We start from the raw sequence: 57,671 nt of genomic DNA, 5'->3' as shown, positions 1-57,671 counted from the left end.
AAAATATCAAAAACTTGAAACATTTTGCAAAATAAAACGTATGTATTAGTAAGCGAGTAAATAATAGCAGAAAAATATAACAAAAAGTTATAAAACATAACCAAAAGTTATATTTTATGTTATAATAAGCAAGCGGATAAAATAATAGAATTACAGTTGAGGGCCATTAGCGGGGAAAACCTGCAGGCGTGCGCTCTCTGCTGAAGGAGAAAAAATTGGCAGCAAAAGCAAAGAAAGATTTGAGCGAAATTTCAAAAAAATTCGGTGACGATAGAGAAAAAGCGCTGAATAAAGCACTTGAGACAATTGAAAAAGACTTCGGCAAGGGCGCATTGATGCGTCTGGGCGAGTCGGCGAATCAGAAAGTTCAGGTTATGAGCTCGGGCTCGCTCGCTTTGGACATTGCGCTAGGCGCAGGCGGTTACCCTAAGGGGCGTATCATTGAGATTTTCGGCCCTGAAAGTTCTGGTAAAACGACAGTTGCACTGCACGCTGTGGCACAGGCGCAGAAAGAGGGCGGAATCGCTGCTTTCATTGACGCAGAGCATGCGCTGGACCCAGTCTATGCGCAGGCGCTGGGCGTGGATATCGACCAGCTGCTCTTGTCACAGCCCGATTCAGGCGAGCAGGGTCTTCAAATCGCTGAGAAGCTGATTGAATCCGGTGCGATAGACCTTGTGGTCATTGACTCGGTTGCGGCTCTGGTTCCGCGTGCGGAAATTGACGGCGAAATCGGCGATTCAACAGTCGGACTGCAGGCCCGCATGATGAGCCAGGCTATGCGTAAGCTGGCCTCTGTCATCAACAAAACAAAGACAATTGCCATTTTTATTAACCAGCTGCGTGAAAAAGTCGGCGTCATGTTCGGCTCACCGGAAACTACGCCTGGCGGACGCGCTTTGAAGTTCTATGCATCCGTTCGTCTGGATGTTCGCGGCTCGAAACGCGTAGAGGTCGGAACCGGCGACAACAAAGAGGCAATCGGTAAAGAGACAAAGATTAAAGTCGTGAAAAATAAGGTCGCACCGCCTTTCAAGGTTGCGAATGTAGAAATCATGTACGGCGAAGGAATTTCCCGTGAAGGTGAACTGCTGACGATTGCGACAGATTTGGATATTATCCACAAGTCAGGCGCCTGGTTTGCCTACAAGGATGAGAAAATTGCGCAGGGTGCTGAGAAGGCAAGAAAATATCTGAAGGAAAATCCGGAAGTCTTTGCAGAAATTGACAAAGCCGTGCGTGAGCATTACGACCTGCCGACTGCCGAAGCAGCAGCTGAGCAGAGAGCCGCGGCCGAGACAGCTGCAGCGGCAGCTTCGGCTTCAGGAAAGAAAACTGGCAAAAAAGCAGCCAAAAAACCTGCTAAGAAGACAGAAAAAGATGAGGAAGCAGAAGAGCCTGAAGAAATAGAACTTGTCGAAGAACAGGAAGAAATAGAGCTTGAACCATTGGAGATTGAAGACTAAAGAGTATCTTAAAAATCAGATTTTGTAATTTTTGCAAAATTTCTTAAACCAGTTGTCGGTTCTTTTCGTCTTGCTTATTCACAAGCTGAAGAAGTCAGACGTATGCGTCTTTATAAATGCAAAAAATAAGTATTACAAAACTCATTTTTTGCATTTTCTGCAAACAGGAGTAAAATACGCTTCATATAGCCTGTACGTAGCTCTCTGTACCTGTCATGACCTCTAGTTGTCTTTTGCTTACCTTTTTGAGAGTGAAATAGTAGCCTCAGAGTTTTCATCATTCATCAGGACACATAGCGGTTTATGGACGTTGCGTCTAATTATTAGATTCTAATATCTGACCCAACGAAGAGATTTAGGACACAAGACCTGAGTTTTTGATTCTCAAAAATTTATTAGAGCTAAAAAACAGTTTTTACTGCCGCAAAGAATAACTTGTTGGAATCATCTTTACAATTCGAGCTGAGCATTAGCAGAAACACGTTCAAAGGAAACGTTTTCTTTCAAAAAAGTATAAAAATTTTCTGGAAAACTCGTTATTTCGCAAAAAAATGTGTTACAATAACAACATAAAATCTCAGGAAGTGGTCAATGATTGAAATTTACACAGCACCAAGTTGTACATCTTGTAAAAAAGCGAAAAGCTGGTTAGCCAGGCATCATATTGCATTTGAAGAGCGGAATATTATCGCCGAGCCTCTGTCAAGAGAAGAGGTGAAACGTATTCTGATGAGATGCGATGACGGCTTGGAGGGACTGATTTCCACCCGCAGCCGCGTTGTAAAAACTTTGGGCGTAGAACTTGAAGACATTCCTTTGTCACGGGCAATTAAAATTATTTCAGAGAATCCGCAAGTTTTGCGTCGTCCCATTATCATGGACGAGAAACGATTGCATGTGGGCTATAACGAGGAAGAAATTCGAACTTTTCTGCCGCGTGCTGTGCGGGTCTTGGAAAATGCAAGCGTTCGGATGCAGAATGTGATTTAAAGCGCCAACAGCGCTTTTTTGGTACAATGAACACATGTTAGAAATATTTGATAGCCACACACACTTGAACTCGGACGAATTCCTCGGCCGTGAAGCCGAAGTCATCGAAGCGGCGTTCGAATTAGGCGTGACCAAGATGAACATTGTCGGCTGTGATATGAAGACCAGCAAGTGGGCACTAGATTTGGCAGAAGGCTACGAACAGTGCTATGCGACAATCGGCTGGCATCCGGATGAATGCGCAGAATTTGACAGCGAGACAGAAGAGTTCCTTTTGTCCGAATTGCAGCGGCCGAAGGTTTTGGCAGTCGGCGAAATCGGCCTGGACTATCACTGGATGGTGTCGCCGAAATGGCTGCAGGAAGACGTTTTCCGCAAGCAGATTCGTCTGGCCAAGCACATGGACAAGCCTTTCATGGTGCACACACGCGACGCGCTGGAAGACACCTATGACATCATTCGCGAGGAGGGCGTCAGCAAGGCTGGCGCCATCATGCACAGCTTCTCAGGTAGCTACGAAGACGCTGCGCGTTTTGCCGAGCTGGGCATGATGATTTCCTTCAGCGGCGTGGTTACCTTCAAAAAAGCGACTGACGTGCAGGAAGCCGCCGCAAAACTCCCGCTGGACAGAATCTTGGTTGAGACAGACGCACCCTATCTGGCGCCGGTTCCGTTTCGGGGGAAGGAAAATCAACCCGGATATACCCGCTACACACTCGAAAAAATAGCAGAACTGCGCGGTATCACTGCTGAAGCTGCAGCTGACGCGACATATCAGAATGCCATGAGGATTTTTAAACTTGACTGACAGAATAAGAATAGACAGAATCGTCGTTGTCGAAGGTCGTGACGACACGGCGAATCTCAAGCGTTTTTTTGACCTGGAGACCTATGAAACAGGCGGCTCCGCCATTGATACGGAGGATATCGAGCGACTGAAGCTCCTGCAAGCCTCGCGCGGCCTGATTGTCTTCACAGACCCGGATTTTCAGGGCGAGCGCATCCGCAAAATTATCATGACCGCTATTCCAGAGGCCTCCCACGCTTTCCTCAAGCGTGACGAAGCAGCCCCCAGAGGAAAAGGCTCGCTGGGCATTGAACATGCGAGTTTTGAAAGCCTGCAGACCGCACTGTCAGACCTGATGGGCGGCGGCAAAGCAAGCAGGAGCGACGTGACACAATCAGACCTGATGAAACTCGGCCTAATCATGGGCACAGAAAGCCGCAGACGCCGCGAATACCTGGGGGAACAGCTTAGAATCGGCTATGCCAACGGAAAACAATTGCTCGCGCGCCTGCATATGTTTTCAATCAAACGTGATCAAGTTGCCGCAATTATGAAAGATTACCAAAAGAAAAAATGACTACAGAAATAGACCGCATTGCCAATATTATCCGCACCCAGGACATCCTGCGCCGCCATGACTTTTTCATCAAGAAAAAGTTCGGACAAAATTTCCTGACAGACGGCAACATCTTGTCCAAAATTGTCCAGACAGCCGAAATCAATAAAGAGACGAACGTCATCGAAATCGGCCCCGGCATTGGCGCGCTCACCCAGTATCTGCTGGAAGACGCGGCCGAGGTGATGGCCTTCGAAATTGACGATTCCCTGATTCCCATTCTGCAGGAGACGCTGGCTAGCTACGACAATCTGCAGCTGGTCAACGCCGACGTACTCAAAATCGACATGAACGACTATACGGCCAAATTTTCCAATCCTGACCTGCCGGTTAAAGTCGTGGCCAACCTGCCCTATTACATCACCACACCGATTCTCATGCACCTCATCAAGTCGAAAATCCCCTTCGAGCGCTTTGTCGTGATGATGCAGAAAGAAGTCGCCGACCGAATTGCCGCGCAGCCCGGCACCAAAGCCTATGGCTCCCTGTCAATTGCCGTCCAGCTCTACATGGAAGCCCAGCTTGCCTTTGACGTTTCCCGCAATGTCTTTGTTCCCGCGCCGAATGTAGATTCAGCGATTCTAAAGATGATTCGCCGTCCGCAGCCGCTGATTGAACTCAAAGACGAAGGTTTCTTCTTCAAAGTGGTAAAAATCGCCTTTGCCCATCGCCGCAAAACCCTGATGAATAACCTGATGCAAGGCTTCGGCAAGGACAAAAAAGAGCAGATTGAAAAACTGCTGAATCAAACTGAAATTTCGCCGACTGTGAGAGCTGAAGCCCTGTCAATCGCTGATTTCGGCGTGCTGTCAGACGCACTTTTACCGCTGAAATAATTATGAGCAAACTTGAAAAAATTCCAGTCATTCAAAAATGACCCGCAGAATGAGACTTTCACCCTCGCCGAGAAATAACATCTAGCTGGCCGAAAACCAGTGGCTTGAACAAGATATCCTGCCCGATTTACAGGAAATCGTGAAGAACATACTCAACCGATGATTCAGTCAGGAAATTTTCAGAAAATTGCGTTATAATATAAGCATTACAAAGTTAAGGAGAAGAATAGACAAACTCAGATTAATTGTCCAATATCTATTCGAATAAAAAAATGGCAAAACTATCCGACGATTTTACACAACAGCTCTATAGCGACTTTGCGGCCAATCCAAAATACCGTGCCGTCGAGAATGCTGCGACCAAAAACGGCCTGCTCAATGCGCTCGAGCGCCGTTCATCGCACGCGGCCAACATTCCAGAATTTTCCATTGACCTGACCAAGGACCCAGTCACCAACCAGAAACAATCCGGCCGCTGCTGGATGTTCGCGGCGCTCAACACCATGCGCCACAAAATGATTGCCAACTACAAACTGGAAGATTTCGAGCTTTCACAAGCTTACACATTCTTCTGGGACAAGTACGAGAAGTCCAACTGGTTCTTCGAAATGCTGATTTCAAATCCGGACATGGACGACCGCAAGCTCAAGTTCCTTTTGGCCACGCCGCAAGGCGACGGCGGACAATGGGACATGATTGTCGCCCTCTTTCAGAAATACGGTGCCGTGCCGAAAGCTGCCTATCCTGAATCTGCGGCTTCTTCAAACTCACGCGAACTCGACCAGTACTTAGACAAACTTCTTCGTCAGGGTGCTGAAAAGCTTCGCCTAGCCATGAAAAAATCCGAGGACGTCGAAACGCTGCGTAAAAAACTGCTTCAAGAAATTTTCAACTTCCTTGCAGCAACACTCGGCTTACCACCGCAGCAATTTGAATTTGCCTTCCGCGACAAAAAAGGTGAAAATTTCACGACATTCAGCGGCAGCCCTAAAGAGTTCTACGAGCAGTTCGTAAACGTAGACCTGGACCAGTACGTTTCAATTATCAACGCGCCTACGGCGGACAAACCATACAACAAGTCCTACACTGTCGAATTTCTCGGCAACGTAGTAGGTGCCCGTCCCGTCAAACATCTGAACCTGGAAATGTCCCGCTTCAAAGAACTCGCCATCGCACAGATGCAGCAGGGCGAAACCGTCTGGTTCGGCTGTGACGTAGGCCAAGTATCAAACCGCAAAGACGGTCTCTTGACAATGGACGCCTACGATTTCGATTCCGCGCTTGACATCAAGTTCACTCAGGACAAAGCTGCGCGTCTTGACTATGCAGAATCACTCATGACGCACGCCATGGTCCTGACAGGCGTAGACATTGATGAAGCTTCCGGCAAGTCCAAAAAATGGAAAGTCGAGAATTCCTGGGGCGATGACGTGGGCAAAAAGGGCTACTTCGTGGCTTCAGACGCCTGGATGGACGAATTCACCTACCAGATTGTCGTGCGCAAAGAATTCCTGAGTGCAGAAGAGCTGGCCGCTTATGAGGCTGAGCCGAAAGTTCTGCTGCCTTGGGACCCGATGGGTGCTTTGGCATAAAAACAGATTACTAATAAAAAATGAAAAACTTAGCAGAGTAACTAAACTCTCTGTTAAGTTTTTTTGTACATTCGTGAAGAAATATAAGATATAAAATAAAAAATCAGCTAAACAAAATATGAGAAAATTAGCTATAAAAAGACAGCGTGTCTAAAAAAATAATTCGAAAATAATTACCTTGATTTGGAGAATACGATATTTTGCTGTGCTAAATTATATAAACATTTAATCTTCTTGCAATTTCATCTGGAATATATTACAATAATTTGTGTAAATGTGTTATTAAAAAGCATATGAAAAGGAATTATACCAATGAAAACAAAACAAACAAATTTTAGAGCTTGGAAATCAGGCAGGTCCTGGCTTTACTCAGCCTCTGTGTTAACCGTCCTTGCCGGGGGAGGGGCAGTAGTGTCAACATTAGCCGTGCCTTCAATTGTTGCTCAAGCAGATGTCGCCTCAGATGCAGTATCTGCGGCCTCTTCGGCCAATTCAGATGCAAGCGCCGCAAACGAAACAGCGAGTCAGATTTCTGGAGAGTCAAATGTAGCTTCGCAGTCGTCGCTCGTTTCGCAGCTTTCCAGTCAGGCATCAGATTTTGTATCAAGTGCTTCATCGTCCATCCCGACGATAAGTTCAGCCATTGCATCCGGCAGCGCCACAGCTTCAGGTACAGTGGACTCCTACAGCAGCGCTGTTGACTCATATAGCTCAGCAATGAGCTCCTATCTGAGCTCAGCAAGCGATACAGTTGCCGAAAACACAAAAAACAGTGGAATCCTTATTGCCTCACAAGCTGCTTCAGAAGCCTATAACTCATATTCAAATGCTGTTGCAAGCATGAATTCAGCTGAGGAGAACCTCTCCAGCGCAGTTTCAAACGCTCAAAGTTTAGTAGACAAGATGAACAGCGGCGTCCTGACAGCAGCCGAAACAGCTTCTTTAAGTGCAATTTCTCAGTCTTATGCGCAATACGTCTCTGATTTACAGTCATCAATGGCAGCAGTTTCAGCGTCTGAGAGCTCTTACTTTGAGGCAGTCTCAAGCTTGCAGGCGCTTGATTCAAGTGCTTCAATCACGGGAGAGTATTTAGTTGTTGACTCTGCAACAGGAAGCTCTCTCGCCAGTGCTTCCGATGAAGCTTCAGCTTATTTAGATTCATTAGATGTAATGTCAACAGGTTCTCTGATTGCACTAGCGGCAGATTACGCAGCCGCCTCCTCTGCTCAATCGTCCACGGCCAGCTTAGCTGCATCTTTTGGCTCCGTAGCGAATTCAACCGCCTTAAGTATGAATGACCAGCAGAATGGCGCGCTTTCCATGGCTTCATCATACTACACAGCTGGAAACTATGGAAGTGCTGCTGAGTTGATGAATTCGTATTATTCAATGGCTCAAGCTGCTCCATCTGTTTTTGACTCTCTCGCGACATCTTTTGCTTCGTTACAGAACTCACTCTCGGTCGCGATTGAAAGTTATAATACTTTGGGTAGTACTTTTAATGCAGCCGCAAGTCAGGCAGCTTCAGATGGTTTTATTAGTTCTTATACACCGATGATTTTGATTGCTTCGACTGCTGCTGGACAACTGAATGAAGCTCTTGCCACTGATAATCCTAATTATCAAATTCTTTTAATTGATGTCCAGCTTGCTCGGTGGACGGGATTTTATATGGATGGTACATCGGAAGTAGAAGGAATTGTTAATAGCATTTTTCAAGAGTTTTTCACTGAAAACAACACTAAAAATACTAAGCAATGGTCAGAAACGTTGAAAGGGACTGCAGGCCAATGGGATGCATCTAGTTTTAACCCCTTTAATATGCCGGACTTTACACAGGCGCAAGTGGTCACTGGAAATGAAGTGGTAACGCTTTCTACATGGGGAGGGCAGGTCACTGTGACTGCTGACTTCCCAACAGGTGAATACGTCAAGGTAAACCCAATCCTATCAAGCGTAAGCATGGTATCGCTTGACACACCGCCAACAGCACCGACAATTGCCGTGACCCCTGTTGCAGCAGTCGCCAATGAGCCGTCAATTGATATAGAAAAATCCTCGAAACCTATTGGAGAACCGGGCGATGGAAATCACGGCGATACTGATAATAATATCGGTACAGGCGATGCGGATACAACAAGCACGTCTGAAGACCTTTCTGCCGGCAAAACAATTTATTTCCGGGTGACAAATAATGGCTCGCAAGCATTAGCCAATATTAAAGTTTCTGACAGCCAACTCATGGGCTCTAAAATGGTCACAGGAATCACTTGGACCTTTAATGGCGCGGCTTTAACAATTGGCGAAGACGGCTTCTTCTATCTGGATGGTGTACTGCTGGTATTACAGCCGGGTGAAGCTGTATACGGCCAAGGCCAGATTGATGCAGCTCCAGCCGGAGAAACTGAAGGAGACGAGGCTGCTGTCACAGCAAATCCTGTTAATCCTGATGGCACTATTGATACTTCAAAAACTGTTGGTGATGAAGATAAGTGGTACGGCAAGACAAACTCAGAGTCGCCGGCAAATGGCCCTGTCGCGCCAGATTCTCCAAGCGCACCAAATACACCAGCTCAAACGCCTGTCTCATATTCTCCAGCAGTGAAAACAGCTCCAGAAAATCCAGTATCTGGTCATTCAGAAAAGCAGCTCCCTGAAACAGGAGAAGGCACAAATAAGACAATGTTGCTTGCCGGATTTATAACTCTAGGTACAGCAATGGTTCTGGCCTATGGCGGTTCAGAGCGCAAGAAACATCTGATGAAGCTTGTATTGAATGCGAAACATCATCAGCTCTAATTCAGCTCGAAAAAATCTCAGATAGACTTATCTGGGATTTTTTAAGCCGAAAAAGAGAGTAAATCGTGAAGTCTGGGGCAAACTTTGCTATAATAAGTTATGTCAAAAAATGAAAATTCTGATGTGATTTATGGCCTGCACGCCGTTGTTGAAGCCCTTGAGGCTGGAAAAGTAAATAAACTCTTTGTCCAGGAGGATTTGCGCGGCAAAAATGTAGATAAAATCAAAGCCTTGGCTCGCAGCAAGTCTGTCAAAATTGACTGGCTCGCAAAAAACCAACTGTCAAAAATGACGGAAAATGGAGTTCACCAAGGATTTGCGGCCTTTGTGTCAGAATTTGTTTATGCAGAACTTGCAGAAATTCTGGCAGATTTATCAGACAGAAAATCGGCCGTAATCCTGATTTTAGACGAGTTGACTGACCCGCATAACCTAGGCTCAATTGCCCGAACTGCGGATGCCTCTGGAGTAGACGCAATCATTATTCCTAAACATCGTTCGGTCGGAATTACACCAACGGCAGTTAAAGCTTCAACGGGCGCTCTGCAGCATGTGCCGGTTGTTCGTGTGACAAATCTGTCACAGACTTTGGAGAAGCTTAAAGAAGCAGGTTTCTGGATATTTGGAACGGATGTGAATGGCACAGATTACCGCTCCTGGAACACTTCTGGGAAAATTGCCTTAATCATTGGCTCAGAGGGCTCAGGAATTTCTGCCGGATTGAAAAAACAGGCAGACGAGATGATAACCATTCCCATGACGGGGCATGTGCAAAGTCTTAATGCTAGTGTGGCGGCAGCCATTCTGATGTATGAAATCTACAGAAAAACTGCAAATTGATTTAGAAATTGGGGGTGAAATTATGAATTTTCAGTTAATGACGGATGCAACGGCGGATTTACCAGTTGAAATCATCCAAAAAGACCAGCTTGTCGAGTTTGATATGAGTATTGTCATCGGCGAGAAAACTTTCACAACTGTGGGAGAAAGCCGGATTACTTCTGACCAGCTGCTGGCCGAAATGGTGAAGGGAGCGCGTGCCGTTACCACTGCAGTCGGGATAGGTGAGGCCGAAGAGAAGTTCCTGGAGTACGCCAAAAAAGGTATTGAAGTACTTTATTTGACCTTCTCATCTGGCCTTTCTGGCACTTTTCAATCAGCAACCATCGCACGCGAGTCGGTACTGGAATCATTTCCAGAAGCCAAAATCACTGTGATTGACAGTTTGGCGGCCGCTTCAGGCGAGGGCTATCTGCTGGAGGAAGTAGTGAAATGGCGTGATGAAGGAAAAACTGTGGAAGAAATTGTGGAACTGTTGAAAACTCTTATTCCACGTGTCAGAAGCTGGTTCATGGTTGACGACCTTCATTTCCTCGCGCGCGGCGGACGAATTCCTAAGGCGGCGGCCGTGTTCGGTACGATGGCAAACATTAAGCCGGTGCTGGACGTTGACCCTACGGGTCACCTGCGCTCTGTCTCAAAAGCCCGCGGAACGAAGAAGGCGCTGAGCACATTGATTGAAAACACACTTGACGGTATTGACAACGAAAATTATCCGCGCATCATTGTTTCTTACTCTGGTTCATCAGATTTGGCTGAAACAGCTAAAGAAGAATTTCTCAAGGCGCTGCCGGAGATAACGGTTGACATCAGACCGCTCGGACCCGTCATCAGTGCACATACAGGTCCTGGGACGATTGCAATCTTCTCAGTTTCTAAGACAGAGCGTCAATAATTTCCACAAAATCCACAATTAAGTTTTCCACATGTTGAAAAAATAGAGTGAAAAATTAGCACAAAAACTTGCTTTTTGCATTTTTTCTGGTAAAATACATTATGAGTATATTTTATTTTGGAACTTTGTGCAGAGTTTTAAAGTTTCAAAACAAGGGAAGGAGCCATTTTTATGGCAAAAAATGGTCTTTATACAGGAATAGACATAGGTACCAACACAATCAAAGTATTGGTGGCCGAGTATGTTTCGGGCGAAATGAATATCATTGGAAATGGTAATGCCAAATCAGATGGCCTAAGTAAAGGGATCATTGTTGACATTGAAAAGACAGCCATGTCAATCCGTAAAGCAGTGAATGCCGCTCAGGAAAAGGCAGGAATCGTCATTGATACTGTCAACGTAGCGATTCCTGCTAATCAGCTGCAGATTGAGCCTTGCCAGGGAATGTTTCAAATTTCCGGCGGCAGCAAAGAAATCATGGATAATGATGTGGTTGAAGTGGTGCAGAATGCGCTGGTGCGCGGACTTGTGCCGGAACGTGAAATCATTGCGGTTGAGCCGAAAGAGTTTGTCGTTGACGGCTTTTCAGAGATTTCTGACCCTCGCGGCATGCTGGGCGTGCGTCTTGAAATGAAAGGACTGCTATACACAGGCCCTAAAACGCTGATTCATAACATTATTTCCTCTGTTGAGCGTGCCGGTTTTTCAGTCGGCAATATTGTGGTTTCGCCATTGGCATTGTCCAAGCGCGTGCTGACGGACCAGGAGCGTGAATTTGGTACGGTCATGATTGACCTTGGCGCTGGCCAGACAACCGTGGCAGCAGTCAGAGACAATACACTGAGTTATGTCAACTGGCGGCCGGAAGGCGGCGATTACGTCACAAAAGATATTTCCGATGTTCTGAATACATCTGTTAAATCTGCCGAAGATATAAAATTGAATTACGGCGAGGCTTCAACTGAACGTGCCAGCCAAGACGAATTCTTTCTGGTAGATATGGTCGGCCGTCCAGAGCCTGAACAGGTCAGTGAATATTACTTGTCACAAATCATTGAGGCTCGCGTGGCGCAGATTTTCGAAAAAATCCGTCAGGATTTGGAAATGAACCGTGTGGATGATTTTCCTGGTGGTGTAGTTTTATTTGGCGGTGCAGCAGCAATGCCGGGCATTATGGATGTGGCGCAACGTGTTTTTGAACAACCTGTCCGACTTTATGTGCCGACAGAAGTAGGACTTCGTAATCCTGCCTATGCGCAAGTGATTTCAATTGTAAGTTATGTGAGCGGCCGAAGTGACATTGAGATTTTAGTCACTCGTGCGGTGATGGGAGATGTGCCTGCGCCAGCTCCGGTTTATGAGACGCCGATTGTGCAGCCTCAGATTCCTGTAGCGCCGGTTGCCCCTGCCCCTGCTCAAACAGACTATTACGAAGAGCCGGAGCCGGTTATTCCGAGTCCAAGACAGACTCAGGAACCAGAAGAAGATAAGGAAGGACTTGTTGATCGCGTACGTGGGTTCCTCACGAATATGTTTGACTAACAGGAAATAAGCTTAGATTCATTTCTAAGCTATTGTGGATTATTTGATGCTGTTCATTACTAAAGTGAATGCTCAAAAGTGATTTACATGATTTAAAGCAAATGTTCTGCAGTTAGTCAACTTGCAGTAAACGCTATTCATTAAGGAGAAGAAATGGAATTTTCATTTGACACAGAAAGTACAACCGGCGCGGTTATAAAAGTTATCGGTGTCGGCGGCGGCGGCGGAAATGCCATCAACCGGATGGTTGAAGAAGGCGTCTCCGGCGTAGAATTTATTGCGGCCAACACAGATGTTCAAGCGCTTCGCTTGTCTAAGGCTGACCGAGTGATTCAGATTGGTCCGAAGCTTACCCGCGGATTGGGTGCTGGTGCCAAGCCCGAAGTCGGCCGTAAGGCGGCTGAAGAGTCTGTCGAGCAGATTACAGAAGCACTTCGCGGTGCAGATATGGTCTTCGTGACTTGCGGTATGGGCGGCGGTACTGGTACAGGTGCTGCACCGGTGATTGCAGGTGTGGCTCAGGAGCTTGGCGCTCTGACCGTCGCAGTTGTGACGCGTCCATTCGGATTTGAAGGCTCAAAACGTTCATATTTCGCCACTCAGGGAATTGAAGATTTGCGTGAAAACGTGGACACACTCCTGATTATTTCCAACAATAACCTGCTGGAAATCGTGGACAAGAAGACGCCTCTGGCAGAAGCTTTGCGCGAGGCAGATAATGTCCTTCGTCAAGGTGTACAAGGTATTTCAGACCTGATTACAAATCCGGGTATGATTAACCTTGACTTTGCAGATGTGAAGACTGTCATGGAAAAACGCGGCGATGCGCTGATGGGAATCGGCACGGCTGCCGGTGAAGATCGTGTGCTTGAAGCCACTCGTAAGGCAATTTATTCACCATTGCTTGAGACGACCATTGAAGGCGCTGAAAATGTGCTCTTGAACGTGACCGGCGGCATGGACATGACCTTGACAGAAGCACAAGATGCTTCAGAAATCGTGATTTCAGCAGCCGGCAACGATGTGAACATCCTGCTTGGTACATCAATTGATGAAACGCTGAAGGACGAAATCCGTGTTACTGTTGTGGCAACAGGCGTTTCGCGCGATGAAGTAGCACGCGTCTCCGGCATCAACAACACGGCCCGCAATAATCAGTTCGATTCCACAGTGCCTAATCGTCAGAGAACGACCGGCGGAAATGACTTCTCACAGCAAATCAATCAGCCAAGTGCATTCGGCGACTGGGACATGCGTCGTGAAACACCGCAAACACCATCGCGGCCAAATGTTACTTCAGTGCCTAATACTTCAATCAACACATTCGGCGGTTTCCCTAACTCCAATGATGATGATTTGGATACGCCGCCATTCCTGCGTAACCGCTAATGTCTCTGGAAAGTTCAATTGCGCGGGTTTTGGATTCTGTCCGTCAGGCGGGATCTGATGCAGGGCGTGCTGAAAACTCAGTGAAAGTGATTGCTGTGACTAAATACAGTGATTCAGCCGTGACGCGTGAATTTGCAGAGTCTGGTCTTCTGGATTTGGCGGAAAACCGGGCAGAATTATTGCTGCAGAAGCAAGCGGATTTATCAGATTTGACAAATATTCGCTGGCATTTGATTGGTAATCTGCAGCGGCGTAAGGTCAAAACGATTATTAATTCTATCGACACTTTTCATGCATTAGATTCTATCGCTCTCGCGCAGGAAATATCTAAGCGGGCTGTGCATCCAGTCAAGTGCCTGATTGAAGTCAATGTTTCCGGTGAGGAATCAAAGCATGGCTTTAAACCAGCTCAGCTTGAGGAAACTGCTCGTCAGCTGAATGAACTGCCGAATCTGATTATCATTGGTTTAATGACCATGGCGCCGATTGATGCAGATGATGAAGAGTTGTCCAGAATTTTCAGCAGTACTCGTGAGTTGAGAGATAGAATCAGCAGTCTGGCATTGCCGAATTGTCCGTGTACTGAGTTAAGTATGGGAATGTCGCGTGATTATAAGATTGCAGTCAAAGAGGGTGCCACGATGGTTCGCATCGGACACGATTTCTTAAAATAATCACAATGTTGAGAAAATCTGCTGATTTATGATATTATTATTTCTAGAACTAAAACCTGTCACATGATTATTTTTCTGCTAACGCAGCGGACGTGATGGTGAAGGAATAAAAGTTGAGCTTGTAAAAGCACTTACTTAAAAGAATTAGGTTTGCAGCGTAATTTTAAAACTGACGCACAAACATTATTTATCAAAGCCGAGCGCTTGTCGCGAACGCTATACAAAGGAGCAACAATGGGTTTACGAGATCAGTTTGATAAACTACGTAACTATTTTGTAGAAGACGAAGATGATTATGACTATGATGACGATGAAGCCGTCGTTGAGCAGCCGGTTCGCCCTGAACCAGAGCCTCAGCCGCAGTTCCAGTCTCGTCCTCAGCCGGTTCAGCAGCGTCCAGTGGCGCAGCAGCCGGTTCATTCGCAGGCTACCCAGCCGCGTCCGCGTCCTGTACAAAGTCAGCCGCAAACAACCGTGACTCCATCTGTATCGGCCGTGAGGCGAACTGTAGGAGGTAATTCTGGTATGGGAACTTCGGCTTATGTGAGCTCACCCTCGCAGTCAAATGTTTTAACGCGTGCAAATGCGGCTGTTGCAAACAGCACTTCACGCATCACCATGACATCGCCGCATGTTTATGCAGACATCATGGAAATGGGCAACCAGCTCAAGTCCGGTGTGACTCTGATTGTCAATTTCAAGAACATGGCTGACCAGCAGGCGCGCCGTTCGATTGACTTCCTGACAGGCGTGGCATACATCCTTGACGGCGATATTCAAAATATTGGCGGTCAGGCTTTTCTGGTAACGCCGACCGGTGTGAGCGTTGATGGTGCAAGAGAAAGCCTCTTAGCTTCCGGCGGTCAAGGTTTTGAGAACTTTGATTTAACTTCGAACTAATGATGATTTTATATTATATTATTTACGGTCTTTATCAGCTGATTAGCATCTACATGTGGATTTTGGTAATCTACGCAGTCATGTCATGGCTGCCTGGACTCTCACAAAGTCGCTTTGGATATTGGATAAATCGGATAGTGCGGCCTTATTTGAGCCTGTTTGATAAGATTCCGACACGTTTCGGAGTTTTTGATTTTCAGGTTCTTTTGGGACTTATTGTTCTTATGCTTGTACAGCGTTTATTAGTGCTGATTTTCTGACATGGCTGAGGAAATTTATCAGCATTATCAGCCGTCTGAGCGGGATTTTATTGATAAAGGGCTCGACTGGATTCGACAGGTTGCTGATAGGCAGACTTTCCGCTGCACTTATTTTTTGAATCCGCGCGAACGCGATATTTTAGCAGCTTTGGCCAATGCTGAAGAGTTACAGTTTTTCTCCCAGCCTACGGCAGCAGAGTCTCAGAAAGTGATTTTGGCACCGGATTATTATCAATTGGAGCAGAAAGATTTTGATTTAGCCTTAATTGAGATTCAATTTCCAAACAAGTTCGGTCAGATTTCCCATCGCCAGATTTTAGGCACACTGCTGGGCGAAACGGGTCTTAACCGCCGTGAAATCGGTGATATACTGGTTAGTAACGGCCGAGCTCAGTTTTATGCCAGCAGACATTTGACTGAGCATTTCATCGGCAGCATTCAAAAAATCGGCAATCTTGCAGTCAAGCTGAAAATAGTTCCATTGAGTGAAGCACTGACAGTTGAGAGCGGGTCTACAAACTCTGTTATCCTTGTCTCCAGTTTACGACTTGATAAAATAATCGCCGCGAGCCTTAATATTTCTCGCAATTTGGCCGCAAATATGGTACAATCAGGTCAGGTAAAGGTGAATTACAGCGAAATTATCAAGTCAGATTATTTACTGAGCGAAGACGACATGATTTCTATTCGCGGATATGGACGTGTCAAGCTCCTTCGCTTGCTTGGCGTTACCAAAAAAGATAAAATGAAGATTGAGATTTCAAGCATCCTCAGTCGGAAAGGCAGGTAAGTATGGCGCTGAATAGTTTAGACATTCAAAACAAAACTTTCACCACTAAGTTTCGTGGTTACGATAGGCTGGAAGTTGATGAATTTCTGGAAATTGTTATCCGCGATTACGATGAGATGACACAGAAAATCAAAGACAATGACCGTGAAATTAAGAGCATGAAGGAGCGTTTAAAAGACTTTGATAATATGAAAGAGTCTCTTAACCGTTCGATTTTGGTGGCGCAAGAAACGGCTGACAATGTTAAAGCCCAAGCTGAATCTGAGGCTGAGCGCATTAGTCGTAATGCTTCGCAGCGTGGCGACCAGATTCTTGAAGCAACGCATCGTGAGGCACGTCAAATCCTGCAGTCTACGTATGATGAGGCACGCCGCCTGGTCAATGAATCAGATGAGCTGAAGCGCGGTATGCGCAGCTATTATCAGCGTGTGACCATGCTGATTGAAGGTCAATTGGCAAATATCAAGTCAACTGACTGGGAAGAAACACTGAAGCCGTCGCCGATTTACGTTGGCGATACTGAGGAAAAGCTTCGCGATATCATTGAGCACACGAACCAGAACTTTTTTCCGATTAACGAAAAAGGTGAGGAAATCGTACGTGAGGGTGAAAAAGCTCCAGAAACATTGGAAAGCTTTGCCCAAGCTTTGAGTGCGCAGCCCGAGCAAACGATACAATCTGTACAACCTGCTCAACCTGCACAACCCATTCAATCGGTGCAACCTGCACAGCCCATACAGCCTGAGGTAAAATCAGGGAATCAGAAAGAAGAGTCTGATACTTCCATGAACCTCGGCAGTAATATCAACTTCAGTTACGACAAACACGATAATTAATCAGAACAAAGAATTCATCAACACTTAAAGAGAGCGGAGGCTGCTGTGAACTCCGCAGTCACTTGTAAAATTCTATCCTCTGATATGAACTCAGGCTGAAATCAGTAAGTCTGAGCGCTTGGCAGACGTTACCTGCTGTGAGATTTGGCAGTTTCTGCCAAGATAAAGGTGGTACCGCGGTCTTTCGCCCTTTTTAGGCGAAAGACTTTTTTATATTAAGATGTGAAGCACGCCCGTTTTGAAGCGTAGAAATTTAGGGAAATTGGGTTCTGGCGCAAGCCAGGTTCCAATTTCATCTAATTTCATAGCTTCAGGCGTGCTGAACTCAGTTAATAAAAAGGAAATAGAAAATGAAAATCAAAGATACACTACATCTCGGCCAGACTGCATTCCCTATGCGTGCAGGCCTTCCAGCGAAAGAACCTGTTATGCAAGCAGACTGGGACGAGAAGCATCTCTATGAGCTGCGCCAAGGCTTAAACGAAGGAAAACCCGCATATACACTGCACGACGGCCCTCCCTATGCCAACGGGAATATTCATGTGGGACACAGTCTGAATAAGATTTCTAAGGACATCATTGTGCGCTACAAGTCAATGGCTGGCTTCAGTGCGCCTTATGTGCCGGGCTGGGACACGCACGGTCTGCCGATTGAGCAGCAGCTGGCTAAAAAGGGTGTGAAGCGCAAGGAAATGCCGCGCGGCGAGTATCTGGAGCTCTGCCGTCAATATGCGATGGAGCAGGTTGATTTACAGCGTAAAGATTTCAAGTCGCTGGGCGTATTAGGCGATTTTGAGCATCCTTATATTACGCTGCAGCTGGAGTTTGAGGCGGCGGAAATCCGCGTCTTTGGCGCAATGGCGGAGAAAGGTTATATCTACCGCGGGGCGAAGCCGATTTACTGGTCGCCGTCTTCGGAGAGTTCGCTGGCTGAGGCGGAAATCGAGTATGCGGATGTGGAATCGCCCTCGCTCTTTATTGCTTTCAAGGCAAAAGACACTCAGGGTAAGCTGCCTGAGGACACGGAGTTTGTGATTTGGACGACGACGGCCTGGACGCTGCCGTCAAACCGCGGAATTTTTGTGCACCCTGACTATGATTATGCGCTGGTGGCTGTCAATGGCCGCAAGTTCCTGGTGGCTAAGGATTTGGTGGAGACGACTGCTCAAAAGCTGGGCTGGGAGAATTTTGAGATTCTGCAGACCATCAAAGGTTCTGAGCTTGAAAATATGACGGCGATGCACCCATTCTACGATAGGGAGTCTCTGGTGATGCTGGGCGATTATGTGACGCTGGAGTCTGGGACGGGCCTGGTGCACAGTTCACCAAGTCATGGCGAGGATGATTATTTCTACTCACGTAAGTACAAGCTGCCGGTGGTTGAAGATATCAACGATCAGGGTTATTTCACAGAGGAAGCTCCTGGGTTTGCTGGACAATTTTACGCCAAAGTACAGGACGAGGTCTTGGAGATGCTGCGAAACAACGGCGCTTTGCTCTATTTTGAGACTTTTGTCCATAGTTATCCGCATGACTGGCGCACGAAGAAGCCTGTGATTTACCGGGCGCTGCCGCAATGGTTTGCGTCGATTGATAAGTTCCGCCAGCAGATTTTGGATGAGGTTGAGCGTGTGAATTGGGTGATTCCGTGGGGCAAGACGCGTCTGTACAATATGGTGCGCGACCGCGGCGACTGGGTCATCAGCCGTCAGCGTGCCTGGGGTGTGCCGCTGCCGATTTTCTACGGCGAAGACGGCACGCCGATTATTACGCATGAGACGATTGAATATGTGGCGGACCTCTTTGCTGTGCACGGCTCGGGCTACTGGTTTACACATGAGGCCAAAGAGCTGCTGCCTGAAGGCTTTACGCATCCGTCATCGCCAAACGGTGAATTTACCAAGGAAAATGACATCATGGACGTCTGGTTTGACTCTGGTTCAAGCTGGAATGCGGTGCTCAACAGCCGTCCGGAGCTGTCTTATCCGGCTGATCTCTATCTTGAGGGCTCAGACCAGTACCGCGGCTGGTTTAACAGCTCAATCACGACGTCTGTGGCGGTAAACGGCATTGCGCCATATAAGACGGTGCTGTCGCAGGGCTTTGTGCTGGACGGACAGGGACGCAAGATGTCCAAGTCGCTGGGCAACACGATTCTGCCGGCTGAGGTGACGAAAAAGCTAGGTGCGGATATTCTGCGGCTCTGGGTGGCTTCGGTTGACTATGAGGGCGATGTGCGCGTGTCGATGGGCATTCTGAATCAGGTGGCTGAGCAGTACAAGAAGATTCGCAATACCATGCGCTTCCTGATTGCCAATACTTTTGATTTTGCGCCTGAGGCTGATACGGTGCCGTTTGCTGAGCTGGGCGGTGCGGACAAGTATACGCTGGTTAAGTTCAGCGAGCTGGTCGGCAAGATTCGCGCGGCTTATGACAAATACAGTTTCATGACAGTTTACAAGGAAGTGACCAATTTCCTGACAGATTTGTCCGGCTTCTACCTGGACTTTGCCAAGGACGTGGTTTATATTGAACCGGCTAAGTCTCTGGCCCGCCGCAGCATGCAGACGGTCTTCTACAAAATCCTGGTCGATTTGACGAAGCTCCTGCTGCCGATTCTGCCGCACACAGCCGAGGAAATCTGGACTTATCTGGACAGCGAAGAAGAGGCCTTTGTCTATTTGGCAGAGATGCCCGAGCCTGAAAACTATGGTGAACTGGGCGATTTGATGGACAACTGGTCGGCTTTCCGCGACTTCCGCGATAAGGTGCTGAAGGCTTTGGAAAATGCGCGAGAAGAGAAGCTCATCGGCCGCTCTCAGGAAGCCTCCGTGACTGTTTATCCTGATGAGCCCACACGCGTCCTGATGGAGGCCATTGAAGAAGATGCGGCACTGCTCTTGATTGTGTCCGAGTTTAAGGTGGCTGGGACTGAGGAGCTGACAGCGCCAGAAAACGCCATGCGCTTTGACGGGCTGGATATCGTTGTCGAGAAAGCATCCGGCGAGGTCTGCCAGCGCTGCCGTCGAATAGATTTGACAGTTGGCCGGTCAGCAGAATTTCCGAGCTTATGTGCGCATTGTGTGGAAATTGTCCAAAAAGAGTTTCCTGAGTTGAAAGAATTCGAGTCTTAATTTTTTGGACATTTCGGGCCGTTTGTAGTTATTAATTTTTTCCAAAAATGCTATACTTATAGTTATGAAAAAAATCATTGGTTTAACTGGAGGGATAGCGACTGGTAAATCGGCGGTAACGTCGATTTTGCGTGAATTGGACTTTGTGGTTATTGACGCGGATGCTGTGGTGCATGAGCTGCAGAGGCCCGGCGGCACGCTTTATCAGGCGCTTTTCAAGAAATTCGGCTCAGATTTTTTTGAGACGGATGGACAATTGAACCGGAAAAAATTAGCGGACCTTGTATTTAACGATAATTCGGCTTATAAGCAGCTGTCGGACTTACAGGGTAGGTTGATTCGCCAGGAACTGGAAACACGTCGTGCGGCCGAAATTACGCGCTCTGAGCAGACATTTTTCATGGACATACCACTTTTATTTGAGGGGCACTATGAATCATTGTTTGATGAGATTTGGCTGGTTACTGTCCCTGAAGATGTGCAAATTGAGCGTCTGATGAGCCGTTCAGGGCTAAGCAGGGAGGAAGCGGCTGCGCGTATTGCGCGTCAGATGCCTATGGCCGAAAAGCTGCGGCTGGCGGATGTGATACTGGATAATTCTGCAACGCTGTCTGACCTGAGACTGCAGATTCTTGAGCAATTGAAACGATTGTGAAACTGGTCACAACCGTTTTTGCTTGAGTGTTGTGTGGCAGGCAGTTCTGCCTATTAGGCATATTTAACAAGAAAAAAGAAAAGAAAAGAAAAGGAAGTGAATTTTACGAAAGGTAAAAGAAAAGAAGTTTCACGGCAACAAGAAGGGCCAGTCTCACAAAAGGTGGACTGGAAGCGGAATTTAGTCATTACTTGGTTCGGATGTTTCTTAACAGGTGCATCTTTCTCGCTGGTCATGCCGTTTTTGCCATTATATATTGAAATGCTGGGGGTCAAATCTACGACTCAGGCAACTTTTTATTCCGGTCTGGCTTTTGCTTTGACGACGCTGGCTTCGGCCTTGATTGCACCTGTTTGGGGACGCATGGCTGACTTGCATGGCCGCAAGCTCATGATGGTGCGGGCTTCGGCCATTATGACCCTGACAATCGGCGGACTCGGTTTTGTGCCGAATGTCTGGATTCTATTGTTGCTTCGGCTTTTGAACGGTTTATTCTCGGGTTACATTCCAAATGCGACGGCGATGATTGCCAGTCAGGTGCCTCGCAGCAAGTCCGGCTATGCGCTTGGTACGCTGGCGACGGGTTCTATCGCCGGTTCTCTGATTGGGCCGCTCATTGGCGGCGGTTTGGCCCAGATGGTGGGCATGCGCGAGGTTTTCTATATCACGGGGCTGCTTTTGCTGATTGTGACGCTGTTGACGGTTTTCTTTGTGCATGAGGACTTTGAGCCGGTCAAAAAGGGAAATCTGATTTCTACCAGGGAAATTCTGGCGAAGATTCCGAATCGTCAGATTCTCTATGGTCTTTTTGTGACCAGCATGATTCTGCAAATTGCTACACAGTCGATCGAGCCTTTTGTGACGCTGTATGTGCGTTATTTGAGTCCGAATCTGCCGAATCTGGTCTTCTTTTCCGGTGTCATCGTTTCTTGCGTCGGATTCTCTTCGCTGATGTCTTCGACTGCTTTGGGCAAGCTTGGCGATAGAATCGGCAATCATCGTCTGATTTTAATCGGTTTAGTCTGGACTTTTATCGTCTATCTTCCCATGTCAATGATTCACAGTGCGCTGATGCTGGGAATTCTGCGTTTCTTGCTTGGTTTCGGCACAGGTGCGCTCATGCCGTCAGTTAATTCGCTGTTGTCCAAAATCACGCCGCGTGAAGGTATCAGCCGTATCTTTGCCTATAATCAGACCTTCTCAAATCTAGGTATGGTTGTGGGTTCGCTGGTCGGCTCAACTGTGGCCGGGGCTTTCTCTTTCCGTGCGGCAATTGTGGTGACGACCGGCTTTATCGTGGTCAATCTGATTTGGTCATTTGTCAATTTTCGGAAGTTCCTCGGCAAGCGCAGTTTGACTGAATAAAACGTTGAATTCGGCGTTAAACGATTTTCGCTGATTCGGAGAAAATTCAAATTTATGATATAATAGTCCTTAGCTTTTAAGGACTTTTTATATATGCAGCAACCCGAAAAAATAAGTAAATCCAATTTTTTAGACTACTCCATCCTCGTGCCATATCTGATTTTGGCTATTTTTGGTTTGGTGGTAGTTTTTTCGGTAACTGTCCCAGAGCAATTGACCAGCGGCGGCAGTATTTATAAGCAGACGATTTCACAGGCGGCTTTTTTGTTGTTGTCTCTGGTGATGATGCTGCTGATTTACCGCATTAATATCCGGACTTTCCAGTTGAATGTGCTGCTGGGTGTTTTTGTTATTGTTGAGGGAATCTTGCTTTTGACTGCGCGTTTTGTTTTTCCGACGATTAATGGGGCGCACGGCTGGATTCCATTGCCTGGCGGACTTGGGACGATTCAGCCGGCGGAATTTCTGAAGGTCTTTCTGATTTGGTATCTGGCGCTGATTTTTACGCATCGGCAGGAGAAAATTGCCCAGAATGATTTTAAGGAGCTTTTTCCGAAGAAGGGGCTGATTTCCAATCTGTTTACGGGCTGGCGCCGCTGGATTGTTCTGTTGATTGCTGCGGTTATCATCATGCCGGATTTCGGAAATGCCATTATTTGTATTGCGATTGCGCTGATTATGCTTGCAACCAGCGGGATTTCTTATAGGTGGGCTTCAGGTTTTGCGCGAATTCTACTGGCGGCTTTTGTGGCTTTTTATATCCTTGTGCGCGTGACGGGCGGAAATATCGTTCCGAAGTTTTTGGCCAGTTTGACTTATCAGAATAATCGTTTCAAGGCTTGGATTGACCCTTTTATGGGTATCAATGACTATGGTAAGCAGCTGGCGAATTCTTACTATGCGATTTCAAACGGCGGCTGGACGGGGCTTGGTCTGGGTAATTCAATTGAAAAAAAGGGCTATTTGCCTTATGCTTCGACGGACTTCGTTTTCCCGATTGTGGTTGAGGAACTGGGTGTTATCGGCGGATTTATCGTGCTCGGGGTCCTGTTCTTCCTGATTCTGCGCATTCTGCTGGTGGGAATCCGAGCAAGGCATCCGTTTAATGCACTGATTTGTATTGGGACTAGCTCGATGCTGCTGGTTCAGACTTTTGTCAATGTGGGGGGCGCCATCGGCTTGATTCCTGAGACGGGCGTTACCTTTCCATTCTTGAGTCAGGGCGGCTCTTCGCTATTTGTTTTGTCCATCGCCATTGCATTGGCGTTGAATGCCTCGGCTCACGAGAAATTGCTGGAGCTCAAAGCCGAGGAAAATTATTTGCTCAAGCAGCGTGAGAACAATCGTAAATGGAGATAAATTGAATTGAAAAAAGCCTAGTGACGGGCTTTTTATGTAAATATTAAATCTTAAAGTATTGTTTTTTCAGAATGCTCGGGTAAACATTTTTCATCGTTTCAAGCTCTTTCTTCTTGGCTTCCATTTCATCGGTGATGACAACGGAAAAGTCTTCGAAGATACGGCGTGAGTCGCGGAAAATGTAACCGCCGTTTTTTAAATCGTCTGCATCCTCAAAAACCGCCAGATGATTGGACAGATTTTTGAAAAACTGGTCCATGAAATAGACAGGTATGTAGAGATTGTGCAAAGAAGTATAGTTCTTTAAAAAGTGGTAGTCCGCAAAAGCTATCTTGACATCCTCGCGCGGGTCGACCAGATTTCGGTCGGCTTCTGACACAGGCCGGTTGAGAATCTCTATGATTTTGATGTTCAGATTGCGGCGGACTTCAATCTCAAGATGAAGTTTTTCAGCAGCGAGTCCTTTTTTGTAACGATTTTCATCAAAACGGAAATAAAGAAAGAAAGCCAGAACAAAAAGAATACAGGCTAAAACAAATCCGCTCAAAAATGCAAGTAGTACAGAAGTATCCATATCGTCCATTATACAGGGAAGCGCTGTAAATTTCAAGGAATATTTACCAGAAACAGAATTTTCAGTAATTTTGTTTCAATAATTTTGCTCAATTCATAATCTTTGACCTTTCTTGACCAATGAGTTATAATAGATTATCACAAATTTGAAAGATGGCCGAACCTTCGGGCGAATGCCATTCCAAAGGAGAGAATAAATATGACATTAATCCCTACAGTTATTGAACAATCAAGCCGCGGCGAACGCGCCTATGACATTTACAGCCGGCTTCTGAAAGACCGCATCATCATGCTTCAAGGCCAGGTAGAAGACGGCATGGCCAATGCGATTATCGCCCAGCTCCTGTTTTTGGATGCGCAGGACAATACAAAAGATATTTATCTATACATCAATACACCTGGCGGCTCTGTTTCTGCGGGACTTGCCATCGTTGACACGATGAACTTCATCAAGTCTGACGTCCAGACAATCGTCATGGGAATGGCTGCTTCAATGGGCACCATCATTGCCTCAAGCGGTCAGAAAGGCAAACGTTTCATGCTGCCGAACGCCGAGTACCTGATTCACCAGCCAATGGGCGGTGCGGGCCAAGGAACGCAGCAGACGGATATTCAGATTATTGCTGACTCGATTAAGAAGACGCGTGACCGCCTGGAGAAGATTTTAGCGGATAATTCGGGCAAGCCGATTGAGCAGGTTCATGCGGACTGTGAGCGCGACCACTGGATGGATGCGAAGGAGACGCTGGATTATGGCTTTATCGATGAAATCTTAGAGAGAAACGATTTAAAATAATTAAAGAATTGAAATGGGGAAGCGATGCTTTCCCATTTGCATACTGAATTTTACTGGGTTAGGGTTACCTACTCACAGTTGTCACAAATTGAGAGTGAAAGGTCTAGCCGAGCGCTTGCGCGAATGCTATTTCAAGGAGGAGAAATGTTTGATACGAATTCTGTTAAAAAACTCAATGACTTAGAAATGCTGGCCTTTGACTACATCAACTGCGAGCCGGAAAAAGTCCAGAACATGACTATTCGTGAGTTTGCAGATACCATTCATACCTCCACCACGGTTATTGTGCGTCTTGCTTCTAAGCTTGGCTTCAAAGGCTGGGCTGATTTGAAATATTACCTTAAATCCAAAGAGGCTGAATTCAGCAAAGTTGATGAAAGTTATAAATCCAGAGTTTCGTTAGATTTATTCTGGAAACAGCTGGCTGAACCTGCAAGTCAGAAGAAGGTCAATCAAGCCGCGACTGCGATTGCGAACTCTAAATACACAGTTTTTCTTGGACTTGGTACTTCCGATGCCCTTTGTCAATATGGTGCGCGCTATTTCAGTAATTTGGGAATTTCTGCTTTCGCGTTCAGCGATATGTTCCGGCCTGTCGGCGTAAATGAGTTTGCAGATACTGTGGCCATTGTTCTATCTGTATCTGGAGAAACTTTGGAAGTTGTCCAGGAAACGATGGCTGTTAAACGCTCGGGAGCTTTTCTTATCACTATTTCCAATAACGAAAAATCTCCCCTTTCAAAGATGGCCGACATTGATTTGTCCTACAATGTTCTCAATGAATATGCAACGCCAAAAGGTGACGTGAAATTAACTACACAGATTCCAGCGCTTGCTTTGCTGGAGCTGCTGGCTTATCGAACGCACCAGATTTCCAATAACTCAATTATTTTATAAAGTCTGTTTTTCGCTATCACTACAGTCAAAATCGAATGTTAATTCGGTTTTTTCTTTTCCCTTAATTCAATCGCGGGGATTATTTAGATAAAATATTTGTTATTTTTTATGGAACAAATTTTTTTAGTTAAAAATTATCTTGTAAAAAAGAAGGGAAAGCGCTATTATAAATTTGTAATTCAAATAGTTAAAAACAGAAAGGAAAAATTATGGCAGATAAAATCATTGCACTTGCTTGCGCTGGCGGAATGTCAACTTCACTTTTGGCCAAGAGAATGATGGATGCTGCGAAGCTGCAAGGAAAGGATTACGAAATTTCCGCTAATGCGACATCTGTGGCGCAGAGGCTGCTGAATGTAACGCCAAAGCCGGATGTTCTCCTGCTTGGTCCTCAGGTTGCTTATCTGAAAGCCGAGCTGAAAAAGACAGCTGATGAAGCTGGTGTGCCGCTTGATGTCATCAACATGCATGATTACGGCATGATGAGAGGCGATAAAGTTCTCGCTCAGGCTGAAAAGCTGATGGGCAATTAGAAAGTTCCTGCAGATTTACTCTCGTTATGCAGGAAGAAAGTCATTATTAATAAAAAATATAAATTTTAAATTTAGGAGAAAAAAATGGAAGCAGAGAAAAAACAAGGTTTCATCATGACACATGTTATGCCGCCGATGATGAAATTCTTGAATACAAAGGCTGTTACGGCTATTAAGAATGGGATGATTTATCCCATTCCATTTATCATTATCGGGTCTATTTTCCTGATTCTGGGGCAGTTTCCATATCAGCCTATTCAGGATTACTTGAATAAAATCAAGCTTGGTCCGCTGTTCTTACAAATCAACAATGCCTCGTTTGGTATCATGGCGCTGCTGGCTGTGTTCGGCGTTGCTTATGCATGGGTCAAAGCTGAGGGCTATGAGGCTGCACCTGCTGGCCTGACGGCAGTTATTTGCCACATTTTGCTTCAGCCGGATACGTTGAAATCTGTTACAAGCATCGCTGACCCTTCCAAGACTTCAACTGCTTATCAGGTGACAGGTATTATTGACCGTCAGTGGATGGGCGGCAAAGGCATGATTCTCTCAATCATTGTAGGGCTTTTGGTAGGCTGGATTTATACGATTTTAATGCGCCGCAATATTACAATTAAGATGCCGGAGCAGGTGCCAGAGAATGTCTCAGCTTCATTTACTGCTTTGATTCCTGCAGGCATTGTAATTACACTTGCAGGTATAGTTCACGGAATCTTCACGATAGGCCTCAACACGACATTTATTGAGTGGGTTTATAAAATGATACAGACGCCGCTGCAGCATGTTGTGGACGGTCCTGCCGGAGTGTTCGTTATAGCCTTTTTACCAGTATTCATCTGGTGGTTCGGTGTACATGGTGCGACAATCGTTGGCGGTATTATGGGACCGTTGCTTCTTGCAAATAATGCAGATAATCTTGCATTGTATAAAGCACATACGCTTGATTTAGCACATGGTGCCCATATTGTTACGCAAGCTTTCATGGACCAGTATTTGACAGTCACTGGTTCAGGTATAACTATCGGTTTTGTTATCTTCATGATTTGGCGGGCGAAATCAGTTCAGATGCAGACAATCGGTAAGATGGAAATTGGTCCTGCAATTTTCAATATCAACGAACCTATCCTCTTTGGCATGCCAATTGTTTTGAATCCGATTCTGGCCATTCCATTCATTTTGCAGCCGGTTCTTTCAGGATTTCTGACTTATTTGGTCATTTGGCTGCAGATTATTCCGCCATTTAACGGGCAATATGTTCCATGGACAACACCGCCAATTATCTCAGGCTTAATCGTAGGCGGCTGGCAAGGTATGATTTGGCAAATTCTGATGCTGTTAATGTCAGTTGTGATTTACTGGCCATTTGCGGCACGTTATGATAAGATTCTGCTTGCACAGGAATCTGAACTTGAAACTGAACTTCATTCTGAAAAGTTTGATATCTAATTTTCTGACGAGTATAAGGAAACTTGTACTCGTCTTTTTCATGTAATAGTTCGTTCATTTATAACACGGAATCCGGAAAATTTGCTATAATTGGGAGTGTTGCATATTAACGAAGAATTATTTGAAATTGATGATTGCATCGATAACATCGTGTCCGAGTTGTTAAGGTCTGAGGAAGTTGCCCATTATCGCGCGGTGCGTGATGAGTTCTTGGCGGATGATGTTTTGCAGGGCAAGGTTGGTTTGCTGCAGGAGAATCTTGAGTTCACGTCTATTCGCCCGGAGTTAAGGGATTTACAGCGTGAAATCAATCTGAATGACAAGGTTTATCAGCTGAAGCTGGCGGAAAATGATTTACAGGAACTATTGTCAAGTCTGGCGAAGACGCTTTGTTATTCGATTTCTAAACATATTCTGATTGACGAAAATTTACCACTGAGAGGAGGCGGTCATCATCAACGACGAAAAATTGAATAAGCTGTTTGATGCTGAAGAATCAGTGCCTGCAGATTTTGAGATAAAGGGCCGCAGGCCGATTTACGTTTTTCTGCGCTCAATGAAAAACGCCAAAAATTTGAATAAGTACGGTGAGGTTATCTACACGAGCAGTAAGGGCAATTACGCCTGCCTCTATGTTGATGAAGAAAAATTCGAGAAGCTGCTGCCGACTTTGAAGCGCTTGTCTTTTGTAAAGTATGTCAAGCGCGGAAGAATTTCTGAATTGGCCGAAGATTTCGGGGCTGCTTTTGCAGAGACAAATCGTGAAGTTGAGGCTGAGTTGAAAGCTCGGCAAGCCCGAAGCGTCCGTTAATCGGCGCTTTTTTTTATATAAAAATCCCAAGTAAAATTCTTGACTTATGAAGTGAGAAGAGTTACAATAACTTATCATTTTTTCTAACACGCACTAGAAAGTAGGCCTTATGATAACCATTCAGGAGCTGCAGGTGAATTTCGGAAATTTTCGGGCGCTTGACATTCACCAGAGCATCACGATTAACCAGGGAGACCGTATCGGCATCATCGGCTCGAATGGCGCTGGAAAATCAACGCTGGTCAAGAGTATTCTGGGGCTGACGCATTATCAGGGAAAAATCGAGAGTGACATCAGTCATCAGCAAATGGCCGTGCATATGCAGGAGAATCACTATGTGAAGACTGTTTCCGTCAAGAATATTATTCAGGCTATTTTAAACACTTCGATAAAAACGGATAAAAAACTTCAGGAATTGATTCAATTCTTTGAGTTTGAAAACTGCCTGAACAAAAGATTTCAGCATCTTTCAGGCGGCCAGAAGCAGCGCTTGACAATCATTTTAATCTTGATGCAGGATGCGCCGCTGACCTTTTTTGATGAAGTCACCAGCGGGCTTGATTTTGAGACGCGCACCAAATTGATGAAAAAAATTGCTGCCTGGTATGAGGGCAAAGATGCCTCTATCTGCCTTGTTTCGCATTACTATGACGAACTAGAAGCGCTCACAGACAAGCTTCTCATATTAGAGCAGGGACAGCTGGTCGATTTCGGAGAAACACAAGTCCTTTTTGAAAAGTACTGTGGACGGGTCGTTTTGACCATTGAAGACAATCAGGCAAATCAGGCGCTGACCGCAAAATGGAAGCGGCTGACAGCGCCAGACGGCGTGATTGCGCTGACCTGCAAGGATAATGAAGAAGAGCTGCAGCTCGTTCGTCTGCTTTCAGAAAACAATATTAATTACCGCCGAAGTAATTTTGACATTGAAATTCTCTTTACTAATGCCATCGCCCAATTTAACGAAAACAAAGAAAACGGGGTGCCAACACATGAATAGACGTTTATTTGTATACGAATGGCACAATGTTGTCGGAAATGTGCTGACAATCCTCTTCGGGCTTTGCTTCCCAGTGTTCATGTCGCTTTTATTTACGCGCGTCTTTAGTCAGGGGCTGCCGCATATGGTAGTTTTGGAAATCAACACCTCGATTTTCCTGACCATGATGATGATTGCGCCATTATCCACGATGTTCATCGGCTATGCGGCCACTTATTCACAAGAGGTCGAAAACGACATTCCCACAAGATTAGAACTTTTCGGCCTGCACGGCCGCTCCGTACTGCTGGCGAAACTCTTTGCCAACGGCGTCTTCCTGGTTGCGACAGCTGTCATCTATATCGCCATCGGCATGACAGCCATTGATATGTATAAACCGGCAATCAGCGGTATTTTCTTCAGTTTACTGGCCATCATCCTCGTAGGCGGGATTCTGCTCATCTTTGCCCACGGCATTGTCATGATTTGCCGCCGCTTCTCTACAACCTACGCCGTCACCATGACCCTCTACTTTGCCATCATGGTCCTCTGCGGCATGATGGGCGTCCAAGTCTCGCAGTTCCCGGACTGGATTCAGCACATCGCCAAACTCCTGCCCATGACCTATATGGGGATGTCTAGCACGAGCGGCTTCATCCATGTCTGGCGGGGGCAAAATTTCCAGGCAGGAAGTTTCCTCCTGTCACTTGTTTTCCTCCTCGCTGCAGCCCTTCTTGTGCTTGGGGTGAGCCGCTGGAAGAATCGGCGCCGATAGAAAAAACAGACTCTGCTTTGAATTCAAAACAGAGTTTGTCTAAAAAACAGCTTAGGCAGTGAAAAATCACTGCCTATTTTTATAGCGCAAAGTGTCCAGAAAACGGACGACCTTTGAACGGGCGTAGCGATATTCAATACCGTTTTTCTCAAGGAAGTTGTTGAAATCCTCTTTTCCCTGCTCAGCCTCCTCGACTTCAAGTTCCAGCTCGTAATCAGATGTTCCAAGATACTCATTATTGTCCAGCGCAGCGAGGCCTATCGGCATCTGGTATTCTCGCCGCGTGGTCTTAAGCCAGCCGATGCAGGTAATTTGAGCAAAGTCGATGTCGTAACTGTCAATAATTCGGCTGATTTCTGAAATGTCAACCGGGCAGTCGGTAAGTGACCTGGCTTCTACTAGGCTTTTAGCTGTCTCAAGAGGCAGGTCGATATTATGCTCAATATTTCCGACTTTCTGGGGCACTTTGAGTGTAAGCTCGGCAGCGTCGCTGAAGCAGCGGATGCGCAGAGCCAGGCGGTTTTCGCGCAGCTTCAGATTTTCCGTGTCAAAGTAAAAGTTAGTTTGGACAATCGGCTTAATATGACTAAAAAGTCTGGATAGGCGCTCAAATTCGGGCATAGAAAGCAGAGATTTAAATTCAATTTCAAGATGTATAGGCATTTTGTCTTCTTTGTGTTAAAATATAAACTGATTGTAGCTTAATTTGTCAGATTTAGCAAGTCGGGCCGGGAAAAGCTGAAAAGGAGCGTATTGGCGTGAATAAAAAAGCATGGGAAGAATTTTTGGACCCCTATGTGCAGACTGTGGGCGAGCTGAAAATCAAGCTTCGTGGTGTGCGCAAGCAATATCAGAAAAAGAATCTTTATTCGCCGATTGAATTTGTGACGGGGCGGGTGAAGCGTCTGGATTCAATCAAGGAAAAGGCGCGGCGCCGCGGTTATAAGCCTTCGCAGATTATTGAGATGGAAGATATTGCGGGCGTGCGCATCATGGTGCAGTTCGTGGAAAATATTTATGATGTGCTTGATATTCTGCGGCAGAGAACGGATTTTGAAATCATTGAAGAGCGTGATTATATTAATAATCAGAAGTCGTCAGGTTATCGCAGCTACCATGTGATTGTTAAATACCCGATTGACTTGATTGACGGGCATCGCGAGGTTCTGGCCGAGATACAGATTCGTACACTGGCCATGAATTTTTGGGCGACCATTGAGCATTCGCTCAATTACAAATATCAGGGACGGATTCCGCTGGAAATTCGCGAGCGCCTGAATGTGACAGCAGAAATCGCTTATGCGCTGGACAGGGAAATGTCAAGCATCCGCGAGGAAATTCAGGAAGCGCAGCTTTTGTTTGAAGGCGAGCTGCAGCAGCCGGAAGAGGACGGAAAATGGTAAAGAAAATCTGGATTTACGACAACGAAACGGCCAAGTCTCAAAGGGTGGCGGCTCAGCTTCTGGACAAGCTCACAAAATCCGGCGAGCTGCATTCTGAGGCCAGCGAAATATCACCTGGTCTGACTTCAACCAAATTGGTCATTGAAGAAGACTTTCAGCTGGATAAGGAAAATCCGGAAATTGTGATTTCTGTCGGTGGCGACGGCACGATGCTGTCAGCTTTCCATGCCTATGAAGACAGGGCTGACGAAATTCGCTTTGTTGGTGTGCACACCGGTCATCTCGGCTTTTACACTGATTTTCTGGCAGACCAGCTGGACGAACTGGTCAAAGCTCTGAAAGATGAAAATCCGGCAGACGCAGTGAAGTACCCGCTTTTGCGTGTTTCAGTCAAATACGACGGCAACCAGGAAACAGTCTATCACGCGCTGAATGAATCCACGCTGCGCCGCGGCTCTCAGACCATGGTGGCCGACATCAAGATTTCTGACTTCCCCTTTGAGCGTTTCCGCGGTGACGGCATTGTTGTCTCAACACCGACCGGCTCGACGGCCTATAATAAGTCCATCGGCGGTGCGGTCATGCATCCTCAGGTTGAGGCCATGCAGCTGGCGGAAATCGCCAGTCTGAATAATCGGGTTTTCCGTACGCTCGGTGCGTCAATGATTGTGGCGAAGAAAGATAAAATCTGCCTGACGCCTGAGCGTTCGAACGCGAATGATTTTCAGCTGACCGTTGATAGAGAGACCATTGCCATCAAAGACCTGAAATCGGTCAGTTACAAGCTTGACGGCCGCACGATTTCCTTTGCCAATTGTGCTCACACGCCTTTCTGGGCGCGCGTGAGGAACAGTTTTATCGGGGAGAATTAAGATGTGAAGCACGCCCGCTAAGAAGCGTAGAAAATTAGGAAATCGTGGTTCTGCCCGCAGGGCAGGTTCCGATTTATCTATTTTCCTAGCTTCTGGCGTGCTGAACTCAGTTGAAAATTAGAAATGAGTCTTATTTGAAATTCAGTTATACTGCGGATGTGGACGCTCAGAAGGTCAAGAATTTTCTGAAACGTCAGGGTGTGTCTAAAAAGCTCCTCGCCAAGGTCAAATTTGCCGGCGGGGAGATTTTGGTCAACTCCAGGGAGGAAAATGCGATTTTTCGTCTGACGGCCGGTGATACTGTCACGATTCATACGCCTCCCGAGCCTGCCAATCCGGAGCTGATTCCGGAGGACTTTCTGCTGGATATTGTTTATGAAGACGAAGATTACCTGATAATCAATAAACCGGCGGGTTATCCGTCAATTACCGGCGTGAAAAAGCCGACGGGCTCAATGTGCAATTTTGCGGCGGCTTATCTGCAGCGGCAGAATTATGAGAATCAGTGTGTTCATTTGGTCACACGCTTAGATACTGATACCAGCGGTCTGATGATTTTTGCCAAGCACAGTTTTGCCCATGCAGTGCTGAGTGCGCGGCCGAAAGACTTTGTCAAGCGTTATTATGCGCTGGTCAAATACGATGATAAACTGCCGGCGCATGGCGAGATTGACGTGCCGATTGGCCGTGCCGAGGGTTCAATAATTGAGCGCCGGGTCAGATTTGACGGCCTGCTGGAGGCAAAGGCGGCGCGCACAAGCTTTGATGTGCTCTCTGTCCACAATGGGATTGCCCTGCTGGATTTGACCCTGCATACCGGACGAACGCACCAGATTCGTGTGCATATGGCTTATCTGGGCTATCCGCTCTTGGGCGATGATTTGTACGGCGGCGACTGCTCGCTGATTCAGCGCCAGGCCTTGCATTGTCATTATGTGGAATTCATGAATGTCTTCACGAAGCAGATGCTGCGGGTGGAGTCAGAACTTCCTCCGGACTTGAAAAACTTAATAAAATAGAAAATGTGCACATTTCCATATGATGTGCACATTTTTTTGTGAATCAGTTATTTGGCAGTGAAATCCCAGTCCTTGAGAACCTTAACAGCCGTGATAGAATAAGCTGTTTTAGGCTTGGACTGCTCGCCGGAATCATTGGCTGTCACCTCACCGCTGGCAATCTTGTCCACGACATCCATGCCGGAGACGACCTGTCCAAAGACAGTGTAGGAACCGTCAAGATTAGGGTAGCCGCCTGACTTATAGGCTTCCTTGATTTGAGCAGGATAGAGGAAATTCGCAGGAAGCTGGCTGGATGCGTCCTGTGTATTCTGCACAATGAAGAACTGCGAAGCGCTGGAATCTGGCGAGCCTGTATTTGCCAGTGCCAACGCACCGCGGATATTATAGAGCTGATTGGAAGTCTCAGTCGCAAATGACTTATTGTCGTTGACGACGGACTTGCTGCCGGTTCCAGTATTTGTCGGGTCACCGGTTTGAATCATAAAGTCTTTGATGACGCGGAAGAATTCGTTGTTATTGTAGTACTGGTCTTTGGCTAGGCTCAGGAAGTTTTCAACCGCCAGAGGCGCGAGCTTTGGAAAGAGCTTAACCGTAATATTGCCGGCCGAAGTATCGATTTCAACCTCGGCTTCGTCCTCGGCAACGTCGGCCGAGAGCTGAGGAAAGGTCAGGGCATCAAGCGCTGTCTGTTCGGTGACCTTGCCGTCAATCGAGGTAGGGTCTGCACTTGCAGCGCTCGTAGATGAAGAAGCACTGCTGGAAGAGTTTGAAGCTTTCTTATTTGCCTTACTGTCGTTCTGGCTGACAAAAACGCCGATAAGTACCGCAATGACAAGTATTAAGAAGCTAATGACCAAAATTTGAATGTTTTTCTTGTTTTTCATTTTTCCAGTATACCAAATTTTTATCTTTTTTTCTTGCATTTTACGAAAAGTTTGTGTATAATAAATCAAATAATTAAGAAGTGAAACACGCCCGCTATGAAGCGTAGGAATTCATCTAATTCCCCTAGCTTCAGGCGTGTTGAACTCAATTAATAATTAATAATTAAGAAGGGAGAATCACAATGACGTTTCAACTTCATCATCATCTGCATAAATAGAAGTTGTATCTGCCAAAAGGCATAGGTACAACTTTCGCGTTGTATTTATGCCGGTGATTCTCAAAACAGGATTAAGACCGGTTCAAATGAATCGGTCTTTTGTATTTGATTCAGTTATACAATGCTAATGCACAAGAACATAGTTATGGCCGAGCGCTCGCTAAGCAGACTGTTGCGGCTTCAGCCGCATACAGGTCCACCTGTGAGGGCAGGCGCTATCCAAAGGAGAACATATGAATTACATTGAAAGCATATTGCCGCAGCTGCTGAGCGGTTTCTGGACAACTTTACAAGTTTTCGCACTCACAATTATCATTTCAATTCCGCTGGGAATTCTGGTCGGCTTTCTGCTGAGACTGCCGGTAATTAAATGGATAATGTACGTTTACGTCTGGCTGATGCGCGGAACCCCCCTGCTCCTGCAGATTATCATCTTCTATTACGGACCGGCGCTGCTGGGAATGCCCGCTCTGTCGCGTCTAGCTTCCTGTCTTCTGGCATTTGTCCTGAATTATGCCGCCTACTTCGCAGAGATTTTCCGCGGCGGCATAGAAGCAGTACCGACAGGGCAGGTAGAAGCGGCCAAAGTCCTGCGCTTGTCCAGCTGGCAGACCGCGCGCTTTGTGACACTGCCGCAAGTCATCCGAATCGTCATGCCAAGCGTCATGAACGAAGTCATCAACCTAGTCAAAGACTCCTCCCTCGTCTACATCGTCGGCCTCTTCGACATCATGCAGGCAGCCAACGTCGCCATGCAGCGGGACACAACCATCACGCCCTTCCTGCTCGCAGGTGTTTTCTATCTGATTTTCATAGCAGTTTTGACAATATGCTCGCGCGCTCTCGAGATGAAGTTGAAGATTGAAAAGCGCTAAACAGAAAGAAACGAGGAAATAAAAATGTTAGATGTCAGAAATTTAAACAAAAGATTCAAAGAACGCGTCATATTTGACGATTTCAAAATGACCCTGGCAGATGGTGAAATCCTGGCGATTGCAGGACCGTCCGGCGGCGGAAAAACCACATTACTGCGCATGCTGGCAGGGCTCGAGTCCATTGACTCAGGGACAGTCACATTTGACGGGAAAGAATTGCCGCTGGATAAAGATGGAAATTTAATAGACAGTCCGCTGGGATTTGTCTTTCAAGACTTTCAGCTTTTTCCGCACATGACAGTACTGCAGAACCTGACGCTGAGTCCGGTGCAAACACAGGGTCTGACCAAAGCCGAAGCGGAGAAAAAGGCGCAGCAGCTCTTAGAAAATCTCGGATTGAGCGGGCACGCCGAGGCCTATCCCTTCTCGCTGTCAGGCGGGCAGAAGCAGCGGGTGGCGCTGGCGCGCGCCATGATGATGGACCCGAAAATCGTCGGCTACGACGAGCCGACAAGCGCACTGGACCCTGAGCTGAGGGACCAGGTGGCAGAACTTATTCTCGAAAATAAGAAATCCGGTATCACGCAGATTGTGGTAACGCACGATTTGGACTTCGCGGAGAAAATCGCCGATAATATACTGAAAGTGAATCCGCGCTCATGAAAAAGAAAATTTTAGGTTTATTTATTTTAGTGCTCAGTCTCTTCAGCCTTGGCGCCTGCAGCAATCTTTCTGAGCAGAATACGCTAGATGTCGCAAAGAAGCAAGGCTACATCACGATTGGTTTTGACGACACCTTTGTGCCGATGGGTTTTAAGGACAAGGCCGGGGAGTTCACGGGCTTTGATGTGGCGCTGGCTAACGCCGTTTTCAAGCACAGCCATATCGTGGTGCGCTGGCAGCCGATTACCTGGGCGATGAAAGAGACGGAGCTCAAGGCCGGGCATATCGACCTGATTTGGAACGGCTATACCGTCACGCCTGAGCGCGAGAAGCTCGTCAGCTTTTCCAAGGCCTACATGGCAAATGAGCAGGTGCTGGTGGTGAAGAAGTCGTCCGGGATTACCTCGACCGCGGCTATGGCGGGCAAATCGCTTGGCCTGCAGACGGGCTCCAGCGAGTACGACAGCTTTAATAATCAGCCGGAGATTCTGAAGGACATCGTTAAGGGCAATAAAACCGCGCTGTACTCGACTTTTGACCTGGGCTTCATTGATTTGAAAGCGGACAGGATTCAAGGGCTGCTGGTAGACGGTGTCTATGCGGATTATTACTTGAAGAAGACAGGCCTAGATAAGGATTACGCGGCACTCAGCACAGAATTTCCGAATCAGGACTTTGCGATTGGGGCGCGCAAGAATGACACTGCGCTGATTGCTCAGATTAATGAGACTTTGGCTGGGATGCATGAGTCCGGTGAGTTTCAGAAAATTTCTGAAAAGTGGTTTGGGAAGGATGTCTGGCCGAGGTGACGGTGAACCTGGGAGAATTGCTGCTTCGTGCTTATATGAAGTAAAAGTTCAATCACATTTTTTGCGGTTGAACTTTTTTGTACATATCAAGACGACTTGTACAACCAATATTAAAAAAACATAAAAATGTCGCTTTTTCTTTGCATTATTTTGCATTATTGCATTATGTAGTACAATATATTTAAATTAAACTGATTAACATTGAAAGGAAAAAGAAAATGACAAAGTATTATCTCAAGAATGTAGGTAATTACGGCACCACCGGCGCCTACAACATTAACGCAGACGATAAAGGCTGGAAAGTCGTTTATCTGGACGACCTCTTCACAGATTTAAAAGACAGCGACGGAGAAAATCAGGAAATCTATCTTTCCAAATTCATGGCGCCTTACAAAAAAGTTGTTGAGGACAAGTATCCTAAGGCTCATGTTGAGATAGCCGACAAATTTGACGAAAATACGGAGCTCCACGATTGGTTTCCTGGAACTCAGCCTTTTCGGGATGTCGTAGAAAAGACAGAAAAGTAAAAGAAATTCTGCCTGTAAAAACTAAAAAAGTGCAGTTTTCAGTTGAAAATTGCACTTTTTTTGATGAAACGAATCTATTTTCACCGCAAAGTCGGAAACAGCAGTACATCGCGAATACTAGTAGTGCCGGTAAACAGCATTACCAGACGGTCAATCCCGATGCCAAGCCCGCCAGTCGGCGGCATACCGTGCTCCAAAGCCTCGACATAATCATAATCCACGCCGGTTGCTTCATCGTCTCCCAGGTCTTTCGCCGCAGCCTGCGCTTCAAAACGAGCCAGCTGGTCAATCGGGTCATTCAGCTCTGTGAAGGCATTTGCAAATTCTTTACCGTTGATGAAAAGCTCGAAACGGTCGGTGAAGCGCGGGTCGTCCTCGTTCATCTTGGCCAGCGGCGAAATCTCAACTGGATGTCCATAAACAAATGTCGGCTGAATCAGCGTCTCCTCCACGTATTTCTCAAAGAATTCGTTGATGATATGTCCCACAGTAAAGTGCTTCTCAACCCGGATGTCATGGGCCTCAGCAAGCTTCACCGCCTCGTCAAAAGTCATTTCCTGCCGGAAATCTACGCCAGAGGTCTCCTTAATCAGGTCAACCATGTGCTTGCGGGCAAATTTCCCGCCGACATTGATTTCTTTACCGTCATATTCCACGGTCTCAGAGCCCAGCACCGTTTTCGCGACATGCTGGAAAATCCCTTCCGTCAAATCCATGACATCATTAAAATCAGCATAAGCCTCGTAACTCTCAAGCATGGTAAACTCAGGGTTGTGCGTCGTATCCACGCCCTCATTACGGAAAACACGGCCGATTTCGTAGACTTTTTCCATGCCGCCGACAATCAGGCGCTTCAGGTGGAGTTCCAGGGCAATGCGCAGCACCATGTCTTTATCCAACGCGTTGAAGTGCGTATTGAAAGGACGGGCTGCCGCGCCGCCGGCTTCGCTGTGAAGAACTGGCGTTTCGACCTCCAGGAAGCCTTTACTGTCCATGAATCGGCGAATCTCAGAGATGATTTGTGAGCGCATCTGGAAACGTTTGAAGCTCTCAGGATTTGAAATCAAATCCAGGTAACGCTTGCGGTAGCGGGTCTCAGTATCTGTCAGACCATGCCACTTTTCAGGCAGCGGCCGCAAAGCTTTCGACAGGAAAGTGAGCTTTTCAGCCTTGATGGTCACTTCGCCAGTGTCAGTCTTCATAATCTGTCCTTCAACGCCAAGAAAATCTCCCAGGTCAGCAATCTTGAAAATCTGATAATTCTCCTCGCCGACCTCATCTTTTCGGACATAAATCTGAATCTGTCCTTCGCGGTCCTGCAAATGCGCAAAGCCGACCTTGCCTTTGCCGCGCTTGGTCATCAGACGGCCAGCGACAATACCTGTCAAATTAAGTTCTTCAAGCTCTTCTTTGGTCTTGTCGTCATAAGCTGCGTGCAGTTCAGCTGACAAATGCGTACGGTTAAAACGATGACCGAAGGGGTCAACACCCATTTCGCGCAGTTTTCCCAGTTTCTCGCGGCGGACGATTTCCTGGTCATTTAATTCTTGTGTATGTTCTGACAATTTATTTTCTCCAAAGTATTAATATAACTTATCTATTCTATCATATTTCTGCCCCAAAATACCACTGTAAGAAACTATATCATCACCATTTTTCAGTTCCAGTGCTTACATGTGATTATCCATGTTTTACCGTTATAGTGGTAAAATAAATAATATTGTGATAAAATGCCGTTATATCGGAAAAATTATGATATAAGTAATATAATACCGTTATACCGGTTAGAAGGAGTCGCCATGATAAATCGTCCGCTTTATATTTCTCAGCTTATACCACTCGTCGACAAGGATATCATCAAAGTACTAGTCGGTTTCAGACGTTCTGGAAAGTCCATTTTACTTGAGTTGATGAAACAGTACTTACTAGAAAACGGCCGGAGTAAAGAGCAGTTTATTTCACTCAATTTCGAAGATTTCGAGAATTTTGAATTGCGGGATGCGCACAAACTTCACCGCTATCTGAAAGATTTGCTGGCTAAAAGAAATGGAAAAGCCTATTTGTTTCTTGACGAAGTACAAATTGTCACAGGATTTGAGGAAGTCATTAACTCTTTGCGCGTCAGTGAAGACATTGATATTTACATAACAGGCTCAAATGCCAGCTTGCTTTCTGGTGAATTGGCAACCTATCTGGCAGGGCGTTACATTCAAATCTATGTCTATCCTTTCAGCTTTCAAGAATATATACAGGCAAAAAAAGAAATGGGCAAAATTAAAAGCTTAGACGCCTACTTTAATGATTTCCTTTTTGAGGGAGGAATGCCGTTCAATGTGACTCAGGATCTACCGGAGTTTACAAAAGAGAGCTACCTCAAAGATATTTTTAACTCTGTTGTTTTCAAAGACATTGTTGAGCGTCATCAAGTGCGCGACACAGAGCTGCTTGAGCGAACAATACTGTATACCTTGGACAATGCCGGGCAAATTTTTTCAGCTTCGACCATTTCAAAATACCTGAAAAGCCAGCAGCGAAGCGGAAAATCAGAGACTCTGCTTAATTACCTGAAATATGGCTCAGAAGCGCTCCTATTTTACCCGCTCCGGCGAAACGATTTGAAAGGGAAAAAAATATTTCAGACGAATGAAAAGTATTACCTAATAGACCAAGGCCTCCGAGAAGCAATGATTCATCGCAACCAAAACGATATCCAGCAAGTTCTTGAAAATATTGTGGCGCTTGAAGCTGCCAGACGGGGCTACAAAGCCACAGTAGGAATAATAGGGAACAAAGAAATTGACTTTGTTCTGGAAAAAGGAGGCCGGAAACTCTATTTACAAGTGACCTATCTACTCGCAGGCAAGGAAACGATTGAGCGCGAATTTAGCCCCCTAATCAGCATTAAAGATAATTACAGAAAAATAGTCCTCTCACTTGACCCGATTCTCCAGCCAAGAGAAGGAATTGAGCACCTGAGAATTCCAGAATTTCTGCTGGATGAAAGCTGGTAGAACTAAGAACATCAGCTACAAGAAGCCAGTTGTTTTTGGTGATTTTCTGGCGTTTTTGGAAAACTTTCTGCTATAATGTTAGCTATGGATTATTCAGAAATACTCGTAAGATACGGAGAGCTGTCGACAAAAGGCAAGAACCGTAAGCAGTTCATCGCCCGTTTGGCGCAAAATATGCGCGAAGTGATGGCCGATTTAACGGATGTCAAGATTGACGGCCGGCGCGACCATGCGCATGTTTACCTGCACGGCACGGATTACCAGCTCGTGGCTGAGCGCCTGACCAAGGTTTTCGGCATTCAGAGCTTTTCGCCCTCGATTCGTGTGGCGGCTGACTTGACAGAGCTGAAAGCAGCAGTGCTGCAGATTTTTCAGGAAATCTATCGGCCCGGTATGACCTTTAAAATCAATACCCATCGGGCCAACCACGACTTTGAGCTGGATTCGCTGGAGATTAACCAGGCGCTGGGTGATGTGGTTTTTGACCATTTTGACTTCGCCAAGGCTCAAATGAAAGGCGCAGACATCGTTCTGCGCGTGGAAGTGCGTTCTGAGGCAATTTTCCTCAACTACGAAACCATCAAAGGCGCGGGCGGACTTCCGGTCGGGAGCTCAGGCCGAGGCCATCTGATGCTCTCCGGCGGAATTGATTCCCCGGTGGCAGGATACCTGGCCCTGAAGCGCGGCGTGGAAATTGAAGCGGTGCATTTCGCTTCGCCGCCGTATACCTCTCCAGGCGCACTGCAGAAGGCCAAAGACCTGACGGCTAAATTAACAGCTTTCGGCGGAAAAATCCAATTCATCGAAGTGCCCTTCACCGAGATTCAGGAAGAAATCCGTGACAAGGCGCCGCAGACCTATCTGATGACACTGACGCGCCGCTTCATGATGCGCATTGCTGACGAAATCCGCGAGTTGCGTCACGGCAAAGTCATTATCAACGGCGAGTCTTTAGGCCAGGTCGCCTCGCAGACGCTCGGCTCAATGTCCGTGATTAATGCTGTTACAACGACGCCTATTATACGCCCGGTCGTGACGATGGACAAGCTGGAAATCATTGACATCGCCGAAAAAATTGACACTTTTAACTTGTCAATTCTGCCATTCGAAGACTGCTGCACGATTTTTGCGCCGCCGAATCCAAAAACCAATCCGAAGCTGGAAACGGCCGAATTCTACGAGACGCGGCTGGATGTAGACGGCCTGGTAGCGCGTGCTGTGGCAGGTATCAAGGTTGAGTTAATCAGTGGTGAACCCATTCACGCAGCGGATGAATTTGAGGACTTCTTGTAAATGATGCGCTGCCCCGCTAGTTTAAAGCTCGCAAAATTATCAGAAAATGATACAATAAGTTAGAAATAAATAAAGCAAATTTTAAGGAGAAACAATGGCAGTTAAACGTCTCTTTGACACTTTTGTTCCTGAAAATTATAAAGTTTTCCTGGACATTGACCGTCAAACCAAAACTATCAAGGGTAAAACCGCTGTAACGGGAGAGGCTAAGGACCTTGTCGTCAGTTTCCATGCGAAGGACCTGCATTTCACGAAGGTGCGCGTTTTCAGTGTTGACACGAATTTCATCGAGAATTACGAGGAAGAGGAAATCGTGGTGAATGTCGGCCGCAAAGGCCAGGTGACGCTGTCTTTCGAGTATGAGGCTAAGCTGACGGACAATATGATGGGAATTTACCCGTCTTACTATGAGGTTGACGGCGTCAAGAAGCAGCTGATCGGCACACAGTTCGAGAGCCATTTTGCGCGTCAGGCCTTTCCTTGTATCGACGAGCCTGAAGCTAAGGCGACCTTTGATTTGTCGGTCAAGTTTGACGAAGAGCCGGGCGATATCATTATCGCGAATATGCCGGAGCTGATGGAAATCGAGGGTATTCACGTCTTCCAGCGGACGGTTAAAATGTCAAGTTATCTGCTGGCCTTTGTTTTCGGCGACATGCAGGCAAAATACGGTAAAACCAAGTCGGGCGTTACGGTAGGGACTTTTTCAACGAAGGCGCATAAGCCTGAAGCGCTGGATTTCCCGCTTGAAATTGCCATCAAGTCGATTGATTTCTACGAAGATTACTATAAAACGCCTTATCCATTGCCGCACAGCTGGCATGTGGCACTGCCTGATTTCTCGGCCGGCGCCATGGAAAACTGGGGCTGTATCACTTACCGTGAGGTCTGCATGCTGGTTGACCCGGACAATGCGACCGAGGCCAGCAAGCAGTATGTGGCGACAGTTATCGCCCACGAGCTGGCGCACCAGTGGTTCGGCGACCTTGTGACCATGAAATGGTGGGATGACCTGTGGCTCAACGAATCCTTCGCCAACAATATGGAATATGTCTGTATTGATGCCATTCATCCGGAGTGGAAAATCTGGGAAGAGTTCTCAATTGATGAAGCTTCACTGGCTCTCGAACGCGACGCAACCGATGGTGTTCAGTCAGTACACGTTGAAGTGAATCATCCGGATGAAATCAATTCGCTCTTTGACCCTGCGATTGTCTATGCCAAAGGCTCACGCCTGATGGTCATGCTGCGCAAGTGGCTGGGTGATAAGGACTTCTCTGAAGGACTTCATCTTTATTTTGAAACGAACAAATACGGCAATACCACGGGCGACGACCTCTGGTCAGCTCTGAGTCAAGTGTCCGGCAAGGATGTTTCTGCCTTTATGCACTCATGGGTCAATCAGCCGGGTTATCCAGTAGTAGATGCAGAACTCGCCGGCGGCAATCTGGTCTTGAAGCAGCGCCAGTTCTTCATCGGTGAAGGTGAGGACAAAGGCCGTCTGTGGCAGATTCCGCTGAATGCGAATTATGCCGGTCTACCTGATGTTTTTGGTGAAGCTGAGATGACAGTGGCTGATTTCAAGCTTGAAGCTGACAGCCCTCTGCTGCTCAATGCTGACAATGCGGCGCATTATATCGTTCATTACCACGGCGAATTGCTGGACAGCATTCTTGCGAATCTGGACAGTTTATCTGATTTGGAGAAATTCCAGATTCTGCAGGACCAGAAATATCTGGCGCTGGCTCAGATGATTGACTTTGCGGACGTTATCAAGCTTCTGCCAAGCTTTGCCGGCGAAGAGAGCTACATTGTGAACAGTGCTCTGGATGGCCTGCTGAAGCAAATAGCCATCTTCATTGAGCCGGGCACAGCCGAGGAAAAAGCCTTTAATAGTCTGACTGAAAAGCTTTTTGCGAAACAGTATGCGCGATTAGGCTGGAAGAAAAAACCGGCCGAGTCTTCATCTGATGAGGCGCTGCGTGCCATTGTGCTGGAAAATATGATTAGTGCGGAGTCAGCTGATGCAGTGGCTGAAGCTTGCCGAATTTTCGAGTCACAAGCACAGGATATTCAAAATATCTCAGCCGACATTCGTCCAATCGTTCTGCGCAATGAAATTTCATCATCGAACTCGCCTGAGCGTGTCCATGAATTCATGGCTTTATACACAAAAACCAGCGTACAAGAGCTCAAAGACGAGCTCAATAAAGCTGTTTCGTTTATCAAAGACGCAGCAGCAATTGATGAACTTTTGGCGAATATGGAAAATGCAAGCATCATCAAGCCGCAGGACATCGCTTTCTCATGGCTCTATCTGCTGAGAAACGCCTTCTCGCAAGATGCAGCCTGGAAGTGGATGCAGGACAACTGGGCATTGCTTGAAGAAAAATTAAGCGGTGACATGAGCTTTGACCGCTTCATCGTCTACGGCGGAAAATACTTCAAGACAGCTGAGAAACTAGCCGAGTTCAAGAACTTCTTTGAGCCGCTGCTCAGCAATGCCGGCTTGGCACGCGCCATCCAGCTCTCAATCAAGCAGATTGAATCGCGCGTGAAACTGCTGGATTCACAGAGAACTGCGGTTGCAGAAGCTGTGATTGAAACAAATGAGAAATTCTAAATTGAAAAAACGTGCTTCGGCGCGTTTTTTCATAAAGTCCAGTCTCAGGCAAAAGGATGAGTTTTAAACATGAATCTGTGATAGAATAAACTAACAAATAAAAAAGTCGTGCGCCAGTGCGACCGCCATATCCATAAAAGGAGGTTTTATGATTGCAATTATCATTGTCATCGCTGTTATCGTAGTGCTGGGGCTGGCGATAGCCGGCATATACAACGGCCTAGTCCGCTCAAGGATGCAGACGAAAGAAGCCTGGGCACAGATTGATGTCCAGCTGAAACGCCGAAATGACCTGATTCCGAACCTGGTTGAGACGGTCAAAGGCTACGCAGCCCATGAAAAGTCAACATTTGACGCCGTGACCGAGGCCAGATCGAAAGTCGCAGGCGCTGCCACGCCTGCCGCAGCCATGGAAGCATCCAACCAGCTCTCAGGCGCCCTAGGACGCTTACTGGCCGTGGCAGAAGCTTATCCGCAGCTCCAGGCCAACACAAACTTTCTCCAGCTGCAGACAGAATTAACCAATACTGAAGATAAGATTTCAGTGACACGCCAGCTTTACAACTCAGCCACCAGCAATTACAACATGAAACTGCAGACTTTCCCGACCAATCTGATAGCCGGCATGTTCAGCTTCAAAGAAGCAGCCTTTTTTGAAACGCCAGAGGCTGAGAAAGCAGCGCCAAAGGTTGATTTCGGCGTGTAACCGTTAGAGTCAGGGAAAAGATATGAACAAATTTACAAGTAAAACTTGGGCGAAAATTGCGGCTGTTTTTGTCGTGATTTTTGCTTTACTCTTTGCCGGATTAATGATATTTCGAGCGGCCTCTTCAGGGGCGTCCGGCAATGGCCCTAGCTACAAGATTACAAAATATCAGGGCGACATGACGCTGAAATCCGACAATACAGCGACTTATGTCATGCATCTGACCTACCAGTTCAGCAGCAGTTACAATGGACAATACGTTACATTTGGCAAGGCCGGCAAAACTCCTGCCGGCTTTACACCCCAACTGAAGACGGTGACGGCTTCAAGAAATGCTCAGTCGCTTCGCTCAGAAAATCTGCAGTTTACAACATCTGACGAAGGCGATGCACTTGTCACAAAAGTCTACAATGCAGGTTCTTCAGGCGATAAGGTAGATTTAACACTGACTTATCAGATTACAAATATACTTTGGGCTTATCGCGACATTTTCGTGATGAACTGGGTGCCGATTTCTGACTGGGACGTGCCGCTCCAAAATGTTGAATTCACGGTGACAGCGCCCGAGTCTGTTGCGACGCGCATGCAGCCGCAGCTCGGCTACCTTAATCAAAAGGTGAAGGCCGTTAAGTCCGGCAAAACCTGGTCATTCACAGTGAAAAAAATTCCGTCAGGTGCTGATTTGAGCCTTTACGCGCGTTGGGATAGTCAGGCTTTTCAGGCCTTTGCACAGAATTCGCCGGCTTCTGTGGACAAAACTTCCTATTTGTCTGCGTTTGAAAAGAAAGCTGACAGTAATGACAGGAATTCAAGTATTTATGATACGCTGTTTTACTTTGTTGTCCCTGTCCTTTTGGGGCTGATTACACTTTATCTGGTTTGGCGAGTGGTCCGCTTTACGAATCGGATTGCACCAAAAGCAAGTCTGGATGACAATTTGCGCCTTTACGAAGTGCCGGAAGATTTACCGCCGCTTTTAGTGGCAAGCCACATTTACTCAAGTGATGTAAATGAGCTGCGTCCGATGGCCAAAACAGAGCCGATTAGCTTTAAAAATCTAATCATGGCAACCATCACTGATTTGATTGACAGAGGTGTACTGGCGGTGGACGGAGAGACGCTGAAACGGACTGGCCAAACGGATTTATTGCCTTCTGAGGCAGAAGCTCTGAGCATGGTCATGGGGAGTCGTCAGCAAATCAATTTCGACGATGCTTTTATCGACTATAAGATGGGTTCCGGCTATGTGAGCAAAGAAGCGGAACAAGAGGCCGGGCAGGCCATCAAATCTGACTTTGAGTCTGAGGTTAAACGCATAGCAGGAGCGGTGAGACAAGATTTGGCCGCCAAAAACTTACCAGACTTTTTCCGCAGACTGTCTCCTCGAGAAAATAACAAAATGTTTTTCAGCAATTTGGCGCTTTATCTGGTGGCAGTACTTGGGATTATTTCACTGATTCTGACGGCCAATAAAACTTTTTTAGCGCAGCCTGTCTTTTTCGAGCTTGCCTTGATTGCAGAGATTTCCTTGGCTCTGCCTGTGGCTTTCTTCTTCTCAGCCATTGCTTTTCGCCTTGGACGTGATGGAGTGATTACCAAGGAAGGCGCGCAGGCACAGCTGCAATGGAATGCTTTTTCCCGGATGCTGCGTGAAATTGCGCATCTGGACGATGACAAGCTTGAGAGTATTAAAATCTGGAATCGTATGCTGGTCTTTGCGACCATGTTCGGTTATGCCGACGAAGTCATCAAGCTGATTAACACGCGCGGTATCCAGCTGACAGGCAATCTGAACAACAGCAATTTCGGCTTCTACTATCCGCTCTACTTGGGCTTCGGCTCCAGTCTGAACTCAACTGTTCAGAGCTTCACTGCAGCTTCCAGCATTAACATCAATACTGGCGGCGGCGGATTCAGCAGCGGCGGCGGCTTCTCCGGCGGCGGAGGCGGCGGAGGCGGTGGAGCCTTTTAACAAAACAAAATAACAAAGGGACTCGCGAGTCCCTTTATATTTTAGTCTTTTGGGTTATCTGCCTGAACACGCATTTCCAGACGCCGTAGCGCCGCCAGATGGAGCTGATTTCTTTGCCGTCTGTTTCATAAATGAGGATGAAAGTGCGGGCGCTGAGCTGGTGGGCTGAATAATGGAGAATGCCGGAGGAAGATTGGGTGAAATCCGGGCTTCGTTGGCCGAATTCGTTGATTTCAGTGAATTCTCTGGCTCGGAGGTCTTCTCCTGCTAGTAGTTTTTCTTCTTTTGAAAGCAGAAGCAGCGAGACGTCAGCAACTCGGGATTCTTCGGGCAGAACTGCAGGCTCAACGTGGACATCGGTATCAAAAACGCCGAATTGTTCTCTGAGGATTTTTTCGATTTCTTCTGTGGTGCTGTGGCTTTCGGAGACGCTCATGTCCGGCGACATTTCGATGACTACATCGAGGAAGACGTTCGCGCCGTAGGTGCGGCCGCGCATCATTTTGACGGACTTTACTTTGTCGATGGATTCGATGGCGGTACGGTATTCTTCCAAAAGACTTTCATCGAAGCCGTCTGTGAGTGAAAAGGCTGAGTCGCGGAAGATGTCATAGGCGGTCTTGAAAATGAAGCCACAGATGATGATGGCGGCCAGCTGGTCAATCAGCGTTAAATGGAAAGATGCGGCGATAATGGCGATTGATGTTCCAATCGAGGTCACCGCGTCGCTCAAGTTGTCTTTGCTGGCGGCAAGAAGCGCCGGAGAATTGACTTTTTTGGCTAAACGGCGATTGTAAAAGTAGACGCACAGCATGACGGCAGCAGAAAAGAGGCCGATTGCGGCACCGAGCGGCTCGACGGTTGTTTCTTTATTATTGAGCAGATTGGTGATGATTTCGCGCAGCAGCTCGAAGCCAACCATGGCCATGATGAAGCTGGAAATAAGGCTGGCAATGGATTCGACTTTCCAGTGGCCGTAGACGTGATTGGAGTCCGCAGGCACACGGGCCATGCGCAGGCCGATTAGTAGGGCAATGTTGCCCATGATGTCGGTCAGATTATTGAAGCCATTGGCACGCAGGGCGGCTGAGCTGACGAGTCCGGCAATCGCCAGCTGCAGGACGGACAGAACAATGTAGGCGCCGATGGATATCCAGGCGCCTTTTTCGGCCATTTTGAGGTTTTGACTGCGCATGTTTTGCATGCTCTTATTATAACACGCAATTTGTAATTATTGTGCGGGACTTATTTTTCTGAATTTTCCTTTCAGGGAGTGTATAGGATGTTCAGGCAGGCTTTTCCCAAAGAATGGTAAAAGCTTGACAAACATGAAATATTGAAGTACAATTTTGTTTGTTAGATTTTTATTTGTAAAACTAAATAATTTTTTTGAGCATTTTCTACAATAATTTGTTATAATTTTAACGCTCATTCTATTATATTGTTTATTCATTTTAACAATCTAAAGTTCGAGAAAAGAAAGGAATTATTCTATGATTTTTAAGTCAATCATCAAGCATAAGTGGTTTGCGATTTTGTCCATTGTGTCAACTTTCCTTTATGCTGGATTGCAGCTTTATCAGCCGCAGGTCATGAAAGAGATTCTGACGATTTTGTCTTCACAGACTTTGTCGCGTTCTCAAATGTCAGACCAGATTGTAGCTCCAGGCATTCGGCTGCTGATTGTGGCCGGCATCGGTATTGTCGGCGCGGTTGTCAGTACACTTAGTGCGGCGCGTCTGGCACAGGATATCGGCGCGGATGTGCGTGAAGCGGCCTATAAGAAAATCAACACTTTTTCTTATGAAAATGTTGAAAAATTCAGTGCGGGAAATCTGGTTGTCCGTATGACCAATGATGTCACCCAGGTTCAGACGCTGATGATGATGAGCTTCCAGATTCTGCTCCGTATTCCGGTGCTCCTGGTCGGCGGTATTATTCTTTCTGTGACGACATTGCCGAAATTATGGTGGGTTACGGTTCTCCTGATTGTCCTCATTGTTATTGTCACGATTGTGATTATGAGCCGGATGGGCCCGCATTTCATGGCTTTCCAGCGTCTGATGGACCGCATCAATGCCATCGCCAAGCAAAACCTGCGCGGGGCGCGCGTGGTTAAGTCATTCGTGCAGGAGTCCAACCAAATCGAGCAGTTCGACAAGACTTCAGACGAGCTCTACGACCATAACTGGGCCGTCGGAAAGCTCTTCTCCGCAATGATTCCGCTGTTCACAATCATTATGCAAGGCGCTATTTGGGTAGGTATTTACTTTGTCTCAACCTTTGTGACAGATTCGCAGACGATTGCCTCCGACAGTCTGGGCGGGCTTTCTACCTTCATGACTTACATGGGGCAAATCATGTTCGCCATCATTATGGGCGGGATGATTTCCATGTTTGCCTCACGCGGCATGGTCTCCATCGGCCGTATCAACGAAATCATGAAGACAGAACCGGCCATGAAGTTTGATGAAAATGCAAAAGACGAAACTCTGACGGGTTCTGTCAAATTTGACCACGTCTCATTTGCTTATCCGAACGATGAAGAGCCAACGCTAAAAGACATTAGTTTTGAAATTCAGCCGGGTCAGATGATTGGTGTGGTCGGAGCTACCGGTGCTGGTAAATCAACGCTGGCACAGCTGATTCCGCGACTGTTTGACCCAACTGAGGGAACTGTTTCGGTCGGCGGGAAAGATTTGAAAACTGTCAGCCGCGGCACGCTGAAACAAAACATTTCCATTGTGCTGCAGAAAGCGATTCTCTTCTCCGGCACGATTGCCGGCAATATCAAGCAGGGCAAGGCGGATGCTTCGCAGAGCGAAATGTCGCGGGCGGCTCGAATTGCTCAGGCTGCAGAATTTATTGAGACGAAAGACGGCCAGTACAATGCGGAAGTTGAAGAGCGCGGCAACAACTTCTCCGGCGGTCAAAAACAGCGTCTGTCCATTACCCGCGGCGTCATTAAAGACCCTAAGATTTTGATTCTGGATGACTCGACCTCCGCTCTGGATGCCAAGTCTGAAGCGCTTGTCCAAGACGCTTTGAATAAGGACTTGAAGAATACAACGACGATTATTATCGCGCAGAAGATTTCTTCGGTCGTTCATGCGGACAGCATTCTCGTGCTTGACCAGGGCAGACTGGTCGGTCAGGGCACGCACCACGAGCTGGTAGCCGGCAACAAGGTTTACCAGGAAATTTACGAGACACAGAAAGCACAGGAGGACTGATAAATGGAAAATGTTAAAACGCCAAAGAAAAGGTCTGATACTGCACGTGCGATTCAGTTCTTCTATCTTTATCTTAAAAAATATAAACTTTTATTTGCGCTGATTCTGGTCTTCATTGTGGCGGCAACTTGGCTTCAGGTGATTGCTCCGTCACTGCTGGGCGATGCTTTTACAAATCTGATGACTTATGTGGGGGATTTCTTTAAACATCAGAACCATGCGGAGGCACAAAAAGGCCTAGAGCAGATTGCGGCTGAGCTGAATAAGTCCATGCATCTGAATTTGAGCTGGAAAGAAGTGCCAGGCGCTGTAGCTAAACTGCCGCAGGCGACTCAGGATCTTCTTACTGCTAAGCTGCCTAAAGGTGTAACGCTTGCAGCAATGTACGCTTCGGCGACTTCAAAAGCGGCCTCAACAGCTACATTTATGGCTGGCATGTTCAAGCTGCTGGCTGCTTATGTGGCGACGGGCGTGTCCATGCTGATTTACTCGCTCTTGTTCAGCCGCATCATTGCTCATTCTACGAACCGCATGCGTAAAGGCTTGTTCGGCAAGCTTGAGCGTCTGACGATTTCTTACTTTGACCGTCATCAGGACGGTGATATACTGGCTCGTTTCACGTCGGACCTGGACAATATCCAGCAGACTTTGAACCAGGCGATGGTCTCTCTGGCCAGTAACGGTGCGCTTTTCATCGGTGTTCTGATTCAGATTTTCAACAAAGACGTTACTTTTGCTTTGCTGACAATTTCAATCTCGCCGGTTGCGATTATCTGCGCGATTATCATTGTCCGGCAGGCGAAAAAGTCAACCGACAAGCAGCAGGAGGAAGTTTCTCAGCTCAATGCTTACATGGATGAGAAAATTTCTGGACAAAAAGCCATTATTGTCGAAGGACTTCAGCAGGATTCGATTGACGGCTTCATGAAGCACAATGAGTCAGTCAAAAAACGGACCTTTGCGGCTCAGGCCTGGTCAGGCATGATTTTCCCGCTGATGACGGGCTTCCAGCTCTTGAGTCTGGCCATCGTCATCTTCGGCGGTACAGCTTATGTGCTCCACAGTGATATGTCGCTGGCCGTAGGCCTTGGCCTGGTCGTTTCCTTCGTGCAATACGTTCAGACTTATTACAATCCAATCATGCAGATTTCGTCCAACTTCGGGCAGCTGCAGCTGGCCATCACAGGCGCTACTCGTTTGAATGTGATGTTTGAACAGCCAGAGGAAATTCGTCCGGAAAACGGCAAGAAATTCGACAAACTCAGAGATAATGTACGAATTGAAAATGTCAACTTCGAGTATCTGCCAGACACGCCGATTCTGAAAAATGTCAACATTGAAGTTGATAAAGGCCAGATGGTCGCTCTGGTTGGTCCGACCGGATCCGGTAAGACAACCGTCATGAACCTGATGAACCGCTTCTACGACGTGAACAGCGGCGCCATCAAGATTGACGGAACAGACGTCCGTGAATTTGACCTGGATTCCCTCCGCAGCAAGGTCGGAATCGTTCTGCAGGAATCAACTCTGTTTGACGGCACCATTGCGGAGAACATTGCCTTCGGCAAACCGGAAGCGACGATGGATGAAATTATCACAGCGGCCAAAACGACGCACATTGATCCATTCATTGAAAGTCTGCCGGACGGCTACAAGACGCATGTCAGCGATGATGACAACGTCTTCTCAGTCGGCCAGAAGCAGCAGATTTCCATTGCGCGTACAATTCTGACAAATCCGGAACTTCTGATTCTGGACGAAGCTACTTCAAATGTCGATACAGTCACTGAGCAGCTGATTCAGTGGGCGATGGAAGCGGCTATCGCTGGCCGGACTTCGTTTGTCATTGCGCATCGGCTGAAGACGATTTTGAACGCGGATAAGATTATTGTCCTTAAGGACGGTCAAGTCATTGAGCAGGGCACGCACCATGAGCTGGTGGCTGCGAATGGCTTCTATGCTGAACTTTATCATAATCAGTTTGTGTTTGAGGACTGACATACGGAAAAGTAACAGAAAGCTGCTAAGGTAATAGTCACCTTAGCAGCTTTTTTTGCTCTATTTTCAAGATTATAGACAAAAGCATTATAAACGTCAGATAAAATTGTTGCTCTTTGTACTGCAAATCGGCCGGAAATGTCCAAAAAATACAAATTCAGAAGCTTATTTTTTCTCCTCATTCTCCTCCGTCAAGTCCTGAATCTCTTCTCTGACAATGTTTGCGAGTTCAAAAGCTCCAGCGTATTTCAATACGTCGTAATAATACCACATCTCGTCTTTGGCTAAGTCGGGTAGGAGGTCAGATAAGAAATTGAAGCGGGCTTTATCGTACTTCAGTTCCATTTTCTCATAGAGAAGCTGTGCGGTAATCTCAAGGTTCTCAAGTTGAAAAATCACTTCTTTAGCGGCTGGAAGTTCTTTTCTCACTAAAAAACTATCCAAAACGTTGAGTGCAGTATCAAGAACAGATTTTTTGTCTATATTGGAAAGAGTATTGTAATTACTTTTTATAATCATCTGCATAAAAAGTTGCTCCAGAGTTTCTGTGTTAAATATTTCGACTGCCCAACTAAGCAAAAAAGTCTCATAGCGCCCCCAATGCTTTACTTTTAGTAAGAAGTCGGTTAGGAATCTTATGTCTTTGCGAGAGATTACTCTTGAGGAATCCAGCTTAGTGAGCACAATTTCCACTAAAATTCTATCGAACTGATACTTTTTCTGATAGGGTCTGTTTTTTATTTCCTGCCTTACTTTTGTAAGTAAACTTTCTAGCAGTGAGATGTTGCGAGTTTCCAGTGCTTTAGCGAGAATTTGAGCGTTTTGGAGAGGCATCGGGTCATGCTGGGTGGAAAGTTTTTGAAAAATACTTTCATATTCTGAAGAAGTGACGCCGATATTTCTGAGGATTTTTAAGAAGGAGTCAGTTCCAAGCATGGTTAAGCCGTGTTCAAAACGAGAGATTGAAGCAGCAGAAACAGTTGAATCTTCAATTTCATGCTGTGTGTAGCCTTTAGATTTGCGAATTTCATGAAAAACTCGTCCGTACTCTTTGTCAATTTTTGTTTTTTTATCGTTATCCATATTCATCCTAAATGTGCAAATTGTTAATTAGTTAGGTTTGATTAAAAATTACGGTTTTTCTTATTTAATTATATAATTTATTCTATAGATTTGCAATCTATAAGTAAAAACATTTAAGAAGGGAGCATATGATGAAAAAATTTAAAGTTTTAAAAATGATTGGGTTTATTGCACCGCTGATTACTTTCAGTGTATTACATATGACTGGAGTTTCCTTTTAAGTTAAAAAGTGCAGCTCAACTACTCTGAATGTCTAACGACATGTCAAAATTTAAAAACGGTAAAAGCTTGCAATTTTACCGTTTTTTCTGTAAAATAAATATTACTGAGGGCTCGTAGTGTAATGGATATCACGTAAGATTCCGGTTCTTGCGATGTGGGTTCGATTCCCGCCGAGCTCAGTAAAGGCCTGATGTCAATGTCAGCCCCCAAAAAGAAGAGAAGCTTTCTCTTCAATAAAACAAAATCCGGAAGCAACGGATTTTTATTTTAGCAAGGAACACATGGATATACTCTTTTTAGGCACATCGGCCGGTCAGCCGTCGAAAGCCCGCAATGTCAGCTCTCTGGCCCTGAAAATGCTGGACGAGCGCAACGAAGTCTGGCTCTTTGATTGCGGCGAGGGCACGCAGCGGCAGATTTTGGCGACGACGCTGAAGCCGCGCAAGGTCGCGAAAGTCTTTATCACGCACATGCACGGCGATCACGTTTTCGGACTGCCCGGATTTTTGGCCAGCCGGAATTTCCAGGCGAGCGAAGAAGAAGGACAGACGGATTTGGACATGTACGGCCCGATTGGCCTGAAAGATTTCGTGATGAATGCCCTCAGGGCCACGAAAACCCGTCTGGCCTTTAGAATCAACTTCCACGAGCTGGATGCAGCGGGGAAAGTTTTCGAAGATGAGAGCTTCGAAGTCTATGCGGAGAAGCTGAATCACACGATTTTCTGCCTGGGCTACCGGGTCGTCGAAAAAGACAAAATCGGTGAGCTGGATGCTGAAAAGCTGAAAGCAGACGGCCTGCCTTTCGGTCCACTGTTCGGCAAGGTCAAAAAAGGCGAGACGGTAGAATATGCCGGAAAAGTTTTTGCCCCTGCCGACTATATCGGCCCGGACAAGAAGGGGAAAGTCGTGACGATTCTGGGCGATACCCGAAAGACTGACGCCGCCGTACGCCTAGCTATCGGCTCAGATATTCTGGTTCACGAAGCGACCTACAAAGCTGGTGATGAGGCGCTTGCCAAGAAGCACGGCCATTCAAGCGCGCGCCAGGCGGCAGAAGTCGCACGCGAAGCCGGCGTCAAACGCCTGCTGATGAATCACGTATCTGCGCGCTATCTTGGCCCTGACATCTCAGAGCTGGCACAAGGCGCCAAAAAGATTTTCGAGAATTCATTTGTGACGAAGGATTTCTATGAAGAGACAATCAGCTAGAAACATTGTCATTACGGGTGCGACAGGTGATATTGCACAGGCTGTCGTCAAACGGCTGCCGAATGACCATCTTTTTCTGCTGAGCCGCTCTCTGCCTGAGCCGGAACTCCCTGAAAAAGTGGACATTCTCATTAATAATGCGGGTTTTGGACAGTTTGAGTTCTTGCAGGATTTATCCGAGGCTCAGATTGATGAAATGTTCAAAGTGAACCTGCTGGACGCCGTCAAATTGACGCGGAAATTACGACCGACGAAAGTCGTGAATATTGCCAGTATTGCAGGACATTTGCCCACAGAAAAATCAAGCATCTATGCCGCCTCAAAAGCGGCGCTGATTGTCTTCGGTGAAGCGCTGCGGTTCGAGGGCGTGCAGGTGCTGAATGTCAATACTGGCCCTGTCATCACGAAATTCCACGCCGCGAGGCCGGATTATCTGGAAAAGGTTGGCCGACATGCCGTCACAGCAGACTTTGTGGCCGAGAAAATTGTAAAAAACCTAAACAGTCACAAGCGTGAATTGAATCTACCCTGGACACTGGCCGTTGCAGTCAAGTTGCGTGCTCTGTTTCCAGGTTTGATTGACCGCATCAGTCGAAGATTTTTTAATTACAAATAACGGAGGTCATTCTCAATGACAAGACCAACCCTAGATCAATACTTCATGGAAATCGCACAGCTCACCAGCTCGCGCGGCACCTGCGACCGCCGCTTTGTCGGCGCACTGGTAGTGAAAGACCGCCATGTCATTGCCACAGGCTACAACGGCTCTGTCAGCGGCGACGTGCACTGTGACGAAGTCGGGCACAAGATGGAAAATGGACATTGCATCCGAACTGTTCACGCCGAGCAGAATGCGCTGATCCAATGCGCAAAATACGGCGAAGCCACAAACGGGACAAGTATCTACGTGACGGATTTTCCGTGCCTGATTTGCACGAAGCTGATTATTCAGGCCGGCGTCGCCGAGATTATTTACGGGCGCGAGTACGGTGACACCGACTACGCCAAAGAGCTGCTGGCGGGCGCTGGTGTCAAAGTGCGACAGTTTGAGCTGGCGGAATTTAAAAACTGAAAACTTCGCTTTTACTTATCACAGAATCCAAAAAATGAGTTGAGATTTCTTCACCTTTAAAGTTAGCTTTAAAGGTGATTTTTTTTGTCTTGCTTTGCTATGTTAATAAGAACTTCTTACACTGAGAAATACGCAATTTTTTCAAAACTTTAACTTGATTTTCCATGTTCAGAATGCATAAAATGCCTAAACACGCAAAATATATAGTAATTCTGTTAAAAATTCTTGACAGCAATGAATCATTAAAGTAAAATAAATTAAAAAGATAAATTAGATAGTTTTGCCTTGCGCGAGACTCTGCAAAAAGTAAAGGAAACAGAAAATGACAGAAGAAAACACATTTTTACCGCTTGGAAGCCTTGTAATTCTTAAAGGGGCACTCAAAAAACTCATGATTGTCAACCGCGCCTGTCTTTTTGACGGTAAGTATTTCGATTACGGCGCTGTTCTTTATCCGGAGGGAATGATTGATAATAATCTTGCGTATTTCAGCCAAGAGGACATTTTCAAAGTCGTCTTTGAATCTTTTACCGATGACGACGACAATCTAATGGTAGAGCAGCTTCGGCAGGCAAAAGAGGCGTACTTCGCCGCTCAGCGGCAACCTGCGGAAAGCATGCAAACTGCGCTCGAGACACTCACGCAGCCGGACGATGACGATCCTTTTGCCACGGTTCGCGACATGGAGGATTATCTATGAGCGACGCAGAAATACTGGCGAAGATTGCGAGGTTACAGGGCATTATCGGTCAACTGTCAGGCCTGGTGGGCAGCGTTGAAGCACTGGACTTCACCCAGTTTAAAGAAGGCGGCACGAACATGTGGGCCGGTCGGGTGAAGAGCGGCAAGTATAATCCGAAGTATGACGACGGAAAAGCCCAGCTCGCAAAAACCGCACCGGAGATTGAAGAGGCGATAGCGGCCTGCCGAAACAAGATTCAGGTTTTGAACATGTTGCTTGAAGAATCTGCCGTACAAGGGCAATTCTGGTGAAAAAGGAGAATTTATGGTACAACAAATGCTAGAGGGCGGCGGTTACGAAACTGTCACTGTGAAAGTGGGCACTGTAGCCTCAGAGGTGGCAGGCATAAAAAACGGCCTGAACACAAATGACGCACATCTCAAGGTGACGCGTGTCCCGGCGGTTTTCGAGATTTACGATGAGCTGACGCAGCTGGTGGCGTCTTACGGCGCGATGGGGCAGGGCGACCTTGAGGAGTTCCGCCAGCTGGCTGTGAATATTAGAAATACAGACGGGGAGGCCGGGTAATGAGCAATGACGAGCTTTATTATGACGCGCTGACCAATCTGTCAGAGCGGGTGGTCAGAGGACTCCTGAACCGCAGTCAGCCCTTAGAAGCCATGAGTCAGGCACTGACTCAGCTTGCAGGAACAGACACGATTAAGGGTCAGGGGGCAGACGCCATGCGCGCCTACAT

Annotated in this window: 54 protein-coding genes and 1 tRNA gene; 49 read left to right on the top strand and 6 right to left on the bottom strand. The window is 46.7% G+C overall.

From position 1 onward, the window contains the following. The first annotated feature begins 215 nt into the window (after window positions 1-215). The 20 genes from recA (at window position 216) to ACYQ2E_RS04120 (ending at window position 23,725) form a co-directional block, all read left to right on the top strand. Window positions 216-1,466: a recombinase RecA gene (gene recA, locus ACYQ2E_RS04215; RefSeq protein WP_460016818.1), complete on the top strand. Its 1,251-nt coding sequence runs from the start codon at window positions 216-218 to the stop codon at window positions 1,464-1,466. A 591-nt stretch (window positions 1,467-2,057) separates the two neighbouring features. Beyond that, window positions 2,058-2,456, top strand: coding sequence for a transcriptional regulator Spx (gene spx, locus ACYQ2E_RS04210; RefSeq protein ID WP_460016817.1), 399 nt, complete (start codon window positions 2,058-2,060; stop codon window positions 2,454-2,456). A 34-nt stretch (window positions 2,457-2,490) separates the two neighbouring features. After that, entirely contained in the window at window positions 2,491-3,264 is a 774-nt protein-coding gene (locus tag ACYQ2E_RS04205; RefSeq protein WP_460016816.1) for a TatD family hydrolase, read from the top strand. After that, the gene (gene rnmV, locus ACYQ2E_RS04200; protein ID WP_460016815.1) at window positions 3,257-3,820 is read left to right on the top strand and encodes a ribonuclease M5; all 564 of its coding nucleotides are present in this window, start codon (window positions 3,257-3,259) and stop codon (window positions 3,818-3,820) included. The genes ACYQ2E_RS04205 and rnmV overlap by 8 nt, the downstream gene beginning before the upstream one ends. Then, window positions 3,817-4,695, top strand: coding sequence for a 16S rRNA (adenine(1518)-N(6)/adenine(1519)-N(6))-dimethyltransferase RsmA (rsmA, locus tag ACYQ2E_RS04195; RefSeq protein ID WP_460016814.1), 879 nt, complete (start codon window positions 3,817-3,819; stop codon window positions 4,693-4,695). The genes rnmV and rsmA overlap by 4 nt, the downstream gene beginning before the upstream one ends. 272 nt (window positions 4,696-4,967) lie before the next feature. Continuing rightward, entirely contained in the window at window positions 4,968-6,287 is a 1,320-nt protein-coding gene (gene pepC / locus ACYQ2E_RS04190) for an aminopeptidase C (RefSeq protein WP_460016813.1), read from the top strand. A gap of 411 nt (window positions 6,288-6,698) precedes the next feature. Then, entirely contained in the window at window positions 6,699-9,086 is a 2,388-nt protein-coding gene (locus tag ACYQ2E_RS04185) for an LPXTG cell wall anchor domain-containing protein (protein ID WP_460016812.1), read from the top strand. A 99-nt stretch (window positions 9,087-9,185) separates the two neighbouring features. Beyond that, complete coding sequence (rlmB, locus tag ACYQ2E_RS04180) at window positions 9,186-9,926, top strand: 23S rRNA (guanosine(2251)-2'-O)-methyltransferase RlmB (protein ID WP_460016811.1); 741 nt, start codon at window positions 9,186-9,188, stop codon at window positions 9,924-9,926. 22 nt (window positions 9,927-9,948) lie between these two features. Beyond that, window positions 9,949-10,821, top strand: coding sequence for a DegV family protein (locus tag ACYQ2E_RS04175; RefSeq protein ID WP_460016810.1), 873 nt, complete (start codon window positions 9,949-9,951; stop codon window positions 10,819-10,821). A 171-nt stretch (window positions 10,822-10,992) separates the two neighbouring features. Then, on the top strand, window positions 10,993-12,363 hold the full coding sequence (gene ftsA, locus ACYQ2E_RS04170) for a cell division protein FtsA (protein WP_460016809.1): 1,371 nt from the start codon (window positions 10,993-10,995) through the stop codon (window positions 12,361-12,363). Window positions 12,364-12,516: 153 nt separating this feature from the next. Further along, window positions 12,517-13,752: a cell division protein FtsZ gene (gene ftsZ, locus ACYQ2E_RS04165; RefSeq protein ID WP_460016808.1), complete on the top strand. Its 1,236-nt coding sequence runs from the start codon at window positions 12,517-12,519 to the stop codon at window positions 13,750-13,752. After that, window positions 13,752-14,426, top strand: a complete 675-nt coding sequence (locus ACYQ2E_RS04160) for a YggS family pyridoxal phosphate-dependent enzyme (protein WP_460016807.1) — start codon at window positions 13,752-13,754, stop codon at window positions 14,424-14,426. Before ftsZ ends, ACYQ2E_RS04160 begins: the two co-directional genes overlap by 1 nt. Before the next feature lie 234 nt (window positions 14,427-14,660). Then, window positions 14,661-15,326: a cell division protein SepF gene (locus tag ACYQ2E_RS04155; RefSeq protein ID WP_460016806.1), complete on the top strand. Its 666-nt coding sequence runs from the start codon at window positions 14,661-14,663 to the stop codon at window positions 15,324-15,326. Further along, window positions 15,326-15,586, top strand: coding sequence for a YggT family protein (locus ACYQ2E_RS04150; RefSeq protein WP_460016805.1), 261 nt, complete (start codon window positions 15,326-15,328; stop codon window positions 15,584-15,586). Before ACYQ2E_RS04155 ends, ACYQ2E_RS04150 begins: the two co-directional genes overlap by 1 nt. A 1-nt stretch (window position 15,587) precedes the next feature. Continuing rightward, window positions 15,588-16,376, top strand: a complete 789-nt coding sequence (locus ACYQ2E_RS04145; protein ID WP_460016804.1) for a YlmH family RNA-binding protein — start codon at window positions 15,588-15,590, stop codon at window positions 16,374-16,376. 2 nt (window positions 16,377-16,378) lie between these two features. Further along, a complete protein-coding gene (locus tag ACYQ2E_RS04140) occupies window positions 16,379-17,212 on the top strand; it encodes a DivIVA domain-containing protein (protein WP_460016803.1) in 834 nt (277 codons plus the stop codon). Window positions 17,213-17,562: 350 nt separating this feature from the next. Next, complete coding sequence (gene ileS, locus ACYQ2E_RS04135) at window positions 17,563-20,346, top strand: isoleucine--tRNA ligase (RefSeq protein WP_460016802.1); 2,784 nt, start codon at window positions 17,563-17,565, stop codon at window positions 20,344-20,346. Between the two features lie 64 nt (window positions 20,347-20,410). Next, window positions 20,411-21,001 (top strand): dephospho-CoA kinase, encoded by a 591-nt coding sequence (gene coaE / locus ACYQ2E_RS04130; protein WP_460016801.1) that lies wholly within the window; start codon window positions 20,411-20,413, stop codon window positions 20,999-21,001. Window positions 21,002-21,163: 162 nt separating this feature from the next. Next, window positions 21,164-22,366: a multidrug efflux MFS transporter gene (locus tag ACYQ2E_RS04125; RefSeq protein ID WP_460016885.1), complete on the top strand. Its 1,203-nt coding sequence runs from the start codon at window positions 21,164-21,166 to the stop codon at window positions 22,364-22,366. Window positions 22,367-22,459: 93 nt separating this feature from the next. Then, the gene (locus tag ACYQ2E_RS04120) at window positions 22,460-23,725 is read left to right on the top strand and encodes an FtsW/RodA/SpoVE family cell cycle protein (protein WP_460016800.1); all 1,266 of its coding nucleotides are present in this window, start codon (window positions 22,460-22,462) and stop codon (window positions 23,723-23,725) included. Between the two features lie 43 nt (window positions 23,726-23,768). Here ACYQ2E_RS04120 and ACYQ2E_RS04115 read toward each other — a convergent pair whose 3' ends face one another. Then, window positions 23,769-24,299 (bottom strand): hypothetical protein, encoded by a 531-nt coding sequence (locus ACYQ2E_RS04115; protein ID WP_460016799.1) that lies wholly within the window; start codon window positions 24,297-24,299, stop codon window positions 23,769-23,771. Window positions 24,300-24,497: 198 nt separating this feature from the next. Between ACYQ2E_RS04115 and ACYQ2E_RS04110 the strand changes: the two genes are divergently transcribed. The 8 genes from ACYQ2E_RS04110 (at window position 24,498) to ACYQ2E_RS04075 (ending at window position 30,535) form a co-directional block, all read left to right on the top strand. Continuing rightward, window positions 24,498-25,094 carry an ATP-dependent Clp protease proteolytic subunit gene (locus ACYQ2E_RS04110; protein ID WP_460016798.1) on the top strand — a complete coding sequence of 199 codons (597 nt, stop codon included), beginning with the start codon at window positions 24,498-24,500 and terminating at the stop codon, window positions 25,092-25,094. 144 nt (window positions 25,095-25,238) lie between these two features. Continuing rightward, a complete protein-coding gene (locus ACYQ2E_RS04105; protein WP_460016797.1) occupies window positions 25,239-25,991 on the top strand; it encodes a MurR/RpiR family transcriptional regulator in 753 nt (250 codons plus the stop codon). 209 nt (window positions 25,992-26,200) lie between these two features. Beyond that, window positions 26,201-26,524, top strand: a complete 324-nt coding sequence (locus tag ACYQ2E_RS04100; protein ID WP_460016796.1) for a PTS sugar transporter subunit IIB — start codon at window positions 26,201-26,203, stop codon at window positions 26,522-26,524. Between the two features lie 84 nt (window positions 26,525-26,608). After that, entirely contained in the window at window positions 26,609-27,970 is a 1,362-nt protein-coding gene (locus ACYQ2E_RS04095) for a PTS sugar transporter subunit IIC (protein ID WP_460016795.1), read from the top strand. Window positions 27,971-28,066: 96 nt separating this feature from the next. After that, entirely contained in the window at window positions 28,067-28,447 is a 381-nt protein-coding gene (locus ACYQ2E_RS04090) for a YlbF/YmcA family competence regulator (protein WP_460016794.1), read from the top strand. Beyond that, a complete protein-coding gene (locus ACYQ2E_RS04085; RefSeq protein WP_460016793.1) occupies window positions 28,440-28,781 on the top strand; it encodes a DUF2129 domain-containing protein in 342 nt (113 codons plus the stop codon). Before ACYQ2E_RS04090 ends, ACYQ2E_RS04085 begins: the two co-directional genes overlap by 8 nt. A 109-nt stretch (window positions 28,782-28,890) precedes the next feature. Beyond that, on the top strand, window positions 28,891-29,781 hold the full coding sequence (locus ACYQ2E_RS04080; RefSeq protein WP_460016792.1) for an ATP-binding cassette domain-containing protein: 891 nt from the start codon (window positions 28,891-28,893) through the stop codon (window positions 29,779-29,781). Further along, on the top strand, window positions 29,774-30,535 hold the full coding sequence (locus ACYQ2E_RS04075) for an ABC transporter permease (RefSeq protein WP_460016791.1): 762 nt from the start codon (window positions 29,774-29,776) through the stop codon (window positions 30,533-30,535). The genes ACYQ2E_RS04080 and ACYQ2E_RS04075 overlap by 8 nt, the downstream gene beginning before the upstream one ends. 66 nt (window positions 30,536-30,601) lie before the next feature. Here the strand turns inward: ACYQ2E_RS04075 and ACYQ2E_RS04070 are convergent, their stop codons facing one another. Further along, window positions 30,602-31,198 (bottom strand): CYTH domain-containing protein, encoded by a 597-nt coding sequence (locus tag ACYQ2E_RS04070; RefSeq protein WP_460016790.1) that lies wholly within the window; start codon window positions 31,196-31,198, stop codon window positions 30,602-30,604. 95 nt (window positions 31,199-31,293) lie between these two features. On the opposite strand from ACYQ2E_RS04070, the gene ACYQ2E_RS04065 reads away from it, so the two are divergent. The 3 genes from ACYQ2E_RS04065 (at window position 31,294) to ACYQ2E_RS04055 (ending at window position 33,829) form a co-directional block, all read left to right on the top strand. Continuing rightward, complete coding sequence (locus ACYQ2E_RS04065) at window positions 31,294-31,938, top strand: GTP pyrophosphokinase (protein WP_460016789.1); 645 nt, start codon at window positions 31,294-31,296, stop codon at window positions 31,936-31,938. Beyond that, window positions 31,932-32,810: an NAD kinase gene (locus tag ACYQ2E_RS04060; protein WP_460016788.1), complete on the top strand. Its 879-nt coding sequence runs from the start codon at window positions 31,932-31,934 to the stop codon at window positions 32,808-32,810. Before ACYQ2E_RS04065 ends, ACYQ2E_RS04060 begins: the two co-directional genes overlap by 7 nt. A 134-nt stretch (window positions 32,811-32,944) precedes the next feature. Then, entirely contained in the window at window positions 32,945-33,829 is an 885-nt protein-coding gene (locus ACYQ2E_RS04055) for an RluA family pseudouridine synthase (protein WP_460016787.1), read from the top strand. A 47-nt stretch (window positions 33,830-33,876) separates the two neighbouring features. On the opposite strand, the gene ACYQ2E_RS04050 is transcribed toward ACYQ2E_RS04055, so the two are convergent. Next, window positions 33,877-34,716, bottom strand: a complete 840-nt coding sequence (locus ACYQ2E_RS04050; RefSeq protein WP_460016786.1) for a peptidylprolyl isomerase — start codon at window positions 34,714-34,716, stop codon at window positions 33,877-33,879. 451 nt (window positions 34,717-35,167) lie between these two features. Here ACYQ2E_RS04050 and ACYQ2E_RS04045 point away from each other — a divergent pair, with 451 nt between their 5' ends. The 4 genes from ACYQ2E_RS04045 (at window position 35,168) to ACYQ2E_RS04030 (ending at window position 37,808) form a co-directional block, all read left to right on the top strand. Further along, window positions 35,168-35,809, top strand: coding sequence for an amino acid ABC transporter permease (locus ACYQ2E_RS04045; protein WP_460016785.1), 642 nt, complete (start codon window positions 35,168-35,170; stop codon window positions 35,807-35,809). Between the two features lie 24 nt (window positions 35,810-35,833). Next, the gene (locus tag ACYQ2E_RS04040) at window positions 35,834-36,472 is read left to right on the top strand and encodes an amino acid ABC transporter ATP-binding protein (protein ID WP_460016784.1); all 639 of its coding nucleotides are present in this window, start codon (window positions 35,834-35,836) and stop codon (window positions 36,470-36,472) included. Then, a complete protein-coding gene (locus ACYQ2E_RS04035) occupies window positions 36,469-37,281 on the top strand; it encodes an amino acid ABC transporter substrate-binding protein (protein WP_460016783.1) in 813 nt (270 codons plus the stop codon). Before ACYQ2E_RS04040 ends, ACYQ2E_RS04035 begins: the two co-directional genes overlap by 4 nt. Before the next feature lie 218 nt (window positions 37,282-37,499). Further along, the gene (locus ACYQ2E_RS04030) at window positions 37,500-37,808 is read left to right on the top strand and encodes a hypothetical protein (RefSeq protein ID WP_460016782.1); all 309 of its coding nucleotides are present in this window, start codon (window positions 37,500-37,502) and stop codon (window positions 37,806-37,808) included. Between the two features lie 80 nt (window positions 37,809-37,888). Here the strand turns inward: ACYQ2E_RS04030 and lysS are convergent, their stop codons facing one another. After that, entirely contained in the window at window positions 37,889-39,373 is a 1,485-nt protein-coding gene (gene lysS, locus ACYQ2E_RS04025; RefSeq protein WP_460016781.1) for a lysine--tRNA ligase, read from the bottom strand. A gap of 234 nt (window positions 39,374-39,607) precedes the next feature. Here lysS and ACYQ2E_RS04020 point away from each other — a divergent pair, with 234 nt between their 5' ends. The 5 genes from ACYQ2E_RS04020 to ACYQ2E_RS04000 all read left to right on the top strand — a co-directional run bounded on the left by ACYQ2E_RS04020 (window position 39,608) and on the right by ACYQ2E_RS04000 (window position 47,413). Continuing rightward, a complete protein-coding gene (locus tag ACYQ2E_RS04020; protein WP_460016780.1) occupies window positions 39,608-40,819 on the top strand; it encodes an ATP-binding protein in 1,212 nt (403 codons plus the stop codon). Between the two features lie 84 nt (window positions 40,820-40,903). Further along, complete coding sequence (thiI, locus tag ACYQ2E_RS04015; RefSeq protein ID WP_460016779.1) at window positions 40,904-42,112, top strand: tRNA uracil 4-sulfurtransferase ThiI; 1,209 nt, start codon at window positions 40,904-40,906, stop codon at window positions 42,110-42,112. Window positions 42,113-42,206: 94 nt separating this feature from the next. Continuing rightward, entirely contained in the window at window positions 42,207-44,735 is a 2,529-nt protein-coding gene (locus ACYQ2E_RS04010) for a M1 family metallopeptidase (RefSeq protein ID WP_460016778.1), read from the top strand. Window positions 44,736-44,883: 148 nt separating this feature from the next. Then, a complete protein-coding gene (locus tag ACYQ2E_RS04005; protein ID WP_460016777.1) occupies window positions 44,884-45,441 on the top strand; it encodes a LemA family protein in 558 nt (185 codons plus the stop codon). A gap of 22 nt (window positions 45,442-45,463) precedes the next feature. Then, the gene (locus tag ACYQ2E_RS04000; RefSeq protein ID WP_460016776.1) at window positions 45,464-47,413 is read left to right on the top strand and encodes a DUF2207 family protein; all 1,950 of its coding nucleotides are present in this window, start codon (window positions 45,464-45,466) and stop codon (window positions 47,411-47,413) included. A gap of 34 nt (window positions 47,414-47,447) precedes the next feature. Here the strand turns inward: ACYQ2E_RS04000 and ACYQ2E_RS03995 are convergent, their stop codons facing one another. Next, on the bottom strand, window positions 47,448-48,617 hold the full coding sequence (locus tag ACYQ2E_RS03995) for a cation diffusion facilitator family transporter (protein WP_460016775.1): 1,170 nt from the start codon (window positions 48,615-48,617) through the stop codon (window positions 47,448-47,450). 289 nt (window positions 48,618-48,906) lie between these two features. Between ACYQ2E_RS03995 and ACYQ2E_RS03990 the strand changes: the two genes are divergently transcribed. Next, the gene (locus ACYQ2E_RS03990; RefSeq protein ID WP_460016774.1) at window positions 48,907-50,646 is read left to right on the top strand and encodes an ABC transporter ATP-binding protein; all 1,740 of its coding nucleotides are present in this window, start codon (window positions 48,907-48,909) and stop codon (window positions 50,644-50,646) included. 3 nt (window positions 50,647-50,649) lie between these two features. Then, on the top strand, window positions 50,650-52,644 hold the full coding sequence (locus ACYQ2E_RS03985) for an ABC transporter ATP-binding protein (RefSeq protein ID WP_460016773.1): 1,995 nt from the start codon (window positions 50,650-50,652) through the stop codon (window positions 52,642-52,644). Between the two features lie 165 nt (window positions 52,645-52,809). Here ACYQ2E_RS03985 and ACYQ2E_RS03980 read toward each other — a convergent pair whose 3' ends face one another. Then, window positions 52,810-53,727, bottom strand: coding sequence for an Rgg/GadR/MutR family transcriptional regulator (locus ACYQ2E_RS03980; RefSeq protein WP_460016772.1), 918 nt, complete (start codon window positions 53,725-53,727; stop codon window positions 52,810-52,812). Between the two features lie 329 nt (window positions 53,728-54,056). Between ACYQ2E_RS03980 and ACYQ2E_RS03975 the strand changes: the two genes are divergently transcribed. The 7 genes from ACYQ2E_RS03975 to ACYQ2E_RS03945 all read left to right on the top strand — a co-directional run bounded on the left by ACYQ2E_RS03975 (window position 54,057) and on the right by ACYQ2E_RS03945 (window position 57,502). Next, window positions 54,057-54,128: transfer RNA gene (locus ACYQ2E_RS03975), tRNA-Arg, on the top strand. 102 nt (window positions 54,129-54,230) lie between these two features. Further along, complete coding sequence (rnz, locus tag ACYQ2E_RS03970) at window positions 54,231-55,160, top strand: ribonuclease Z (RefSeq protein ID WP_460016771.1); 930 nt, start codon at window positions 54,231-54,233, stop codon at window positions 55,158-55,160. Next, window positions 55,141-55,776, top strand: coding sequence for an SDR family NAD(P)-dependent oxidoreductase (locus tag ACYQ2E_RS03965; protein WP_460016770.1), 636 nt, complete (start codon window positions 55,141-55,143; stop codon window positions 55,774-55,776). Before rnz ends, ACYQ2E_RS03965 begins: the two co-directional genes overlap by 20 nt. A 15-nt stretch (window positions 55,777-55,791) precedes the next feature. Beyond that, window positions 55,792-56,232: a deoxycytidylate deaminase gene (locus ACYQ2E_RS03960; protein ID WP_460016769.1), complete on the top strand. Its 441-nt coding sequence runs from the start codon at window positions 55,792-55,794 to the stop codon at window positions 56,230-56,232. Window positions 56,233-56,554: 322 nt separating this feature from the next. Beyond that, window positions 56,555-56,932, top strand: coding sequence for a DUF4176 domain-containing protein (locus tag ACYQ2E_RS03955; RefSeq protein ID WP_460016768.1), 378 nt, complete (start codon window positions 56,555-56,557; stop codon window positions 56,930-56,932). Next, on the top strand, window positions 56,929-57,225 hold the full coding sequence (locus tag ACYQ2E_RS03950; RefSeq protein ID WP_460016767.1) for a hypothetical protein: 297 nt from the start codon (window positions 56,929-56,931) through the stop codon (window positions 57,223-57,225). Before ACYQ2E_RS03955 ends, ACYQ2E_RS03950 begins: the two co-directional genes overlap by 4 nt. A gap of 13 nt (window positions 57,226-57,238) precedes the next feature. After that, window positions 57,239-57,502, top strand: coding sequence for a hypothetical protein (locus ACYQ2E_RS03945; RefSeq protein ID WP_460016766.1), 264 nt, complete (start codon window positions 57,239-57,241; stop codon window positions 57,500-57,502). Window positions 57,503-57,671: the final 169 nt, after the last annotated feature.

The organism is Lactovum odontotermitis (assembly GCF_054658595.1).
This window is presented reverse-complemented; position numbering and strand designations above follow the sequence as displayed.

What these genes read in the sequence shown, in the direction of transcription:
- rnz (WP_460016771.1), top strand. Translation starts at nt 54,231, where the DNA reads ATGGATATACTCTTTTTAGGCACATCGGCCGGTCAGCCGTCGAAAGCC.
- ACYQ2E_RS04010 (WP_460016778.1), top strand. Translation starts at nt 42,207, where the DNA reads ATGGCAGTTAAACGTCTCTTTGACACTTTTGTTCCTGAAAATTATAAA.
- ACYQ2E_RS04150 (WP_460016805.1), top strand. Translation starts at nt 15,326, where the DNA reads ATGATGATTTTATATTATATTATTTACGGTCTTTATCAGCTGATTAGC.
- ftsA (WP_460016809.1), top strand. Translation starts at nt 10,993, where the DNA reads ATGGCAAAAAATGGTCTTTATACAGGAATAGACATAGGTACCAACACA.
- ACYQ2E_RS04035 (WP_460016783.1), top strand. Translation starts at nt 36,469, where the DNA reads ATGAAAAAGAAAATTTTAGGTTTATTTATTTTAGTGCTCAGTCTCTTC.
- ACYQ2E_RS04175 (WP_460016810.1), top strand. Translation starts at nt 9,949, where the DNA reads ATGAATTTTCAGTTAATGACGGATGCAACGGCGGATTTACCAGTTGAA.
- pepC (WP_460016813.1), top strand. Translation starts at nt 4,968, where the DNA reads ATGGCAAAACTATCCGACGATTTTACACAACAGCTCTATAGCGACTTT.
- ACYQ2E_RS04005 (WP_460016777.1), top strand. Translation starts at nt 44,884, where the DNA reads ATGATTGCAATTATCATTGTCATCGCTGTTATCGTAGTGCTGGGGCTG.
- spx (WP_460016817.1), top strand. Translation starts at nt 2,058, where the DNA reads ATGATTGAAATTTACACAGCACCAAGTTGTACATCTTGTAAAAAAGCG.
- ACYQ2E_RS04080 (WP_460016792.1), top strand. Translation starts at nt 28,891, where the DNA reads ATGATAACCATTCAGGAGCTGCAGGTGAATTTCGGAAATTTTCGGGCG.
- ACYQ2E_RS03990 (WP_460016774.1), top strand. Translation starts at nt 48,907, where the DNA reads ATGATTTTTAAGTCAATCATCAAGCATAAGTGGTTTGCGATTTTGTCC.
- ACYQ2E_RS04110 (WP_460016798.1), top strand. Translation starts at nt 24,498, where the DNA reads ATGACATTAATCCCTACAGTTATTGAACAATCAAGCCGCGGCGAACGC.
- ftsZ (WP_460016808.1), top strand. Translation starts at nt 12,517, where the DNA reads ATGGAATTTTCATTTGACACAGAAAGTACAACCGGCGCGGTTATAAAA.
- ACYQ2E_RS03945 (WP_460016766.1), top strand. Translation starts at nt 57,239, where the DNA reads ATGGTACAACAAATGCTAGAGGGCGGCGGTTACGAAACTGTCACTGTG.
- ACYQ2E_RS04145 (WP_460016804.1), top strand. Translation starts at nt 15,588, where the DNA reads ATGGCTGAGGAAATTTATCAGCATTATCAGCCGTCTGAGCGGGATTTT.
- ACYQ2E_RS04205 (WP_460016816.1), top strand. Translation starts at nt 2,491, where the DNA reads ATGTTAGAAATATTTGATAGCCACACACACTTGAACTCGGACGAATTC.
- ACYQ2E_RS04000 (WP_460016776.1), top strand. Translation starts at nt 45,464, where the DNA reads ATGAACAAATTTACAAGTAAAACTTGGGCGAAAATTGCGGCTGTTTTT.
- ACYQ2E_RS04100 (WP_460016796.1), top strand. Translation starts at nt 26,201, where the DNA reads ATGGCAGATAAAATCATTGCACTTGCTTGCGCTGGCGGAATGTCAACT.
- coaE (WP_460016801.1), top strand. Translation starts at nt 20,411, where the DNA reads ATGAAAAAAATCATTGGTTTAACTGGAGGGATAGCGACTGGTAAATCG.
- ACYQ2E_RS04140 (WP_460016803.1), top strand. Translation starts at nt 16,379, where the DNA reads ATGGCGCTGAATAGTTTAGACATTCAAAACAAAACTTTCACCACTAAG.
- thiI (WP_460016779.1), top strand. Translation starts at nt 40,904, where the DNA reads ATGGATTATTCAGAAATACTCGTAAGATACGGAGAGCTGTCGACAAAA.
- ACYQ2E_RS03965 (WP_460016770.1), top strand. Translation starts at nt 55,141, where the DNA reads ATGAAGAGACAATCAGCTAGAAACATTGTCATTACGGGTGCGACAGGT.
- ACYQ2E_RS04115 (WP_460016799.1), bottom strand. Translation starts at nt 24,299, where the DNA reads ATGGATACTTCTGTACTACTTGCATTTTTGAGCGGATTTGTTTTAGCC.
- ACYQ2E_RS04155 (WP_460016806.1), top strand. Translation starts at nt 14,661, where the DNA reads ATGGGTTTACGAGATCAGTTTGATAAACTACGTAACTATTTTGTAGAA.
- ACYQ2E_RS04050 (WP_460016786.1), bottom strand. Translation starts at nt 34,716, where the DNA reads ATGAAAAACAAGAAAAACATTCAAATTTTGGTCATTAGCTTCTTAATA.
- ACYQ2E_RS04120 (WP_460016800.1), top strand. Translation starts at nt 22,460, where the DNA reads ATGCAGCAACCCGAAAAAATAAGTAAATCCAATTTTTTAGACTACTCC.
- ACYQ2E_RS03995 (WP_460016775.1), bottom strand. Translation starts at nt 48,617, where the DNA reads ATGCAAAACATGCGCAGTCAAAACCTCAAAATGGCCGAAAAAGGCGCC.
- ACYQ2E_RS03950 (WP_460016767.1), top strand. Translation starts at nt 56,929, where the DNA reads ATGAGCGACGCAGAAATACTGGCGAAGATTGCGAGGTTACAGGGCATT.
- ACYQ2E_RS03985 (WP_460016773.1), top strand. Translation starts at nt 50,650, where the DNA reads ATGGAAAATGTTAAAACGCCAAAGAAAAGGTCTGATACTGCACGTGCG.
- ACYQ2E_RS04060 (WP_460016788.1), top strand. Translation starts at nt 31,932, where the DNA reads ATGGTAAAGAAAATCTGGATTTACGACAACGAAACGGCCAAGTCTCAA.
- rsmA (WP_460016814.1), top strand. Translation starts at nt 3,817, where the DNA reads ATGACTACAGAAATAGACCGCATTGCCAATATTATCCGCACCCAGGAC.
- ACYQ2E_RS03960 (WP_460016769.1), top strand. Translation starts at nt 55,792, where the DNA reads ATGACAAGACCAACCCTAGATCAATACTTCATGGAAATCGCACAGCTC.
- ACYQ2E_RS03955 (WP_460016768.1), top strand. Translation starts at nt 56,555, where the DNA reads ATGACAGAAGAAAACACATTTTTACCGCTTGGAAGCCTTGTAATTCTT.
- ACYQ2E_RS03980 (WP_460016772.1), bottom strand. Translation starts at nt 53,727, where the DNA reads ATGGATAACGATAAAAAAACAAAAATTGACAAAGAGTACGGACGAGTT.
- ACYQ2E_RS04040 (WP_460016784.1), top strand. Translation starts at nt 35,834, where the DNA reads ATGTTAGATGTCAGAAATTTAAACAAAAGATTCAAAGAACGCGTCATA.
- ACYQ2E_RS04070 (WP_460016790.1), bottom strand. Translation starts at nt 31,198, where the DNA reads ATGCCTATACATCTTGAAATTGAATTTAAATCTCTGCTTTCTATGCCC.
- ACYQ2E_RS04095 (WP_460016795.1), top strand. Translation starts at nt 26,609, where the DNA reads ATGGAAGCAGAGAAAAAACAAGGTTTCATCATGACACATGTTATGCCG.
- rlmB (WP_460016811.1), top strand. Translation starts at nt 9,186, where the DNA reads ATGTCAAAAAATGAAAATTCTGATGTGATTTATGGCCTGCACGCCGTT.
- ACYQ2E_RS04075 (WP_460016791.1), top strand. Translation starts at nt 29,774, where the DNA reads ATGAATAGACGTTTATTTGTATACGAATGGCACAATGTTGTCGGAAAT.
- ACYQ2E_RS04105 (WP_460016797.1), top strand. Translation starts at nt 25,239, where the DNA reads ATGTTTGATACGAATTCTGTTAAAAAACTCAATGACTTAGAAATGCTG.
- ACYQ2E_RS04020 (WP_460016780.1), top strand. Translation starts at nt 39,608, where the DNA reads ATGATAAATCGTCCGCTTTATATTTCTCAGCTTATACCACTCGTCGAC.
- ACYQ2E_RS04030 (WP_460016782.1), top strand. Translation starts at nt 37,500, where the DNA reads ATGACAAAGTATTATCTCAAGAATGTAGGTAATTACGGCACCACCGGC.
- ACYQ2E_RS04160 (WP_460016807.1), top strand. Translation starts at nt 13,752, where the DNA reads ATGTCTCTGGAAAGTTCAATTGCGCGGGTTTTGGATTCTGTCCGTCAG.
- ileS (WP_460016802.1), top strand. Translation starts at nt 17,563, where the DNA reads ATGAAAATCAAAGATACACTACATCTCGGCCAGACTGCATTCCCTATG.
- ACYQ2E_RS04045 (WP_460016785.1), top strand. Translation starts at nt 35,168, where the DNA reads ATGAATTACATTGAAAGCATATTGCCGCAGCTGCTGAGCGGTTTCTGG.